Consider the following 57257-nt stretch of genomic DNA (forward strand, 5'->3'; position numbering starts at 1 on the left):
CAGAAGGACAAGTCGACCAACGTCCTGTCCTTCCCGATGGTCCAGCCGGACCTGCTCGACACGATCAGCCAGAATTCGGACGATGGCGAGGTCCTGCTCGGCGACATCATCCTCGCGTACGGCGTCTGCGTCGCGGAAGCGGCCGAGCGCGGGATCTCGGTCGAGGATCATGCGATGCATCTGATGGTGCACGGCACGCTGCATCTGCTAGGCTATGACCATATGGACGACAACGAGGCCGAGGGCATGGAGCAGATCGAACGCGACGCGCTCGCCGCGCTTGGCCTGCACGACCCCTATTCGATAACAGAGGACTGACGACCACGATGGCCGATGGCCCCAATGCCGGTAACGGCGATAGTAGCGATAGTATCTGGCGTGGGCTCAAGGGCCTGATCTTCGGCAACCAGGACGAATCCCTCCGCGATCAGCTCGAGGATGCGATCGACCGTCACGAGGGCGATCCCGCTCCCGATGCCAAGGGCGATCTCACCCCGCTCGAGCGGCAGATGGTCCGCAACCTGCTGCACTTCAGCGAGCGCGACGCCGGCGACGTCGGCGTGCCGCGCGCGGACATCATCGCGGTCGAGGAAGGCACGCCGTTCGCCGATCTCGTCAAGCTGTTCGCCGAAGCCGGCCACAGCCGCCTGCCGGTGTACCGCGACAACCTCGATACGATCATCGGCATGGTCCACATCAAGGACGTCTTCAACATCCTCGCGACCGGCGCCGAGCATCCCGCGTCGATCGCCGGGCTGATCCGCGAGCCGCTCTATGCCCCCATGTCGCGCGGTGCGCTCGATCTGCTCGCGGACATGCGGCAGAAGCACGTCCACCTGACGATCGTGCTCGACGAATATTCGGGCACCGAAGGTCTGGTGACGTTCGAGGATCTGATCGAGGAGATCGTCGGCGAGGTCGAGGACGAGCATGACGACGCGCCACAGGTGCTGATGACGCCGATCGAAGGCGGCGCCTGGGATGCCGACGCGCGCGCCGAGTTGGAGGACGCCGCCGAACTGATCGATCCGCGTCTGGCGGAGGTCGACGGTGACATCGATACGCTGGGTGGTCTGGCAGCGCTACTTGCCGGACACGTGCCGCAGATCGGTGAATGCGTCGACCACCCTAGCGGCTGGAAGCTGGAGATCACCGACGCCGACGAACGGCGCATCAACCGGTTGCGGCTGCACCCACCAGTGGCGCCGGTCGAGGATGACGACTGACGCACATGACCATGGTCATCCTCGCCGGTGCGGGGATGACTAAGTCGTGGAGAAATGACCCGACACGACACTAATCCCGCATTGCTCCAACTCCCTCGCCCCCCTAGTCTCCTCGCATGCGCAAACACATCCTCATCGTCCTCGGACTGATCCTGCTCGTGATCGCTGCGGGCGTCACGTACCTGGCCTGGCCCGACACCGCCGAACTGTCGGTCGATCAGGTCGCCGGCAAACGCCCCAAGATCACCGATCCCCGGATCCAGACGATCCCGACCGTCAAGGTCGCCGAGGTCGTCGGCTGGAAGAACGGCGCGATGCCTACGCCCGCTGCGGGCCTGAAGGTCCAGCCGTTCGCGACCGGACTAGATCACCCGCGCTGGATGTACCGCCTGCCGAATGGCGACGTGCTGGTCGCGGAAACCAACTCGCCTCCGCGCGAGGGCGGTGGGATTACCGGCTGGGTCATGAAGGTGCTGATGGGCCGCGCCGGTGCGGGCGTGCCCTCGGCGAACCGCATCACGCTGCTGCGCGACGCGAATGGCGACGGCGTGGCGGAGACGAAGTCGGTGTTCATGACCGGCCTCAACTCGCCGTTCGGCATGACGTTGCTCGACGGTCAGCTCTATATCGGCAACACCGACGCGCTCGTCCGCGTGCCCTACACCGACGGCGCGACCAAGATCACCGCCAAGCCCGAGCTGGTCATCAAGCTCAATCCCGGCGGCAATCACTGGGCGCGCAACGTCATCACCGCCGCCGACGGCAAGACGCTGTACGTCGGCGTCGGGTCCTCGTCGAACATCGCCGAGAACGGCATGGACGCCGAGAAATACCGCGCGAACATCCTGCAGGTCTGGCCCAAGGACAAGAACTGGCGGATTTACGCCGCTGGCCTACGCAACCCCAACGGCATGGCGATCAACCCCAAGTCGGGCGGGCTGTGGACCGTCGTCAACGAGCGCGACATGCTCGGCTCCGACCTTGCGCCGGATTACCTGACGCAGGTCGAGTTCGGCGATCACTTCGGCTGGCCCTGGTATTATTGGGGCGGCTATCCCGACACTCGCGTCGAGCCCACGAACCCCGCCCTCCAGCAATATGCGAAGCGCCCCGACTATGCACTCGGACCGCATGTCGCCGCCCTCGGCCTGACCTTCTCAGCGGATGCAAAGCTCGGCGCAAAGTTCGCCAACGGTGCCTTCGTCGGCGAGCATGGCTCGTGGAACCGCAAGCCCGTGTCGGGCTACAAGGTCGTCTACGTGCCGTTCGGCGATACGGGTTTCCCGGCGGCGAACGCAAAGCCAGTCGACGTGCTCGGCGGGTTCCTGAACAAGGACGGCGACGCCCAGGGCCGCCCGGTCGGCGTCATCATCGACAAGACCGGCGGGCTGCTGGTCGCGGACGATGTCGGCAACGCGATCTGGCGGGTCAGCGCAGGAGGCTGATAAAACAAGCAACGCAACGCTCGTTTCGCCACCCCGGACGTGGCAGGTGCCCAACCGTTTCCAGCAAGTGCGAGCCGCTATCGTACGGCACCACGCCCTCCTTGTTCTCCCGCGAAGGCGGGAGCCCAGTCTGGATCCCCGCCTTCGCGGGGAAACAGGTCTTCTGGATCGATTGAGAGGCCAGCGACGTGTCCCGGGGTCGACGGTTCCGCAAATCCAAGGCCGCCGAGCGCACGGACTAGCGGATGCCGGGACGAGGTTTCTTCGAGCGTTGCCGAAGGGGCCGGCACGACAAAGGATCAGTCCGGGAGTATCCGCCGCGCCTCGTCCACGTCTTCCTCGTCCACCATCACGCGTACCGGGATCAGCAGCCAGCTCCCCTCCATGATCGACATCCCGCCGTCGAACGCCACCGCCGGGATGCCTTCGCTTTCCAGCCGGCCGACGATGATATGCGCCTCGTTCCGGCCGTAGCGCCCGAGTTCGACCAGGCTCATGCCCCGACGCGGTCCGGCAGGACTGTGCCAAGTCGAACCGGCAACCCGTCGATGCTCTCGGTCGGCCCGGCCAGTTCCTCGATCCGTTCCGCCTCGGACTGACGCGCATGATATTTCGACAAGGTCTGCCGCTCGCGGTCCAACGTCATGAACGGCACGCCCCAGCCGCAACTCGTCTGGACCTCGTCGATCGCGATCACGAAGATCTGCCGCGTGCCCGGCAACGCCGTGAACTGCGCATACAGGTCCGCCCATTCGGCGTCCTGTGGCAACACCGCGCGCCCCTTGCCGTAGATGCGGAAGATCAGCGCCGGCTGGTCGAACGCGCAGAACATGACCGTGATGCGCCCGTTTGCGCCCAGATGCGCGTTCGTCTCGTTCCCCGATCCGCCGACATCGAGATACGCGACCGTCTTCGGATCAAGCACGCGAAAGCTGTCCATGCCCTTCGGACTGAGATTGATCCGCGCGCCCTCGGCGGCCGTCGCGACGAAGAATACCGGCTGCCGGGCTACGAACGCGCAGTGATCGTCGGTGAGCGCAGGGAAGAAGTCCATCGTTCGGCTCCGAATTGACGCGCGCTTTACCCGCGCATACTCTGTGCGCATGAGACATGATCCAATCGCCACCGGCAAGCGCAAATCCGTGAACCTGTCGCTCGATACCGGTATCGTTGCGGCGGCACGAGAAGCGGGGATTAATCTGTCGCAGGTCAGCGAGGTCGCAATCCGCGCGGCGGCAAAGCGCGTGCAGGACGAAAAATGGCGCGAGGAACATCGCGACTGGATCACGGCAAACAACGCCTGGATCGAGGAGAATGGCCTGCCGCTTGATCGATATCGATTGGCTTGATGGCGCGCTTCGACGTCTACCCCGCACCCGAAGGGGGGTATTGGCTCGACTGCCAGTCCAACCTGCTGTCGGACCTGAACAGTCGTTTCATCGTACCTCTGCGGTTGTATGCCGATGTGCCAGGGGGTGATCGACGATTAAACCCGGTCTTTGCAATTCACGGCACCGAATACGTCATGCAGACGCACTTGGCGGCTGCGATCTCGGCGAAACTGCTGTCCGAGCCAATCGTCTCGCTGGTCGAGCACGAATACCGTATCGGCAGCGCGATCGACATGCTTACGGGCAGTTACTGAAGGCTAGGCCGCCGTCCCGCCGACAGTCAGCCCATCCACTAGCAACGTCGGCTGGCCGACGCCGGCCGGCACCGACTGCCCGCCCTTGCCGCAGATCCCGATACCATCGTCGAGCGCGAAGTCGTTGCCGATGCCGCGGACCTTGGTCAGCGAACTCGGGCCGTCGCCGATCAGCGTCGCGCCCTTGATCGGTGCGCCGAGCTTGCCGTCCTCGATCAGATACGCCTCGGTGCAACTGAACACGAACTTGCCCGAGACGATATCGACCTGGCCGCCGCCGAACGCCTTGGCGAAGATGCCCTTCTTGACGCGTGACAGCAATTCGGCGGGATCGTCGTTGCCGGCCTTCATGAAGGTGTTGGTCATCCGCGGCATCGGCGCATGCGCGTAGCTCTCGCGGCGGCCGTTGCCAGTCGCTTCGACGCCCATCAGGCGGGCGTTGAGGCGGTCCTGCATATAGCCCTTGAGGACGCCGTCCTCGATCAAGACGGTCTCGCGCGTGGGCGTGCCCTCGTCGTCGATCGTCAGCGACCCGCGACGATCCTGGAGCGAGCCGTCGTCGACCACCGTAACGCCCTCGGCCGCGACACGCTCACCGATCCGTCCCGAGAAGGCCGACGTGCCCTTGCGGTTGAAATCACCTTCGAGGCCGTGGCCGATCGCTTCGTGCAACAGGATACCCGGCCAGCCATTGCCAAGAAGCACCGTCATTTCGCCCGCCGGCGCCGCAATCGAGTCGAGGTTGACCAGCGCCTGCGACAACGCCTCGTCGATTGCGCGGTTGTACGTCTCGGGCTCGAACAGGTCGTTGTAGAGATAGCGGCCGCCGATCCCGTAACTGCCCGTCTCGCGGCGGCCATTCTGCTCGGCGACGATCGAGACGTTGAGGCGGACCAACGGCCGCACGTCGGTCGCGACGAAGCCGTCTGCGCGGACGATCTCGACCACCGACCATGTCCCCGAAAGGCTGACCGACACCTGCGCGACGCGAGGATCGCGCGCCCGCGCGGCAGCGTCGATCGTCTGGCACAAATTCACCTTATCGGCGAATGGCACGAGGTCGAGGGGATCGGCAGCGGTGTAGCGGCGCTGGTTGGTGCCCTGCGGCGGGCCGGCCTTTGCGGCGACGCCTGGCTCGATCAACGCCATCGTCTCGGCGGCGCGGCGGATCGCGGCGGGGGTCATCTCGTTCGAATGCGCGAACGCGGTCATCTCCCCCGAGACGGCACGCAGGCCGAACCCTGAGCTGGTGTCGTAGGACGCCGTCTTCAGCCGACCGTCGTCGAACCCGAACGCCTCGGCCTTGCGATATTGCAGGAACAACTCGCCATCATCGGCCTTGCCGAGCGCCTTGGCGGTCAGCGCTTGCGCCTGCTCGGGGTCGAGCGTGTCACGGTAGAGGAACGAACGGGGGTCTGCTGCTATCGTCATCCGATAGATATAAGAGGCTTAGCGCCCTGCGCCATCCCCGTGATCGCGCAAAGTCGACTGGTCCGCGCCATCGGCGGGTCCACCGACGAGGATGAAGCGGCGGTCGCAATAGCCGCAATCGACGTATCCGGTCTCGTCGATCTGCAACCAGACGCGCGGATGGCCGAGTGCTGCACCGCCGGGAATGTCGGTGGCGCCGTCGCAGGCGACGCGGTTGTGGGTGACACGGGTGGTTTCGAGCGGCGGATGCATGCGGCGGCGATAGCAAGCGCGCGCGGGCCGGGCAATTGGTTCTTCGGCGTGGGCGAGAAGGAAGAATGAGTTCGCGCAGAGGCGCGGAGAGCGCGGAGATGTTCCGCCTGTCGCGAAGCGACCGTTCATATCATCTACGGCCGAGCAGATAGTAGCGTCTCCCGACCAACAGGCTCAATGCAATTCCTCCGCGCTCTCTGCGCCTCTGCGCGAACCAATCTTCTTTGATCGTCAGGGGATGACCCGCCTTGCGGCCCCCGCTATGCCGCAGCCATGACCGAAGCTGCGATCGCAATCTCGAACCTTTGCAAGACCTACGCGCCCGTCGGCACCGCCCCGCCCAAGCGCGCGCTGGACGGGGTGACGTTCGACGTGCCGCGTGGCCAGATCTTTGGGTTACTCGGCCCGAACGGCGCGGGGAAGTCGACGCTGATCAACATCCTCGCTGGGCTCGTCAACAAGACCGACGGCAACGCGGCGATCTGGGGGTTCGACATCGACGAGCACCCGCGCAACGCCAAGGCGTCGATCGGCATCGTCAACCAGGAGATCCTGTTCGACCCGTTCTTCTCGCCGTTCGAGACGCTGGAGATCCAGGCCGGGCTCTACGGCGTGCCCAAGGCAAAGCGCCGCACCATGGAGTTGCTGCGCGCGGTGCATCTCGAGGACAAGGCGCACGCTTACGCCCGCACGCTGTCGGGCGGGATGAAGCGCCGCCTGATGGTGGCGAAAGCGATGGTCCACTCGCCGCCCATTCTCGTCCTCGACGAACCGACCGCGGGCGTCGATATCGAACTGCGCCAGCAACTCTGGACCTATGTCCGCAGCCTCAACCAGGCCGGCGTCACGGTGGTCCTCACGACGCATTACCTCGAGGAAGCTGAGGAACTCTGCGACCGGATCGCGATCATCAACAACGGCCGGCTCATCGCCAACGAACCGACGCGCGAACTGGTCGGCAAGGCGCAGGAGAAGATCGTCGCGGTCACCGTCGACCGCGACGTGACCGACATCCCCGCGAATGTGTGCTTCCAGAAGATCGCGCTGAAGGGCACGCGGACTCTGGAGATCACCTACAAGAAGGACCGCGTGAACGCCGGCGAAGTCCTGGCCGCGGTGCAATCCGTCGGCTTCGGGATCGTCGACGTCTCGACCAAGGAACCCGATCTTGAGGACGTCTTCCTCAGCCTGACGCGCGCCGCCAACGCCTGACTCAGTGACAGACCGCGGGGCGAGCCGGTCCCGAGGCCTTGTACGTCAGGATGAACTCCGAATGGCCCAGTTCTTCGGACTTGGTCTGCACGCCGTTCGCGATCCCGATGATCAGGTCGACGATCTCGGCGCCGACTTCGTCCAGCGTACCGCGCCCCTCGAGGATGCGGCCGGCATCGACGTCCATGTCGTCGGCCATCCGCCGATAGGTGTCGGGATTGGCGCAGATTTTCACGACCGGCGAGATCGCCGAGCCGACCACCGAACCGCGCCCGGTGACGAACAGGTTGATATGCGCGCCGCTCGCCATCAGTTCGCCGATCTCGGCATTGTCGACGATGTTGGGAAAGCCGAACTTCGGATCGCCCGGCGGCACGACGTCGAGCAGATAGAGGCCCGGCCCCGGCACCAGCTCGGCGGGGTCGATCACGCCGTCGATCGCACGGCTGCCCGACTTGGCATAGGCGCCGGCGGATTTTTCCTCCTGGCTCGACAGGCCGCCCTCGGCGTTGCCGGGTGCGAAGCTGCCGTAACCCATCGCGCGATAATAGGTCTCGGCCTTGTGGACCGAAGCGATCAGCGCGTCGGCCACCGCGGGCGTCGCGGCGCGGCTTGCCATATGACCTTCGCAGCCGATCATCTCGCCGGTTTCCTCGAAGATGCACGCCGCACCCGCGTCGATCAGCGTATCGAAGGCGCGTCCCACCGCCGGGTTGCCGGTAATCCCGCTGGTCCCGTCGGACCCGCCGCAGATCGTGCCGATCACCAGCTCCGACATCGCCATCGGCACGCGGCGCGCGCGCGCGTCGGCTTCGGCACGGACGCGTTCTACCGCGGCCATGCCGGCCGCGATCGCGGGGCCGGTGCCGCCGACCTGCTGGATCACCACGGTTTCGACCGGACGGCCCTGTTCCCGTGCGTTCGCGCCGAGCAGTTCGCGGTTGAAGCTCTCGCAACCTAGCGACAGCAGCACGACCCCGCCGACATTGGGGTGCGTGGTCAGCGCCTTCATCATCGCGAGCGCGTAGTCGTTGGGATAGCAACCGGGAAAGCCGATCAGCTGGACGCGCGGATCATCGATCTTGTCGACGATCCGGCGCGCGACGTGATGCGCACATTCGACCAGATACACGACCACGATGGCATCCCGGATGCCCTTGCGGCCATCGGCGCGCAGCCAGCCGGTCATCGCCCCGTCGTTCAGAGCCACGTCGTTCATGAATGATCTCCTGCCGCGTCACGCAGGTGCGCGGGGATATAGTCGCTCTGCATGTTGTGCATGTGGACCCAACCGCCTGCCGGCACGTCCGATGTCGCCGACCCGATCGGCATGCCGTATTTCACAATCTTGTCGCCGGTTTTCAAGGACGAGACCGCGATCTTATGTCCGAGATCAACCTTCTCGGTGATCGACAGCGGGATTCCCTCGACCTCGATCCCCTCCCCCGGCATCAGATTGCGGCAGGCGACGGCAACATTGTCGCTGGGCGACAGGCGGATTGCGGCGGCGGTCATGCCGAGGGCACCGGAGCATCGCCGCGGATCAATCCTGCGGCGCGCAACTCATCCCAGAAGGCAGGCGGGATCGCGGCATGATACAAGTCCAGCGTCTGCGCGACCCGCGCGGCGCTGCCGATGCCCGGGATCACGCTGGCGACGATCGGATGCGCTAGCACGAACGCAAGCGCAGCGGCGGGCAGAGGAACGCTATGACGATCGGCGATCGCCTCGATACCGCGCACGCGCGCCAGGACAGGCTCGGGTGCGGGACCATAATCGTAATGGATCGTGCCGCCCTGCCGCGTGCCGGTCGCTAGGATGCCGCTGTTGTACGGGCCGCCGATGACGATCGACGCGCCCGCCGCCTCGCACGCCGGGAACAGCGCGTCGAGTGCATCCTGTTCGAGCAGGGTGTAGCGCCCGGCGAGGAGGATCGCGTCCAGCCGTGCTTCTGCCATCACATCGAGGCAGACCTGGATCTCGTTGACGCCGATGCCGAAGCCCTTGATCGTGCTTTCGCCGCGCAGCCGCTCAAGCGCCTTGAGGCCCCCGCCGCTGGTCAGCTGCTGCCAGTAACCGTCCGCGGCGTCGCCGTGCGTGTAACGCCCGATGTCGTGGACATAGAGCAGGTCTATCTTCGCCACGCCCATCCGCTGCAGGCTGTGCTCGTGGCTGCGCAGGATGCCGTCGTGCGTGTAGTCGTAGCGCATCCGGAACGGCATCGGCGAGCGGAAGCCGTCGCGTTCGCGGTCGTCGGTGATCGCGGCGTCGGGATCCATCAACCGGCCGACCTTGGTCGAGACGACGGTATCCGGCTGCGACCGCAGCGCATCGCCGACGCGCCGTTCGGACAGCCCGCGGCCATAATGCGGCGCGGTGTCGACATAGCGCAGCCCCGCAGCGAGCGCGGCATCGACCGCGGCGCGCGCATCGGCGTCGGCGACCGGCGCGTAGAGATTGCCGAGCGAGGCGGCACCGAAGCCGAGTTCGGGCACCGACAGCGCGGTGCGGCCGATCGGCCGGTGGGGAATATGCGTCAAAGGTCCAGGTCCAGTCGATAGATGCGGTTGGCGTTGCGGCCCCACAGGTCGGCGCGTTCGTCGTCGCTGCGATCGGCGAGCAGGGCCTCGTAGGCGCCGAGCGTCTCGTCCAGCGTCGCGAACAGGCGATCGGTGGGAAAATTGGTGGCGACCATCACGCGTCGGGTGCCGAACAGGTCGATCACTTCGGCGACGATGTCGGCAAAGGCGGCGGGGTCGAACGGCGCGTGGATGAACCCCGCCCCCGACAGCTTGATCGACACCTGCGGCATCGCTGCCAGCGCGATGATCCCGGCGCGCCACTGCTCCAACCCGTCACCGGGGATCGGCAATCCGAGATGATTGACGATGACGGGAACGGTCGGATGCAGCGCCGCGATGTCGACGAGCCCGGCAAGTTGCGCGGGGAAGCCGTGAAAGTCGTAGCTGAGCCCGTGATCGGCAAGCAGTCCGAAGCCGCGTCGCCACGCCGGATCGACGGTCAGGTCGCGCGGATAGGCTTGTCGGACGGCGTCGGGGTGCCAGTTTACGAGGTGGCGGATGCCGCGCACGCGGGGCCGCGCTGCCTGCCGGGCGAACAGCGCTTCGACGTCGGGATCGTCGAGTTCGACCCGCGCGATGATCGCATCGGGCAAGCCGTGCGCGTCGGCCACCACGTTGAGCCAGTCGGTTTCAAGCTCGCCATCGTCGCGGTGCGCGCCGGCGTCGATATGCACCGCGCCGACCAAGTTCCACGCCGCCGCCGCCGTGCGGTGGTGCTCCACCGTATAGGTGGCGGCGATCGGCGCTGTGTCCGGCTCGTCGAGCCAGGGATAGCGCAAGCCATCCCTGTCCCAGAGGTGCAGATGCGCATCGACGAACGGCGGCCGCGTCATCTCAGCTACGTGGCTGCCAGGCGACGAAGTCCTGCCGTTGCTCGCCGAGTTTCTCGATCCCCAGCGTGACGACGTCGCCCGCCTCGAGATACCAGGGCTCGGGCTTCTGGCCCATGCCGACGCCCGGCGGCGTGCCGGTGGTAATGATGTCGCCGGGTTCCAGCGTCATGAACTGCGAGCAATAGGCGACGATCTCTGCGACCGAGAAGATCATCGTCTTCGTGCTGCCGGTCTGCATGCGCTTGCCGTTGACGTCGAGCCACATCGACAGGTTCTGCGGATCGCCGACCTCGTCGGCGGTGACGAGCCACGGGCCGACCGGGCCGAAGGTCGGGAAGCCCTTACCCTTGTCCCAGGTCGCGCCGCGTTCGAGCTGCCAGTGGCGCTCGGACACGTCGTTGACTACGAGGTAGCCCGCGACATGCGCGAGTGCGTCGGCGGTTTCGACATACTCGGCGCGGGTGCCGATGACGATGCCGAGTTCGACTTCCCAGTCGGTCTTCTCGGAATCGCGCGGGATGACGACCGGATCGTTCGCCCCTTGCAGGCAGCTGACCCATTTGTTGAAGACGACCGGCTCCGCGGGGATCGGCAGATTCGATTCCGCGGCATGATCGGCGTAATTCAGGCCGATCGCGACGAACTTTTGCGTGCCCGACACCGGTACACCGTAGCGCTGATTGCCCTCGACCAGCGGCAGCGTCGCAGGGTCGATAGCCGCAAGCTTGGCGAGCATGTCCGGCGCCAGCGTCTCGCCGGTGATATCGGCATGGCCGGTCAGCGCACGCAGGCGCCCGTCGGCATCGATCAGGCCCGGCTGCTCGTGTCCGGGAGCGCCATAACGACAGAGTTTCATAGCCTATCCTTTGTAGAAACCAGAATGGAACGGTCGATCTTGGCGATCGTGTTGACGCCCGTGAGCGTCATCGCGACGCGCATTTCCTTCTCGATCAGGTCGAGCAACTGCGTGACGCCCGCCTCGCCGCGCGCGGCGAGCGCATAAAGCCACGCGCGCCCGAGCAGTACGCCATGCGCGCCCAGTGCCAGCATCCGGACGACGTCGAGCCCCGAGCGCACGCCCGAATCCGCCAGCACGGTCAGCCGGTCGCCGACCGCATCGGCGATCGCAGGCAGCGCGCGTGCGGTGGACAGCACGCCGTCGAGCTGGCGCCCGCCGTGGTTGGACACGACGATCCCGTCCGCACCGACGTCGGCGGCGGCACGCGCGTCGTCGGGATCGAGGATACCCTTGATGATCAGCGGGCCGTCCCAGGCGCTGCGGATCCAGTCCAGGTCGCGCCACTGGATCGACGGATCGAAATTGGCGCCAAGCCAGCCCATGTAATCGTTCATCCCGCTGGCCTTGCCGAGCACCGGTTCGAGATTGCCGAGCCGGTGCGGCCGACCGCGCAGGCCGACGTCCCACGCCCAGCCCGGCCGGCCGATCGCCTGCATCAGGCGGCGCAGCGGCGCGCGGGGCCCCGACATGCCCGAATGCGCGTCGCGGTAGCGGGCACCCGGTACCGGCATGTCGACCGTGAACACCAGCGCCTCCGCGCCCGCCGCCTTGGCGCTCGCGATCAGGTCGCGCATGAAACCGCGGTCGCGCAGGACGTAGAGCTGGAACCACAATGGTCCGTCGGTGGCGCGCCGGACCTCGTCGATCCCGCACAACCCCACGGTCGACAGCGTGAACGGCAGTCCGTGCGCATTGGCGGCCCGCGCCGCTTGAGTCTCGCCGCGCCGACGATACATGCCGCCGATCCCGATCGGTGCAAGCGCCACCGGCAGCGGCATCTCGCGACCGAACAAAGTGGTCGACAGGTCGATCGTCGCCACGTCCTGCAACACCCGCTGGCGCAGCGCGATGTCGGCGAGATCCGCGGTGTTACGCCGCAGCGTCTGCTCGGCATACGCGCCACCGTCCGCATAATCGAACAAGAAGCGCGGCAGCCGTGCCTTCGCCGCACGCTGGAAATCGAGAGTCGAGGCGATCGTCACCATCGCATCAGGCCATACACCAGCCGCCGTCGATCACGTGCAACTGCCCGGTGGTGTAGGCGCTTTCGTCCGACGCGAGATACAGCGCGAGCGCCGCGACCTCGTCGGCCTTGCCGAGCCGGCCCATCGGCTGACGTGCGATGAACGCGGCGCGTGCTGCGGCTTCGTCGCCGGTCGCCGCCAGCCGCTCGTCGAGCGAGGGCGACTGCACGGTGCCCGGACAGATCGCGTTGCAGCGAATGCCCTTGCCGACATAATCGAGCGCGACCGAACGGGTGATCCCGGCGACTGCTGCCTTCGAGGCGCAATAGGCGTAGCGGTTGCCGACGCCGATCACCGCGCCGGCGACCGACGACATGTTGACGATCGAGCCGCCGCCGCGCGCGATCATCGCCGGCAGCAGCGCGGTCAGCATGTGCGTGATCGCGTGGACATTGAGGTCGAACGACAGGTCGTAGCCCGCGTCCGCGGTCTCCAGCAATACGCCCGCATCTACATAGCCCGCGCAGTTGAACAGCACGTCCACCCCACCGGCGGTTTCCGCAAACGCCCTGATCGCAGCGCGATCGGTCAGGTCAATGACGTATGTCGTGCATCCCGCCAGATCGGCCAGCGCCGCTGCATTGCGATCGAGCGCGAGTACCTCGGCACCCGCGGCGGCAAAAAGCTCTGCCGCAGCGCGCCCGATGCCCTGGCCGGCACCGGTCACGATCGCGCGCTTGCCCTTCAGTCTATCCACGTCGTTTTTCCTTTCAGATCGATGCCCGCGCGGTCGCGCCGCGGGCGTACAGTGCAAAGGCGAATACCGCCGCGAAACAGGCGGCCGGCACCAGCATCGCATGCGTGATCCCGGCGCGATCCGAGACCCAGCCCATCAGCGCGGTCAGCGCGGCGCCGCCAATGATCGCCATGACGATCAGCGACGACCCGGCCTTGCGCAGCGGCCCGAGGCCATCGACGCCCAGCGCGAATATCGTCGGAAACTGGATCGACATGAACAGGCTGGCCGCGACCATTGCGTAGAGACCGACCGTACCGCCTACCGTCCCGGCGAACGCCGCCAGCCCCAGCGAGATCGCCGAGCAGATCGCCAGCAGCGTGACCGGTGCGAGCCGCGACATCAGCGCCGTCCCGACGAACCGCCCCGCCGCGAACAGCACCAGCGACGCGAACAGTGCATCGGCACCGCCGCGCTCGCCCATCCCCGCATTCGCCTGGGCATAGCGGATGGTGTAGCTCCACAGGCCAACCTGCGCGCCGACATAGAAGAACTGCGCGATCACCGCGGCGATCAACTGTGGGCGTCGGAACACGTCGGTGAAGCGTGCGCGCGACTGCCCGTCCTCGTCTTGATCGACGCTGCCGCGCGGAAACGGCACCAGTGCTGCGGCCACCGCGAACAGCAGCACGACCGCCGCGATCGCGACATAGGGCAGCACCACCGCCTGGACTTCCGCGCGGTAGAAGGCGTCGCGCGCCGCATCGCTCATCGCGGCCAGGCTGCGCTCGTTATGCTCGATCCCCGACAGGATGAAGTTACGCCCGACCAGGATGCCGGTGATCGCGCCGAGCGGGTTGGCCGCCTGCGCCCAGTTCAGTCGCCGCGTCGCGGTGCGCGGATCGCCCAGCTCGGTCATCAGCGGATTGGCCGACGTCTCGAGAAAGGCGAGGCCGCACGCGATCACGAACAGCGCGAGCAGGAACAGCTGGTACATCCCCGCGATCGCGGCAGGATAGAACAGCAGCGCGCCGCACCCGTACAGCGTCAGCCCGGTCACGATCGCGGTCTTGTAGCCGTAGCGGCGCATCACCGACGAGGCCGGGATCGCAACGACGAAATAGCCGAAGTAGAAAACCTGCTGAACGAAACTCGTGCCGAAGTCCGACAGCGCGAAGGCTTTGCGGAATTGCGCGATCAGGATGTCGTTCAGGTTGTTCGCCATCCCCCAGAGGAAGAACAGCGCGACGGTGATGACGAACGCGGCGACATAGCGCCCATCGCGCCCCCCCGCCCCCTCGCGAGGCCCGTCGTGGGAGTCGATCATCGGCAGCAACGCCATCAGCCTGCGCTCCCTGTCATGAGCCCGTGACCTCGTACGGAGATCTGGTGTCGGCAACTAGCGGGATCCGTCGTGCCGCTTTTCCGCGTCAGCGCTCGGTCCCTGCCGGCAAGGGGCGAGCGTGGCGCTGGCCCGTACGACATCCTTGGCTGCAGGTCCCGATCCGTCATTCCAATATCCGTTATGAGATTTATCTCTCGCTGGCGATAGCGCAAATTTCAGCGGGTCTGCTTTTCAGGCCAGACGAGCCTGTCGCGAGACCGAACTCTGTCGGATGACACTCGCTCGCCAAGCGGATTCTGCGAAGGCCCTGGCAAACACGTTGCCGGGTTGCCGCTATTGCTCGGCGAGGGCGAAGATGCGTGACATCGGCACCCATTTCTCGGTTGCGGCGGCGTGGGGAAGGGGACGTTGGAAATGGTCCATCGCGGCCTCCCAACGGTCGTCGACTGCGCCTTGTTCGGGGGTAAGCGACCGGGGCCAGTTGTCAGCGACGGTCGCGATCATGAACAGGCGATCGGCGGCGCGCCAGATTTCCATGTCGAGGAAACCCTTGGCCCGAATACCCGCCGTCACCTCCGGCCACACCGCGCCCGGCGCATGCGCGCGCTCGTACTCGGCGATCAAATCCGCGTCGTCGACCAAATCGAGGGCGAAGCATATTCGACGAGACATTGGCGCTCTCCTACTCAGGCATCGACCCGGCACCGTTTTGACGCGCGCCTTGCATGTTTGCATGGATGATATCGTAATATCATTTATTGAGCTAGGGAGTGCAGCCAAGATCTGGGCGTCGGGCGCGAGCGGCGATCGCGATGTCCGACTGGAACCAGCAGGAGGAGTGACAATGAAGGCTCTGGTATGCACCGCGCCGAACGAGGCGCGGATCGAGGATCGGCCGGTCCCGCGGGCGGAGGCTGGCGAAGTCCTGCTGCGGATGCGACGCGTCGGGATCTGCGGCACGGACTATCATATCTACGACGGCAGCCAGCCCTTCTTCAGCTATCCGCGCCTGATAGGGCATGAACTCGCCGGCGAAATCGTCGAAGCGCCGCACGACAGCGGACTGGCGGTTGGACAGATCGTCACGGTCAACCCCTACCTCGCCTGCGGCACGTGCGTCGCCTGTCGCCGTGGCCGCCCCAATTGCTGTTCGAACATCCGCGTGCTCGGCGTCCATGCCGATGGCGGCATGACCGAATATCTGGCGGTTCCCGTCGGTTCGATCGTCCCGACCGAAGGACTGACGGTCGATCAGGCGGCGATGGTCGAATTCCTCGCCATCGGGGCGCACGCGGTCCGGCGTGCGGCGATCGAGCCGGGCACGCGCGTCCTGGTGACCGGTGCCGGCCCGATCGGCATCGGTTGCGCGCTGTTCGCGCGGATCGTGGGCGCTGGGTCCGTCACGCTGCACGATCGCAGTGCGCCGAGGCTGGCGACGGCGGCGACGCGCTTCGGCTTCGAAACCGGAGTCGTCGCGGGACCGGACGCGATGACGGAACTGGAACGGATCACCGACGGCGAAATGTTCGATTACGTGTTCGACGCGACCGGCAGCATATCGGCGATGAAGGCGGGCCTCGCGCATGTCGCGCACGCCGGGACCTATGTGCTGGTCGGCCTGTGTCGCGACGATCTCGTGTTTTCCGACCCTGAATTCCACAAGCGCGAGACGACGCTGCTCGCCAGCCGCAACGCGCTGTCGGTGGATTTCCAGCACGTCATCGCCTCGATCCGCAGCGGCGCGGTGTCGACCGACAGCTTCCTGACCGATCGCGTCGCGCTGGACGATGTGCCAAACGCGATCCCCGCGCTGATCGCGCGGCAGGAGCAGGTGCTGAAGGCGATCGTGACGATCTGAGCCGCCCCCTTCGCCCCCAGTCCTTTGCCGGAGCGATACCTTTCACGATGGCACGAAGCGGGCTAGGTTTTACTCTCACCACGCCGATGGAGCACCATGCCTAACCAAGATGGCGCGACCGCGCAGCGCAAGGGCAAGTATAATGCGCCTGCGCTCGACAAGGCGTTTCTCATCATCGAACTGCTCGCCGACAATCCGCAGGGGTTGCTGGCGAGCGAGATGGCCAGCGCACTCGGCCGATCGCTGGGCGAACTGTTCCGCATCGTCGTGGTGATGGAAGACGCAGGGTATCTCCAGAAGTCGCCGACGACCGATCGGTACACGGTGACCTACAAATTCCTCGATGTCGCCTATCGCGCGACGCCGGCACGCAAGCTTGTCGTCACCGCGCAGCCCGAGATGCAGCTTCTCGCCGCGGCGATCGGCCAATCCTGTCACCTCGTGGTGGTGCAGGCCGGCGAGGGCATGGTGATCGCGCGGGAGGAAAACCCGGGCGTCCGCGGCTTTGCCCTGCGGGTCGGTGCTTCGATCGACCTGGTGCGCAGCTGTTCGGGCCATGTGCTGCTCGCATTCTCCCCCGAAGAAACGACCGAACGGATGTTCAATCGCGCCGCGGCGCTCCGCAAGGAGCCGATCGGCCAGTCGGTGCTGGCCGCGCGTCTGCAACAGGTCCGCGACCAGGGTTTCGGCCTGCGCGAAAGCCCTGTCACGCGCGGCGTGACCGACATCAGCTGCCCGATCTTCGGCTTCGACGGGGAATTGCTCGCCGCACTAACGGTGCCGTTCCTCGAACTGATCGACGGATCACAGCTCGTCTCGATCGAGGATGCCGCGGCCGAACTCCGAGAGGCCGCCCAGCGGATATCCACCGCGCTCGGCTGGCAACCGCAGCGCACACCCGGCCTCGTGGCCTGACACCGGCCCGTTTCACCGTCTGTGGAGGGGAGCAAGGCATCGTCACAGATAGCGCATCCACCACGCTCCGCTCCGCCGCTTCGCCGCGGCAAAGGCGCGACAGGCGAACCAGCACGGCAGCGCGACGCAGGCCGCGATCAGCCAGAGGCCCCATACCGCCTGCACGCTGACGAGCGCGCTGCCGTCGCCCGACAGCACGCCGACGACGCGGTTCGCCGCATGCAGCACGTAGAGATGCAGCAGATAGAAGAACAACGGTGCCGACCCGAAGACCGACAGGATCGTGACCGCGCGCTTCGCACCGCACTCTAGCGCGGCGAGCAGCAGCACCCCGCATCCCACCGTCAGCAGCAGGAAATCGGCGGACGGGGGATATTTCGTGAGGTTGAGGAAGCTCATCACCGTGTGCAGCGTGTCGCCGGCCGCCTGCCAGGGATGCGGATCGCCATACAGGTTGATCGAGCGCAACGCCGTGAACAGGACAAGCGAAGCCGCGCCGCCGACGACGAGCATGCGCCGCCGACGCTCCGGATCGGCATCCCGAGCGAACCATGGCCCGATCGCATAGCCGAGCGCGATCACGCCTATCCAGGGCAATACCGGATAGGAGGTCCGCGCCCGCGCACCCCAGGGAAGCTCAATATACCCCCGTTCGTGCAGCACCGCCCATGCGACATGGCCAGGCTCCCCGGCGGGAATCGTGATGCCGTCGAGCAGGTTATGCCCGAAGATGAGCAGCAGCGCGATCACGACCAGCACCCGGCGCGGAAGGTGGACCAGTGCCGCCAGCGCGATCATCGACAGGCCGATCGCCCAGATCACCTGAAGGAAGATCGTGTCCGGGGTCGGATCGAACGTCCAGGCGAAGTTGACGACCGTCCATTCCAGCGCGACCAGGAACAGTCCGCGCTTCAGCAGGAAGCCCGACGCGGCATGCGCACCGCCCTTGCTCGCCCCGTATAGCCATGCGGCAAGCCCGGTCAGCAAGACGAAGACGGGCGCACAGAAATGCGCCGCCAACCGCGAGCCAAACAACGCGGGCGAGGTCGTCGTGATATCCATCGGATCGCCGACCTGATGATCCATATAGAAGAATTCACGGGTATGATCGACCAGCATCAGCAGGATCACGATCCCCCGCAGCGCATCGATCGAACCGATGCGGCCGACCGAGGATCGACCGATGGATGAGGAGCGCGCTTCGGCGCGGGTCACGCTTGACAGAGTAGAGTGCATAGGAAAGGGGCATGTTACATCATCACATAAAGGGCAACCCCTTGCGCATATCGATCCTCGCCGCAGCGCTTTCCTCGGCTGCCTTCGCCCTTCCCGTCGCCGCGCAGGATGCCGACCCGATCGTCGCGGACGCGCCTGATACGGCAGACGGGGCGGAGGCGGACCGCATGGACGACGAGGTCGTGGTGCTGGGCACGCGCGCCGTCCGGGCCGACCGGACGCTATCCTCCGACCGGGCGACCGAACGCATGTCGCAGTCGAGCCGATCGATCGAACGCGACCTGCTGACCGCCGCCGGGACGTATCGCCTGTCGGACGCGCTCGAACTCGTCAGCGGGGTCAGCAACCAGAACAACCGCGGCGGCTTCCTCGACAATTTCGCGATCCGCGGCTTTCTCGGCACGCCGGATGGCGGGGCGGAATATTATGTCGACGGGTTCCTCGCCAATCGCGGCATGGGCCCACCCCGCGACCCGGCGACCGTCGAGCGTATCGAACTGCTCAAGGGGCCGTCGGGTGCGCTGTTCGGCGACATCGATCCAGGCGGACGCGTCAACATTGTCAGCAAGACTCCGCAATTCACCCCGCGTGCGCAGGGTGCGCTCACCTATGGATCGTTCGATACCCGGCGTGTCGAAGCCGACGTGACGGGACCGCTGTCGCGCACGCTGGCCGCGCGGATCGTCGTCGCTGTGGAAGACAGCGACGGCTGGCGGGACTTCGTGACCCTTCACCGTACCGTCGTGGCGCCCTCCCTCACCTGGGCGCCGGCCGCCGATGTGCGGATCACCTATATCGGCGAGTTCACGGCGTTCGACGCGCCGTTCGACCGGGGCATTCCGGCGATCGGCGGCGACGCCAATGCCGTACCGCGCACGCGGTTCTATGGCGAGCCCAGCGACGGACTGACCCGGTTTCGCAATACGCGCCATCAGCTTACCGGGCTGTTCGGTATCGGCAACGGCTGGACGCTCAACGCCGGCGCTGCCTATCGCACCGGCACGCTCGACGGTTTTTCGTCGGACCACACCCTTTTGGTGCAGCCCGCGCAACAGGTATTGCGCCGTCAGCGCCGGGAACGCGATTATGCCGTCGACGACCTGTCGGCACGGCTCGAACTGTCCGGACGGATCGGATCGCACCAAGTCGCAATCGGGATGAAGGGCTATCTTTTGTCCTATCGCGACAAGTATCTCCGGATCAGCCCGACCGCCGCCGCACCCTATGCGATCGACGTCGCGAACCCCGTCTATGGCCAGCCGCGACCGACGCCACGCCCGTTCGTCGACAATCTCGAACGGCGTCGGGCCGGCACCGTCTACGTCCAGGATATGTGGTCAGTGACCGATCGGCTGACGGTGCTGGGCGGACTGCGTATCGATCCCTATCGCCAGCGGTTGCACAACAGGCTCACCGGATTGACCGGCATCGCCAAGGATTCGCCGGTCAACGGTCGGATCGGCGCGCGCTACAAGATCGACGACCGGATCGCGCTGCATGCCAATTGGGGCGAAAGCTTCCTGTTGAATTCGGGCACCGATCGGCGTGGCGAGGGATTCGGTCCCGAACGCGGCCATGGCTACGAAGTCGGGACGACGTTCATGGGCAACGGCGTCGATCTGGGTGTCACCTGGTTCGACATCACGAAGACCGGCATCCTGACCAACGACCCGACCGACCCCGGCTTCCTCGCCCCGGTCGGCAAGCTGACCAGCCGAGGCGTCGAACTCGACGCCTCGGTTCGTGTCGGCGCGCAGTGGCAGGTCGTCGGCAATTACGCCTGGACGCACGCTCGCACCGACGACGCGGCGTTTGCAGGCGACCGTGCGCTCAACGTGCCCGCGCATAGCGGCACGGTGTTTGCGCTCGGTCGGTTCCTCGACGCCACCGGACGCGGCCCGTCGGTCAGCGCCGGCATCGCCTATGTCGGGCGCCGTGCCGGCGCGATCGACGCCAGTGGGCTCGTGCTGCCGGCCTATGCCAAGGCGAAGGCGGCGGTCGAATATGCCGTGTCGCCGCTGATGTCGGTGCGGCTGGAGGCGGACAATCTGTTCGATGCGCACTATGCGCAGAGTTCCTACAGCCCGGTCTGGGTGTATCCGGGTGCGCCCCGGACGCTGCGCGCGACGCTGCGGCTTACACTCTGACGGTGACGAGCGGTTCGCGGGTCCGGCGGGTACGGCAATATTAGCCAAGGTTGATCAACAATTAGTGCGGAACGTTGCCGGGCATGACCGGGTTGTTCGTGTCATCCGACATTAGCGGTTCCAGCCCATGCCCCAGCTCACCACCGACTATCTCGTCATCGACTATGCCGATCACGGCACGCCGTCCGATCCCCCGGTGCTGCTCCTGCACGGCTGGCCCGACGATGCGTCGAGCTGGGACGCGGTGGTCCCGGCGCTGGTGGCGGCGGGACTGCGCGTGATCGTGCCGACGTTGCGCGGCTTCGGCGCGACCCGTTTCGTGTCCGACAGCGAACCACGCAGCGGCAACAGCGCGATCCTGGCGATCGATGCGATCGCGCTCATGGACGGGCTCAGCATCGAGCGTTTCATGGTCGCGGGCCATGACTGGGGATCGAACACCGCCGAGGCGATCGCGGTCGGCTGGCCCGATCGCGTCGATCGGCTGGCGATGCTTGCCACGCCGCCGCGGCTGGGTGGCATGCCGACGCCGCCCTTCGAACAGGCGCAGCGGCAATGGTATCACTGGTTCATGGCGACCGCGCGCGGCGCCGACGCGGTCCGTGCCGACCGCAAGGCATTTGCGCATATCCATTGGGAGAACCGGTCGCCACGAGGCTGGTTCGACGAGGCGACCTTCGAGCGCGTCGCACGGTCGTTCGAAAACCCCGATTGGGTCGACGTCACCCTCCACAGCTACCGCGCACGCTGGGACAAAGCCGAGCCCGATCCGCGGAGCCAGTGGCTCGAGAACAAGGTGAAGGCGACGCAGACGCTGTCCGCACCGACCCTCTACGTCCAGGGCGAGGTCGACGGCGTCAATCCGCCCTCCGCCACGCGACACGTGCCGAGCAAATTCACGGGGCCCTTCGCCTTCGTGACGCTCGCTGGCGTGGGCCACTTCCCGCAGCGCGAGAACCCCGACGCCGTCGCGCACCATTTGATCCGCCTCTTCACCGGCGATCCCGCCGATCTCACCGACACGACCGACCGGAGTCTTATGATGACCAAAGCCACACCCTTCCTCGCCGGTGCCGCCGCGATCGGCGTGATCGCCGCTGCCGCGATCGGCGTCGCCCACGCACAGACCGCCGCCAGCTCGCTGACGCAGGTCGCGCAGTTCGATCATCAGGTGACCGGCGTCGCGGTGACGGCGGACGGTCGCCGCTTCGTCAATTTCCCGCGCTGGACCGACGATGCGCCGATCTCGGTCGCCGAGCTGATGGCCGACGGGTCGCTGAAGGCCTATCCCGATGAGAAGTGGAACAGCTGGCGCAACGCCCGCGCCAACGAATTGCCGGTCGGCGACTATTTCGTCTGCGTTCAGTCGATCGTGCCCGACGGCCACGGCAACCTCTGGGTGCTCGACCCCGGCGCGCCCGGCAACGAGAAGATTGTCGAGGGCGCACCCAAGCTCGTCAAGATCGACCTTGCGACCAACCGCGTGACCAAGGTGATCCAGGTGCCGCTCGACGTCGCGTTGCAGGGTACGTACCTGAACGACATCCGCTTTTCGCCCGATGGCAAGACCGGCTACATCACCGACAGCGGCACGCGCGGTGCGATCATCGTCATCGATCTGGAGAGCGGCAAGGGCTTCCGCGCACTCGACGGGCACGGCTCGACGCAGATCGACAAGAGCGTGAAGGTCACCACCGACGGCAAGCCGCTCGTGCGTCCGGACGGCCGCCAGCCCGCCTTCGCCGCCGACGGGATCGCGATCTCGAACGACGGCAAGACGCTGTATTATCAGGCGCTGACCGGCAAGACGTTATACTCGATCGACACCGCCCTCTTGCGCCCGATTGTCAGCGAAGCGGATCGCGCAGCGGGCGTGAAGACGGTCGCGCAGACGCATGTCGCCGATGGTCTCTGGATGAGCAAGGCGGGCATTCTCTACATCACCTCGCCAACGACCGACGGCATCTCGCGTCTCGTCGGCAACCGCACCGAGACGGTGCTGACCGACAAGCGCCTGCGCTGGCCCGATACGTTTTCGGAAGCCGCCGACGGTCGCATCTACGTGACGGCAAGCCACATCCAGGACACCAACTGGTTCAAGCCCGGCGCACCGGCGTCGATCAAGACGCAGCTCTTCTCGTTCTTGCCGCCGAGGTAAGGACGTACATTCCCATCTGCGCCACAGCTCTTTCGTCTGAATGAACGACGAGCGGTGCCTAGCCTGCCGACCAACCCGCAGGGCGGCGTTCAGGCACAGCAACTGTGGCGCAGACGCAGGTTAGCGATGTGGGCGATCGCCACCAGAATGCCCCCGGCCACGGTGACGCCGATCTCGACATCGCCTTCCGGAATCGCAAACGCGCCGAGCGTCATGAGACCCAGTCCGGCGGCACCGATCAATAGCGGCCACGATACGGCGTGACGCGAACGCCCGCCGAGCAACGCGATCGCCGCCGTCGGTACTGCGAACACCAACACCCAGATGTGGAAGCTTGCGGGGACGACGACGACGGCGGCTACCGCCGGGACCGCTGCCAGAATCAGCGGCAGCACAAGGCAGTGCACCATACACACCGCCGACCCCGCCATTGCGGCTCTGTCCAGCCAGTCCATCCGCTGCGTCTGCATATTTCTCATCTTGCAACCTCGATCATCTCCGCTTTAATGGTACGTTATATCATTCGTTGCAAGGTCGAGTCATGACTGAAGGTACGAAGCTATTGCCCGTGACGGTCCTCTCTGGATTTCTCGGCGCAGGCAAAACGACGCTTCTCAACCACATCCTCGCCAACCGGGAAGGCCGGCGGGTGGCGGTGATCGTCAACGACATGTCCGAGGTCAACATCGACGCCGACCTCGTGCGCAGCGTCGACACCGCCCTTTCGCGAGGCGAGGACACGCTGGTCGAGATGACCAATGGCTGCATCTGCTGCACGCTTCGCGAGGACCTGCTCGTCGAGGTGCGGGCGCTGGCCGATGCCGGGCGGTTCGACTGCCTGGTCATCGAGAGCACCGGTATCTCGGAGCCCCTGCCCGTCGCCGCCACGTTCTCGTTCGAGGACGAACAGGGCGACAGCCTGTCGGATGTCGCGCGGCTCGACACGATGGTGACGGTGGTGGATGCCGCAAATCTGCTGCGCGACTATGCGAGCACCGACTTTCTCGCCGACCGGGGCGAGGTGCTCGGCGACGACGATCGGCGCAGCCTCGTCGGGTTGCTGGTCGAGCAGATCGAGTTCGCGGACGTGATCGTCATCACCAAGGGCGATCTGGTCGATGCAGCGCAGATGGCGACCGTGCGCAAACTGGTGGCATCGCTCAACGCCGATGCCCGCATCGTCGAGGCGCAGCACGGACGCGTACCGCTCGATACCGTGATCGAGACCGGGCTGTTCGACGACGAGAAGGCGGAATTGCACCCGCTCTGGGCCAAGGAACTGTTCGGCTACGCCGATCACCGGCCCGAGAGCGAGGAATACGGCGTCGAAAGCTTCGTCTACCGCGCACGCGCGCCGTTCGATCCCGTCAAATTCCACGACTTTGCACGCGGCCGCTGGCCGGGCGTGGTGCGCGCCAAGGGGCATTTCTGGCTCGCCACCCGCCCGGACTCGTGCGGGGAACTGGCGCAGGCGGGTGCGCAGACGACTACGCAGGCGCTGGGGCGCTGGTGGGCCTGCGTACCGGACCACCAGCGACCGCGCGGCGAGGCCTGGGACCGGATGGTCGCCGCGAAATGGTCGCCGATCTGGGGCGACCGGCGGCAGGAACTGGTCTTCATCGGCATCGACATGGACGAGGCGGAGGTCAGGCGGCGTCTCGATGCCTGCCTCGTCCCCGCAGCGGCGTTCACGCCGCGGCTGTGGGAGAAGCTACCCGATCCGTTCCCGGCCTGGGGCGTCGTGCGGGAGACCGCCTGATGGCCGACCTGTCGGTGCTTTCCCCCACCCGCTCGCACGTCCACCGGTCGCAGACCATCGATGCCTTGGCTACGATCCTCGACCCGGCCGTGACGCTCGTGATCTGGGAGCGATCGTCGGCGGTGCCGGTCGGGTCGCTCGCCGGCTTCGACACGATCCAGATGACGACCGCGATCGATCGCGCGGGTGAGGCGCTGACCACCGCGTTAGCGCAGCATCCCCCGGCCGCCTGGCATGCGGCGATTGCGGCAGACATCGCGACGCTCGCCGCCGCCTTCGCCGCGATCATGGGCCTGTCGCACGTCGTGATCCGGCTGGAGCGCGTGATCGGCGATGCGTGCAAGCGCTGGCATGCCGACTACGTCTCCGTGCGCCTGATCTGTACCTATCGCGGATCGGGAACGCAGTGGATCGAACGGTCGGTCGCGCCCCCGGACGCGCCAGCGGTCGAAACCCGGCGATCGCTCGACACCGGCGCGGTCGGCCTGTTCAAGGGACGGGTGCTCGCCGGCGATCAGGCGATCGTCCACCGCTCGCCGCCGATCGAAGGCACCGGCGAGGAGCGGCTATTGCTCGTGCTCGACTGCCCGCCCCCCGCAGACACTGCCGCTCTGTGGGAACAGGCAATGCAACGTGGCTGACATATTCGCGGTCCATCAGCGTCGTCCCATCGGCGGGCGCAAACCCATGTTCCAACACATCAGGATACTCTTCCCATGACGCGTTTGCCGCTTTTCATCGCCGTCACGCTGGCCAGCCTCGGCGCGGTTGCCGGAGCGCAGCAGGCGCTCGGGCCGGCCGGGTATCTCAAGCCGGGGGCGTTCGACGTGTTGGCCGTCCTGCCGCCGGCCCCGAAGCCGACCGACCCCCGCGGGCTGGCCGACCGCGCGATCTTCAAGGCGACGCGCGCGCTGCAGGGCAGTCCGCGCTGGGCGATGGCGACCAACGACGTGAAGCTGTCGCCCGCCGACCTGTTCCGCGACTTCAGTTGCGCCATGGGAATTGCGCTGACGCCCGAGACCGCACCGCGGACTGCCGCGCTGATCCGCCGCGCCGCGTTCGACACCACGCGCCAGACCGGCATCGCCAAGACATTCTACAAGCGGCAGCGACCGTTCCTGATCGACCGGGGACCGATCTGCCAGCCCGCAGCCGAGGTGGCGGACAGCTACGACTATCCGTCGGGGCATACGACGGCCGGCTGGACGATGGCGACATTGCTGGCGGAGATCTCGCCCGATCACGCCACCGCCCTGCTCGCGCGCGGCCGGGCATTCGGCGAAAGCCGGGTCGTGTGCGGCGTCCACAATGCCAGCGCCGTCGAAGCCGGGCGACTGTCGGCCTCTTCGACGCTCACTGCCATGCAGGGCGACCCCGCCTTCACCGCCGATCTCGCCGCAGCCAGACAGGAAATCGCGGCGCTCCGACGCAATGTCGGGGCGGCGAAACCCGACGCGGCGCTCTGCACCCGTGAGGCAGCGCTCGTCGCGCAGCCTCTCTATTAATGAGACATCTATGAGTGACACGACCGGCATGACCGACACGACCGGCTCGCGCCTGCTTCTCGATCGTCGCACCGTGATCGGTGCCGCCGCGGCGCTGATCGGCGCGCCCGCGGTCCTGCGCGCGCAACAGCTGTTCGCCGCCTACCCGTTTCGGCTCGGCATCGCGGCCGGCGATCCGGCCGCGGACGGCTTCGTCATCTGGACTAGGCTCGCGCCCGATCCGCTGGCCGAGCATGGCGGCATGCCGATGCAGCCGGTCGAGGTCGACTGGCAGGTCGCGACCGATCCGCGCTTCGCGACGCCGGTCGCCGGGGGTAAGGCGCTGGCACGTCCCGAACTTGCCCATTCCGTGCATGTCGAGGTCGCCGGCCTGCTGCCCGATCGGCCCTATTGGTACCGCTTCACGGTCGGTAGCGAGCGTTCGCCCACGGGATGTGCGCGGACGTTGCCGCGCGCCGGCGCACCGCTGGACCGGCTTCGCTTTGCGGTCGCCGGCTGCCAGAATTACGAGGACGGGCTGTATACCGCCTATCGCCACCTCGCGGCGGACGATCCGGCGTTCGTCTTCCACTATGGCGACTATATCTACGAGGGCAGGAGCGCGCCGATGCCGGTGGGCTATGACGGCAAGCCACGCCGCTCCGTCCGCGACCATGCCGGGCAGAAGCTGTTCGACCTCGCCGACTATCGCCGCCGCTATGCCCAGTACAAGACCGACCCGGACCTTCAGGCCGCGCATGCCGCCGCGGCGTGGTTCGTGACGTTCGACGATCACGAGATCGAGAACAATTGGGTCGGCGCGATCGACCAGGAGAATGATCCACCCGAAGTGTTCGCGCTGCGCCGAGCTGCGGCGTTCCAGGCCTATTACGAGCATATGCCGCTACGCCGCTCGGCGTTTCCGGGGCCCGCCGGCATGCAGATCTATCGTCGCGCGACGATCGGCAATCTGCTCGACCTGCACCTGCTCGACACCCGGCAGTTCCGCACCGACCAGCCCTGCGACGACGGCTTCAAGACACCGTGCGCAGGGGTCGCCGATCCGGCGGCGCAGGTCATGGGACGCGCGCAGGAGGCATGGCTCGCCACTGCCCTGAAGCAGAAAAAGGCGCGGTGGAACGCGCTGGCGCAACAGGTCATGATGATGCCGCTCGACCGGCGTACCGGCGACGAGCCAGCATCGATCCGCAACATGGACAGCTGGGGCGGATACGACGCGCCGCGCGAACGCGTGCTGAAGATGTTCGAGGGCCTCGGCAACACGGTCGTCCTGACCGGTGACGAGCATCAGAATTATGCGGGCGTCCTGCGTACTGACGGCGGCCAAGGCGATGCCGTCGCCGTCGAGTTCGTCGGCACGTCGATCAGTTCGGGCGGCAACGGCGCGGATCGCCGGGTCGGCGAAGACCGCATCCGCGCGCGCAACCCGTTCCTCGCCTGGACCAATGACCGGCGGGGCTACCTGCTGTGCGATGTCGACGCCGAACACTGGAAGACAGAGTTTCGCACCGTCGATACCGTCACGCGTCCCGATGCCCCGATCGCTACCTCAGGCACGGCCACGATCGAACACGGCCGCCCCGCCGTGACGGTGACCTGATCGCAACGCCGGGATGGGGGTGATCGCGGTACCGGTCGCGAGTTTTAACGGCTGTTCGTCAGTCGTTTACGCACCTCTTTGAACCGCTTGCATGACGTTTCTGTCATTTTCCGGTTTACGCCGCCCCGCGCCTGCGTCTAGAACGCCGCTTCAAATAGGGCGGCAACATGATGATACGGAAGGCTATTTTTCTTTCCGTGGGCGCGTGCCTGCCGTTGTTGGCGGCATGCAACCAGCACCAGTCGACGCTCGCGCCGTTCGGCGAGGAAGCGGACAAGGTCCGGTCGATCGCGATCGTGCTGGTGGTCGGTTCGGTCATCCTCGCCGCCGGTCTCGCGCTGCTCATGCGTCACGCGATGCGCGCGCCCGAGGGTCGGCTGACGCACAAGGGCGGCATGAAGCTGGTGCTGTGGCTCGGCGGCATCGGCCCTACGATAATCCTGCTCGCGCTGTTGCTCTACGCCCTGCCCGCGATGCGGCCACGCGAAGTCGCCAACAGCGACCTGCGGATCGGCGTCGAGGGCGAGCAATTCTGGTGGCGCGTCCGCTATGCCCCGCCGGGGGGCGCGGTGGTCGAAACCGCGAACGAACTCCGCCTGCCGGTCGGTCGCACCGTCGCGCTGTCGCTCCGCAGTCCCGACGTCATCCACAGCTTCTGGGTGCCCGGACTGGCCGGCAAGATGGACATGATCCCCGGCCGCACCAACCGCCTCGTCGTCCGCGCGACCAAGGCGGGCACCTATCGCGGCGTTTGTGCTGAGTTCTGTGGGCTCGGCCACGCGCTGATGGCGTTCGACGTGATTGCAATGGAGCCTGCCGCGTTCGAGCGCTGGCTGGCCGAGCAGCGTAAGCCGGCCGTCCTCACCGCATCACCCGGCGCGCGCCTGTTCGCGAGCTACGGATGTAGCGGATGCCATACCGTCCGCGGCGTCGGCCCGGTGGCGAAGATCGGCCCCGACCTGACCCACTTCGGATCGCGCCCGACGCTTGCCGCGGGTGTCCTGCCGATGACCCAAGCCAACATAGCCGGGTTCGTCCGTAAGCCAGGCGCGACCAAGCCCGGCGTGCGCATGCCCGCCTTCCCGCAGATGTCGGCCGCCGAAGCCGACCAGATCGCCAGCTACCTCCAGGGGCTCAAATGACCACCGAGAGCACCCAGTATATCGCGCCGGACCAGAACGATCCTGCCGTCCGCAAGGGCCAGGAGGATCGCCTGCGCGCAGTGTGGAAACCGCCCTCGGGCTGGTTCTTCCGCTGGACCGACGTCAACAACAACCGCATCGGTGTGTGGTACACGCTGACCGCGTTCGGCTTCATGCTGTTCGCCGGCGTGCTCGCGCTCATCATGCGGACGCAGCTCGCGGTGCCGAACAACGATCTCGTCACCGCGAACACGTTCAACCAGCTGTTCACGCTGCACGGCTCGATGATGATGTTCCTGTTCGCGGTGCCGATGTTCGAGGCGGTGTCGATCATCCTGTTGCCGCAGCTGCTGGGCGCGCGCGACCTGCCGTTTCCGCGGCTGTCGGGATTCGGCTATTGGAGCTTCCTGATCGGCGGCGTGTTCGTGTCGGGGTCGATCTTCTTCGACGCGGCGCCCGACGGCGGCTGGTTCATGTACCCGCCGCTGACGACGCGCACCGATCTTAGCGGGCTCGGCGCGGACATCTGGATGCTCGGCCTCAGCTTCATCGAGGTGTCGTCGGTCGCCGCCGCGGTCGAGCTGATCGTCGGCGTGCTGAAATGCCGCCCGCCCGGCATGCGCCTCAACCTCATGCCGCTCTACGCCTGGTACATCCTGGTCGTCGCGGTGATGATCCTGTTCGCGTTCCCGCCGCTGATCGCCGGCGACGTGCTGTTCGAGATGGAGCGGCTGCTCAACTGGCCGTTCTTCAACGCGGAGAAGGGCGGCGACCCGCTGTTGTGGCAGCATCTGTTCTGGATCTTCGGCCATCCGGAAGTCTACATCGTCTTTCTGCCGTCGATCGCGCTGTTCGCTATGCTGATCCCGACGTTCGCGCAGCGACATCTGCTCGGCTATCCGTGGATCGTGCTGGCGGCGGTCGGCACCGCGTTCCTGAGCTTCGGGCTGTGGGTCCACCACATGTTCACGACCGGGCTGCCCAAGATCAGCCTCGCCTTCTTCGCGGCTGCATCGGAAGCGGTGGCGATCCCGACCGGCGTGCAGATCTTCGTCTTCATCGCGACGCTCTGGGCGGGCAACGTCAAGAAATCGACGCCGTTGCTGTACGCGACGGGGAGCTTGGCCGTGTTCGTGATCGGCGGCCTGACCGGCGTGATGGTCGCGGTCGCCCCGTTCGACTGGCAGGCGCACGACACCTATTTCATCGTCGCGCATCTCCACTACGTGCTGATCGGCGGCACGCTGCTGCCGCTGTTCGCCGGGCTGTATTATTACTGGCCGCTGGTGACGGGGAAGAAACTGTCGGACAGGCTTGGGCGGATCGCGTTCTGGATCATGTTCGTGGGCATGAACCTGACCTTCTTCCCGATGCATCTGTCCGGCCTGCTCGGCATGCCGCGCCGCGTGTTCACCTATCCGGAAGAGCTCGGAATCGGCGGGCTCAACCTCGCCTCGACCGCGGGCTCATATCTGTTCGCGCTAGGCGTGCTGATCGTCTGCATCGATCTCGCGCTGTCGCCGCGTCGCCCGAAGGCACCGCGCAATCCGTGGAACGCCGGCACGCTGGAGTGGCTCGCGCATCCGGACGATGAGGATTGGGGTATCCGCTCGGTGCCGCTGATCGAGAGCCGCTATCCGATCTGGGACCAGAAGAACTTCGTCCAGAAGGTCGACGAGGGCCGCTTCTTCCTACCCGACGCGGAGGAGATGCGGCGCGAGTCGATCATCACCACCGTGCTCGATGCGCGGCCGGTGCAGGTGATCCGCCTCGGCACGCCGAGCGTGAAGCCGATGATGACCGCGGTCGCACTCGCGGGCGTGTTCATCCTGACGACCTATCACCTCTATCTCCTGTCGGCGTTGAGCGGCGTCGCGACGCTAGCCTGCGTCCTGTGGTGGCTGTGGACCGGGACGGCCGAGATCCCCGAAAAGCCGACCAAGCATATCGGCCACGGCATCGAGGTGCCGCTCTACACCTCCGGGCCATCTGCGCCGGGCTGGTGGGCAATGTTCATCACGATGATGGCCGACGCGACCGCGTTCTCGGGACTCGTCTTTGGCTATTTCTTCTTCTGGACGATCCACAACGATTTTCCGCCGAGCGGAGTCGGGCTGAACGGGCCGGGTGTGTTCTGGCCGATGGTCGCGCTCGCACTGACGCTCGCCGGCTGGGCCGCGACCGTCGGCGCGCGCGAAGTGCATCGGCGTGGCAATGTCGGCGCGGGTCGTGCGCTGCTGGTGTTCGGGATCGTCGCGACACTGGCGAGCCTGTTCGCCGGGCTTGCCGGGCCTTGGTATTCGGGGCTCGATCCCGAACTCCACGTCTATCCCGCGATAGTCTGGACGCTGGCGATCTGGACCGCGGTGCACGCCGCGATCGGGGTCATCATGCAGGCCTACACGCTCGCCCGCAGCCTCGCGGGGAAGATGACGCCGGTCTATGACGCGGACCTGCGCAACATCACCGTGTACCACCATTTCCTCGCGCTGACCGGGATCGTGACGTTCTGCACGATCGGCCTGTTCCCGGGGGTCGCATGACGGACAAACTCGAGCGGCGGCGGTTCGGCCATTGGGCACGCGACCTGAAAGTGACGCTGTGGACGCTGATCGTCCCGCCGACGATCTGGGCCGCTCATTTCCTGTTCTGTTACCTCTGGGTCGCAGTGACGTGCGCGAAGTCGTCGACGCCGGGAAGGGCATTGACCGGTTTCCCGCTGGCGACGCTGATCGCGACGATCGTGGCACTGCTCGGGATCGCCGCGGCCGGCTATATCGCGCGCGTCCAGTCCGAAACGCCAGGCGATCCGGCACCGCACGAACAGGGCACCGCGATCGACCGCCTCCGGTTCCTCGCACTGTCGACGCGCCTGCTCGCTGCGCTCAGCTTCGTGGCGGTGATCTTCACCGCGCTGCCGGTGATCATCTTCGGCGATTGCCGATGAGACGGACGAGCCTCGCGCTGGGCGCCGCGCTGGTACCGCTCGGCTGGGCGTTCGCCGCCGCGCCGCTCGGCATGGTCGGGCATATGGCGGGCCACATGATCGCGGTCGCGGTCGCCGCCCCGTTCCTCGCCTACGGTATCGCGGGCAGCCGCTTCGACCCTGCCGAGCGTTGGCCAGCGGTCGTGACGCCGCTGGCGATGTCGCTCGTCGAACTCGTCGTCGTATGGCTCTGGCACCTCCCCGCGCTTCGGCTCCGCGTCGACATGCAGCCGATGGCGTTGCTGATCGAACAGGCGAGCTTCCTCATCGCCGGCGTCCTCCTGTGGAGCGCCGTGCTCGGCACGCGCACTGGCGGCGCGACCGACCGCCGCGCGTCCGGCGTCGCCGCGATGCTCCTCACGTCGATGCATATGACCCTGCTCGGCGCGCTGATCGGCCTTGCCCCGAGGCCGCTCTACGCAATGATGACGATGCATTCCGCGATCCACGGCCTCGACGCACTCGAAGACCAGCAACTCGGCGGCGTCATCATGCTGATGGTCGGCGTGGCAAGCTATTTCATCGGCGGGCTCGCGATGCTCGGCGGATTGTTGAAGACACGGAGCGCGACGGCATGACGATCCGGATTACCTGGGCGCGCGCCGCCGCCGCCATCGTCGCGCTTGCGCTGGCGGGGCTGTTGTTCGCGTGGTCGGGCGTGTTCAACATCGCCGCCTCGTCGGGCCATTGGAAGATCACCGACTGGTTCCTCCACTGGACGATGCGCAACTCGGTCCGCACGCACGCCGCGTTCACCGCCCCCGACGATCCCAAGGCGAACGCAGGCCTCGTCAGCGCCGCCGGCCTGTTCAAGGCAAGCTGCGCCTCGTGCCACGGCGCCCCCGGCGTCCGTCCGCTTCCCGTGATGCAGGCCGCCACGCCCCCCGCCCCGAACCTGTCGATCAACGCACGTGAGTGGACCGACAAGCAGATCTTCTGGATCCTCAAGCACGGCGTCAAATATACCGGCATGCCCGGCTGGGCGGCGAAGGACCGCGACGACGAAGTCCGCCGCATGGTCGCCTTCGTGCGCCTGCTGCCCGAGATGTCGCCCGCGACCTATCGCTCGCTGACCGAAGTTCCGGGTGTCACCGATGCGAAGATCGCTACCTGCGCTGGCTGCCACGGCGCAGACGGCCGAGGCCGCGGCCAGCCTGATATCCCGGTGCTCGGCGGCCAGAGCCCTGCGTATCTCCGCGCCGCGCTGGAAGCCTATGCGACGGACAAGCGCAAGAGCGCGGTCATGGCAAACGCCGCCGCGACGCTCACGCCAGAGGAAATGACGCGCCTTGCCGATCACTTCGCAGCTATGCCGGGGATCGGTCGCACGAACCCGTCGGGCTCAACCGCAGCTGCCAGGATCGACCGCGAAGGCCTCCCGAAAGTCCAACTCCCTGCCTGCGCGAGCTGCCATGCCCCCGGCAAGCCCTATCCGGTCCTGGCAGGCCAGCGCGCCAGCTTCATCGCCCAACGTCTGCGCAACTGGCGCGGTGACGAGACGGTGGTCGACGCCCGCAAATCGCAGTCGACGATGCCAGTAATCGCACGCCGCATCCCCGAAGACATGATCGACCCGCTCGCACACTATATGGCAGGTCGCTGACGGACTAGGTCCATGCCGTCGCCCGCAACGTAGCAACCAAACATATCGATCGCCGCGTCGTAACGCAGTAAATGCCGATGGCAGCCTGAAGCCTTAAACGTCTATGACGTTCGACGAACGTCCCCTTCCGAGGTCCGCCAGCGGTGCGGTCGGCATAGCTGGTGTGACGTCACGTCTCGAAACACGTCTGCGCCGCGGCCAGCTTCACCTCGACGTCGCCGTCGGAAAGGTCGGCGGATTCTCGATAAGCGTGCCGTCGAACGGGTTCAGGCTTTGACAGGTCATGGTGTCGATCCTTTCGGAATCCAAATTGTGTGTAACGGCGACAATCAGGCTTCGATTATGACCTCGAGCGCGCGCGTTGCCGCCGCGTTGCCGCAGGCCTCGTACCCCTCGGTCATCTGGTCGAACTTGGAGCGGTGGGCGATCAGCGAAGTCGGATCGATCTTCTTCGATCCCACGATCTTGCGCAGCATGAGCGTGCTCGAGGTATCGCCAGCCGCGTCGTGATCGCGATGTTGCGATCCCAGAGCGTCTCTAGATACAGCGTCACCGGCTCGCCGTGGAAGCCATTGGCGATTACGCCGCCGGGGGCGACGATCTGCTCGCACATCTCGAACGTCGCCGGCACGCCGACCGCCTCGAGCGCGGTGGCGACGCCGCTATTGCTGGTCATCGCCAGTATTTGCGCGACCGCCGTACCATCGGTACTGTTAATCATGGCGGTCGCGCCGAAGCGCTTGGCGACCTCCAGGCTACTGTCGTCGCGATCGAGACCAAGGCGATCCGGATCTGCGCGGCCATCGAAACTCGCAGCGAAGCGATCCAGACGCGGCCTTTGCTTGGCGCTAATCTCGAATAAGCGGGCCGGATCCGCATCACCAACATGACGCCGGGCAGCACATACAGGTCCATCCCGATGCGGCTGGCCTGCTACGTGGTTTCCGATCCTGCCGGCCACACCGATTGATCGGTAGGGCTTTTGACGACAGGAATATCCGCCGGAATTCTCGCGGACCTTATCTGCGTAGCTCGTCCGGTTGGCGGGTATCTCTGCCATCAAGGACATACGCCATGGTCAACTCCGTCCTCACCCCCGACGCGCGTGCGCTCGAAGACGAGCGGGTCGCGGAGCCGGTCGTGCATCACCAGCCGCACGGCTTTTCGGACCGTTTTGCGCTTGGCTTCACGAAGATGCTACGCTTCAGCGCGGACACCTTCTTCGCCAAGCGCTACGGCCACCGCGCCATCGTGCTCGAGACCGTGGCGGCCGTGCCCGGCATGGTCGGCGCGATGTTCACGCACCTGACCTGCCTGCGCCGGATGCGTGACGACGAAGGCTGGATCCGCACGCTGATGGAAGAGGCCGAGAACGAGCGGATGCATCTGATGACGTTCATCGAGATCGCCAAGCCGACCTGGTTCGAGCGCATGGTGATCCTGGGCGTTCAGGGCGTCTTCCTCGTCGCGTTCTCGATCCTCTATCTGCTATCGTCGCGCACGGCGCACCGCGTCGTCGGCTATTTCGAGGAAGAGGCCGTCACCAGCTACACGCTGTACCTCCAGGAAATCGACGAAGGCCGCTCACCCAACGTGCCGGCACCCGCGATCGCGAAACATTACTGGCAGATGGCCGACAATGCGACGTTGCGCGATGTCGTGCTCGTCGTCCGCGCGGATGAAGCGCATCACCGTGACGTCAATCACGGCTTCGCCAGCAGCCTGAGCGGCACTACCGAAGTCCGCGAGATCGCCCCCTACCCGGTCCATGCCATCGAGCTGCGCGAGGCCGCATGACCTTGTCTGCCGCCTGACTGCGATACCGCAGTCGGGCGGTTGGGGAGACTATCTCCGCTACGCTGGGCGCGGCGACCGATTTGCTCTGCGACGACCGATCGCTGATCGAGGCCGCCGGCTCCTGAGCCAGCGCGCCGATATTCTGGTGGTCGTCGAATCGTCCGGGCGGCTCGCCGGCGTCTCGAAGCGAACGGGTAATGGCGAAGTCCTCGTGCCCTAGACCGTCAGGGCTGTTCGGCCTCTATGATCGTCACGGGCTGGCCCGTTCCGGCGCTTGCCAGCGTCTCGCGGGTGACCAGCAATGTCGCTCCCGGGGTGAGGACCGTGGCCAAAGCACGGCGAAAACCCTCGGGCAACCGGCCTTTGGCGCGATCCTCGGCGCTCAGTTCGCCGCGCCGTGTTTCGCCGGGCAGCGGCAGGCGGAGCCAATGCTCGCCCTGCGCATCGATCGACTGAAGCGTGAATGCCGAGGTGTGGTCGACCGGTCCCTCCAGTGCGATCGGGCTCGATCCGATTTCCACGCCGTTGCGCAGGACCACCACTCGCTTGTCGCGACCGCTGACGACGATCGATAGGGGACCGGTCGGCGACAGAGCGGGCTGCCACACGAACGCGTCCGTCGGCGCGGGTTGGCCTCGGCCTGCCTTCAGCAACGACGGGGCAGCGACCACGACGGGAACGAGGGCGTCCTGCGTGATGACGACGGTGATGCCTGTCTTGGTCAGGCCGAATAGCAGTTTCGCGAATGCCAGCGGCATCCGGATGCAACCGTGCGACGCTGGATAGCCGGGCAGGTTCCCCGCATGCATCGCGATCCCACCCCAGGTCAGCCGCTGCATGAACGGCATGGCCGCATCCTTGTAGAGATTGGAGACGTGGTCGGCGTCCTTCTGGAGCACCGTGAACACGCCAGTCGGCGTTGCATGCGACTCCGTGCCGGTCGACACCGTCGACACGCCGATCGCCACACCGTTGCGGTAGGCATAGGCCTTTTGCGTCTTCAGGCTGACGATAATCGTGACCGGCCCGGCCGGCGCGATCTCCGGTGCCCATAGATAGTCGCCGGGCTTCAACTGTTCGATCCTGCCATCGGCAGCGACGACCGGCGCAGTCTGTGCCATCACTCCTACGGGGAGGAGCGAAGCGGTCATCAGCACGGTCAGTAACCGGCGCTTCAGGAGTTTGCTCGCTAGGAATATAGTCATAGCTGCTGGAGTTCCGTGTCGAAGGGCGCACGCGAGCCCGGCGGGCGGGCGGCGAGATTTCAGCGGACCCTAGTCACCGGACTCGCAACGGAGCATCGTCGGAAACTACGCAGTTCCACCCAAGCAGCGTGCGTAGCCGATCAGACCGCCGCGCCGATCAACCGCCCGATGAGCGCGGTGGCGGCCATGGCGAACGCTCCCCAGAAGGTGACGCGCACGGTGCCGGTCAAGATCGTCGCCTTGCCCGCCCAAGATCCCAACGCCCCCAGGGTTGCCAGGAACACGAGCGAGGCAAGGGCGACGCCCGGGATAAGAATCGCGACCGGCAGCACGAAGACCGCGAGCAGCGGCATCGCGGCGCCAACCATGAAGCTGGCGGCCGAGGCGAATGCCGCCTGGACGGGCCGTGCACGCGTACCAAAGGACAGATCGAGTTCGTCGCGCGCGTGTGCCCCCAACGCATCGCGCGCCATGAGCTGGGTAGCGACCGCGAGCGCGGTTGCCGGCTCGACGCCGCGCGCGGCATAGATGTTCGCCAGCTCGGCAAGTTCACCGGCCGGATCGTCCGCGAGTTCGCCTCGCTCGCGCGCGCGCGAGTTCGGCGTTCTCGGTGTCGGCCTGCGCACTGACCGAGACATATTCACCGGCCGCCATCGACAACGCGCCGGCGACAAGCCCGGCGGTGCCAGCGATCGCGATGTCGGTCGTCCGGCTACCTGCCGCTGCGACACCGAGGATCAGGCTGGCCGTGGAGACGATCCCGTCGTTCGCACCCAGCACCGCCGCACGCAGCCAGCCGATGCGATCGACGATCTGGCTTTCCCGGTGTTGTCCGGGCGTACCATCCTGCCGGGGCATGTTATCGGCTTGCACCTGCGCCTGCCCTCGATCAGCGACCGGCCCAACTTTGACGTACATTAATGTTCCTGTGCGTATTCAGGTTTAAGCCGAGTAACCGTCCATTGCCTGATGACGTTTGCCGTGAAAGGCTCGGAAACTACATATTCTCGGCAATCTTTAACAGTCAGCACATGCCGATTGGCTTGCGTTAAACCACAATAGCGATCAAGCCCCACTATGACCAAGACGTCCTCGATAATGAGGATCGATCATGATCAAAGCAATTCACGCGTTCCTTCATTCGCTGAGAACGATGAACCGCAGGGTGCTTATCGGCGGCGTCGGATTGACATTGCTGGTACTAGTGCAAGTCGTGATATCCGTGGTCGCGCCATATGCCTGAGATGGATCATGACCTGTTACGAGGCGCTCATATGTTTCGGGCGGGCGCATTTCGAGTTGGCGATCCTGTCGCTTCTTATCCGTCGAAAGGTCGTTGTCTTGAACTGTCGAACCGATCTTCAGACGTCCGCGTTGCCCTCATGACCGAAACGTCGCGCCGGAACGCCATAATGGCTGAAGAGCTCGGCCTGCTGATCGACGGTGCGACCGGCTACGCGATCTACATGATGGACCCGGAAGGGCGGGTCACGATCTGGAATCGTGGTGCCGAACGCATGAAGGGCTGGGCCGAAAGCGAGGTCGTCGGCTGCAATTTTGCGATGTTCTACACGCCCGACGATGTCGCCGCGGGAAAGCCCGCGCGCGATCTGGTTCGCGCCGCTGCGCATGGCCGGATCGAGGAAGAGAGCTGGCGACTGCGTAAGGACGGGTCGGAATTCCTTGCCGGCGTCACGATCACCGCACTGCGCGACGAGACGGGGGCGCTACGGGGCTTTGGCAAGGTCAACCGCGACATCACAGACCAGAAGGCGTCCGAGGCCGCCATTGTGCGCCGTGAGCAGCATTTGCGCTCCATCCTCGCGACCGTTCCCGACGCGATGGTCGTGATCGACGAGCAAGGTATCGTAGCGTCCTTCAGCCGCGCGGCCGAACAGATGTTCGGCTACAGCGCGACGCAGGTCGTCGGGCAGGACGTCGGCATGTTGATGCCTGCAGCCGAGCGCGGCGAGCATGGCGAGCACCTGCGGACCTATCTGATGACGGGTATTCCGCACGTGATCGGTACAGTTCGGGCCACCTCGGCACAGCGGGCAAACGGGGAGGTCTTTCCGATCGAGATCGCGGTCGGCGAGGCTTCGATCGCAGGCGAGCGCATCTTCACCGGTTTCGTGCGCGACCTGACGAACCGCCACGAAACCGCGCAGAAGATGAAGGAGCTCCAGTCCGAGCTGGTCCATGTCTCGCGGATCAGCGCGATGGGAACGATGGCGTCCACCCTCGCCCATGAGATCAACCAGCCGCTGACGGCGATCGCGGCCTATCTCGAAACCACCCGCGCCATGATCGGCGACAGCGACGATGCGATGCTCGCCGAAATCGCCGAAGCGCTGGATCTGGCCGCAGCGCAATCGCTCCGGGCGGGACTGATTATCCGGCGGCTCCGCGCGTTCGTCGACGGCAGCGACACCGGGTTTCAGGTCGAGCGGCTTGATGTTCTGGTCGAGGAGGCGACGAGCCTGGGATTGCTCGGCGCGCACGAGGCCGGGGTCAAGGTGACGATGACGATTGCGGCGGGTCTGGACCGGGTGCTCGTCGACAGGGTCCAGATCCAGCAGGTCATCGTCAATCTCATCCGCAATGCGATCCAGTCGATGGTCTGCTCGGCCTGCAAGGAGCTGACAATCGCGACCGCGCCAGATCGTGCGGGGTGGGTGCGGGTCACCGTCGCCGATACCGGGATTGGGCTCGCGCCCGCCATCCGCGATCGATTGTTCGAGGCGTTTGCCACCACCAAGGAAGACGGGATGGGCCTGGGCCTGTCCATCTGCCGCACGATCGTCGAGGCACATGGCGGCAAGATCTGGGCGGAGGCGGGTGCCACTTCGGGGACCGCGTTCCACTTCTGCATCCCTCTCGCGGGCGACGATGATGTCTGATACCTCACGCACCGTCCATATCGTCGACGACGACGAAGCGATCAGGCAGTCGGTGGGCTTCATGCTTCGCAAGGCCGGCTACGGTGTCGAAGTCTATGCCTCGGGCGGCCAGTTCTTGAAGCACGCGGCACGGAGCACGCTCGGCTGCGTGTTGCTCGATGTCCGCATGCCCGAGATCGACGGGCTGGAAGTTCAGGCGCGGCTCTCGGCGCAAGGCATCATGCTCCCGGTCGTCATGCTGACCGGCCACGGCGACGTGACCCTGGCGGTCCGCGCCGTAAAGGCAGGAGCGATCGAGTTTCTGGAAAAACCTTTCGAACGGACCGCGCTTCTGGCCGCGATCGACGAAGCGCTGATGCAGGCCGGGCGTAACGACCGTACCCAGCTCGCCGCCGCCGAGGCGATCGTTCGTCTGGCTGCGCTGACGGCGCGGGAGCGCGACGTGCTGGAGGGCATGGTGGTCGGTCGCCCCAACAAGCTGATCGCCTACGAACTCGATATCGCGACGCGTACCGTCGAAGTCCACCGCGCCAATCTGATGGAGAAACTGTCCGCCCGCAGCTTGTCCGACGTGCTGCGGATCGCCTTTGCCGCCGGACTTGGCGAAACGGAGCCTGCGACACCAACGTCGCCCTCGTCTTCTACGTAAAGACTTGAAGCGGCCGACCTGCGATCCTTGGAGAAAGCCAAGGATATTTACATGCAGCTTGATATCGAGACTCCCCAGCGAGGTATCGGGGTCTCCCTGGTCAATGGAGAACCCGCCGTCCGCCGCGCGCGCCAGTTGTTGCTGCGATCGGAGGGCTATGCCGTGCGGTCCTATCCGACGTGCGCGGCGATACTCGCGGATCCGCAAGCGCGGGACTATCCGTGCATCATCCTGGACCTCGAAATGGAAACCATCAGCGGCCTCGATCTGCTCCGCCAGATGCGCGCCCGCGGCTGGCGCGGTAAGGCGCTTCTTCTCGACGCCGAGGAAGCGAGTGGTACGAGAGTCCTGGAAGCCGAGCGCCACGGCTATAAGATACTGCACCGCACGGTCGGCGACCGCACGCTGTTAATGGCCATCGCCGGCTCGATCGATCGCGGCTGGTCTGGATGGAATGCCGGGGGCTGACGGAGCGTCGCGATCGAAAATGCCGGGATGATGGCGACTCGCGGCGACCTTTCGGGGATCGCGCGTGCAGGCACCGCGACCACGCTTTCATCTTCCGCGATGGTTTTCAACGCAGTGCAACTCAATGTCGTGAACCGGTGATCTCTGCCGATACATCACCTGCTCGTTAGCCGGCACGCAGGATCAGCGCCCTGCGAGAATACCCCGCATGTGCTGCGCGATCTGACGTTCCTCCAGCGACGGAAGCGTAATGGCAGTTCCGAGCAAGGGCAGCGTCTCGCCGGGATCGACCAGACGGACACCGGTCCAGGCAAGGTCTGCGCAGATCAGCCGACGCACGAGCGGGTCATGTTCGCCGATCCCGCCGGTGAAGACGACGGTATCGGCGCCACCAAGCGTCGTCATCATGGCGGCGATCTGTTTGGCGACCGACCGACAGAACATCGCGATCGCCAAATCGGCGTCCACGTCCGGTGACGCCTGATGCAGCACCCGCATATCCCCCGACACGCCCGAGATACCGAGCATGCCGGCCTCCTTGTCCATCAACCGCTCAAGTTCATCGGCGCCGCATCCGCGCGTGCGGATCAGGTGGATCAGGACGCCCGGATCGATATCACCCGTACGCGTGCTCATGACGATGCCGCCTGTCGGCGTCAGCCCCATGCTGGTATCGATCGAGCGGCCGTCGCGGACCGCCGTCACGCTCGCCCCGTTGCCCAGATGCGCGATCACCAGCCGGGCGGGCAGGTCGTCACCGAACTGACCGACGATGGACTCGCACGACAGCCCGTGAAAGCCGTAGCGATGAATGCCGTCCATCCGCAGCGAACGCGAGAGAGGTAGCGTCCGCGCGACTGGCGGCATGGCTGCGTGGAAAGCGGTGTCGAAGCAGGCGATCTGCGCTCGACCGGGATAGCGCGCCGTCGCCGCATCGAGAAGTTTCAATGCTGCGGGCACGTGCAGCGGTGCGAATGGCTCCGCCCGTTCGAGATCACGGCGTACCGCATCGTCGACCCGGCAATGCCGCAGGAGATGCGGGCCGCCGTGGACGATGCGGTGTCCGATTGCGGTCGGCAGCGGTGCGCCGGCCGCGTCGAGCGCCGCGTCGATGGCCGCAAATGCCCCCTGCCCCTCCGACGGATCGACCTGTCCCGTTACAAGCGGGCGGAGGTCCGGTGCCGCGATGTCGAACGCGGCGAATTTCAGCGACGACGAGCCGCTGTTGAGAACCAGCGCAACCCGGGGGCCGGTCATGCCAGCCAGCGCCAGTCGAGCACCTCCGGCATGTCGTCGCCATGTTCGGCAATGTAGAGCTTGTGCCGTTCCATCGTCGCCCAATAGCGGGCTGTCTCGGCCGGCACCCGGCCCGCCAGCCGCGGAATGCGCTCGATCGCGTCCAGCGCAAGCCGGTAGCGATCGAGATCGTTCAGCACGACCATGTCGAACGGCGTCGTGGTCGTACCCTCCTCTTTATACCCGCGCACGTGGATGTTCGCGTGGTTGGTGCGGGCATAGGTGAGCTTGTGGATCAGCGCCGGATACCCGTGATAGGCAAAGATCACCGGCCTGTCCGACGTGAACATCGCGTCGAATGCGCGATCGTCCAGTCCGTGCGGATGCTCGGACTGCGGTTGCAGGACCATGAGGTCGACGACGTTGACCACCCTGACGCGAATGTCCGGTACGTACTCCCGGAGCATCGTGACTGCCGCCAGCACTTCCAGCGTCGGGACATCCCCGGCACACGCCATCACGACGTCGGGATCCTCGTCGTCGCCGGCCCAGGCCCACACCCCTGCCCCCGCCGTGCAATGCCGAACCGCGGCGTCCATGCCGAGCCACTGCCAGTCGGGCTGCTTGCCGGCGACGATGACGTTCACATAGCCGCGGCTGCGCAGGCAGTGATCGGCGACCGACAACAGGCAGTTCGCATCGGGCGGCAGATAGATGCGCGCGACGTTGGCGGTCTTGTTGGTGATATGATCGATGAAGCCGGGATCCTGGTGGGACAGGCCGTTATGATCCTGCCGCCAGACATGCGACGTCAGCAGATAGTTTAGCGACGCGATCGGCCGGCGCCACGGGATCGCCTTGGTCACTTTCAGCCACTTGGCATGCTGGTTGACCATGGAGTCGACGATGTGGACGAACGCTTCGTAGCACGAGAACAGCCCGTGCCGACCGGTCAGCAGATAGCCCTCCAGCCAGCCCTGGCACAGATGCTCGCTCAGTATCTCCATCACCCGGCCATCGGTGCTGAGGTCGGTATCGTTCGCCTGCGTCGCGGCCATCCAGGCCTTGCTCGACACGTCGTAGACATCAGCCAGGCGGTTGGAAGCGGTCTCGTCCGGCCCGAACAGTCGGAAGTTCACCGACCGCATGTTCAGCGTCATGACCTCGCGCAGGTACGTCCCGAGGACCCGCGTCGCCTCCGCCTTGACCTGCCCGGCGACCGGTACAGACACCGCGAAGTCGTGAAAGTCCGGCAGCGACAGCGGTTTCAACAGTTCGCCGCCATTGGCATGCGGGTTCGATCCCATCCGCCGGTGCCCGGTGGGCGCAAGCGACGCATAGTCCTCGCGGAACTTGCCACTCTCGTCGAACAAATCCTCATGGGCGTAGCTGCGCATCCAGGCCTCGAGCTGACGCAGATGCTCCGGATCCTTAAAGTCGGCGATCGGCACTTGATGCGACCGCCATGTGCCCTCCACCGGTTTTCCATCGACGACCTTCGGCCCGGTCCAGCCCTTGGGCGTGCGGAACACGATCATCGGCCAGCGCGGCCGCTCGGGCGTCACGCCGTCGACCCGCGCGGCGGCCTGGATCGCCTTGATCCGCGCCAATGCCGTATCCATCGCGATCGCGAGCTGTTGATGGACGTCGTCCGGATCGCTCCCCTCGACGAAATAGGGATCGTGACCATAGCCCCGCAGCAAGGCGTCGAGCTCGTCATGGTCGATACGTGCGAGAACCGTCGGGTTCGCGATCTTGAACCCGTTGAGATGAAGGATCGGCAACACGGCACCATCGCGCGCAGGATTCAGGAACTTGTTGGAGTGCCAGCTGGCGGCCAGCGCGCCAGTTTCCGCCTCGCCGTCGCCGATGACGCAGGCGACCAGCAGGTCGGGATTGTCGAACGCCGCACCATAAGCGTGCGCTAGCGAATAGCCCAGCTCGCCCCCTTCATGGATCGACCCTGGCGTCTCGGGCGCGACATGGCTGGGAATGCCGCCGGGCCAGGAGAATTGGCGGAAGAGCCGGTGCATGCCCGAGTGGCTACGCTCGATCGCGGGATAGCGTTCGGTGTACGACCCTTCGAGATAGGTGTGCGCGACCAGTCCCGGTCCGCCATGGCCGGGTCCGATGATGTTGATCATGTCGAGGTCGTGCTCGACGATCAGCCGGTTCAGATGGACGTAGAGGAAGTTCAACCCCGGCGTCGTGCCCCAGTGGCCGAGCAGCCGCGGCTTTACGTCCGCGATCGTCAAAGGCCGATCGAGCATCGCATTGTCGCGCAAGTAGATCTGCCCGACGGACAGATAGTTCGCAGCCCGCCAATAGCCGTTCATCCGCCGGAGCATATCGGGCGTCAAAGGGCTTTCGACGGTCTCCGCCGGGGTCGCGTGCATCGTGAGCGGCATAATCATATCCTTCGAAGGGTGTGCAGGTCCGGACCGCGCAGTCGGTGACGGGATCACCGTGGGATCACCGGGCAAAGCGGCCTGCGAGCGTCGGGTCGTGCATCATCGCCTCGTCGCCGAAGGCGATCTGCGCACAGGTGCGCTGCGCCTGCTGCGACACCTGTCGAAGATACTGGTCCGCCGAACGCGGATCGAGGTCGCCGGTTATGTGGCCGAAGCGTTTATGTTCGCGCGAATGCATGCCGAAGGCGTGGACGATATAGCCGTCGAACACGCTATCGAGCCCCTGCTCCTGCCCCTCCTGCGCAAGCCAGGCATTCGTCATGGCGGACGTGGTAAAGCTCAACAGTCGCTTGTCGCCGAGCAGATCGTCGTGCGCCTGCTTGAGCACGTCCTCGGGCGCGACGCCGGCACCGAACACGCGCTCGACATACCCCTTCATCATCGCAGGGGCCGACCCGAACCAGATCGGATAGATCAGGACGAAGACATCGCTTCCCGCAAGGACGTCGATCTCAGCCATCACGTCGGCAGATATGACGGGACTGCCAAGCGTCGGCCGTTCGTCGGCCTTCAGAACGGGATCGAAGCGTAGTGCGTACAGGTCTCGCAGAACGACGGTCTGGCCCGCTGCGCGAACGGCGTCGCGATAGGTGTCGGCGATCGCGTGATCGAAGCTGCTCGGATCGGGGTGGCACAGAATGACGGCATGCTGCCCGTCTCGTGCTTCCTCCTGGCCCTGTTCGGTCATATCGCATCTCGATCTTTTGCGGAGCCGTGCTGACCGGGCGGCGATCAATTTCGCGCCACCCTATCGAACGCAAGCTGTAGGGAACCTGATGGCTAGGCCAACGTGCGGCTGAAGAAGACCCTCGGGAATTACGCAGATGGACGGATTACGGTCTGGAGGCGCCGGACGCCCAGCACGACCCCGGTGATGCTGAACAGGAAACCGAACAGCAACGGTATCAGCACCAAAATGCGGCGCAGCAGCGGGCGCGTGGTGAGACCGGGAAAATTGAAGGTGTGGAGCGCGTAATAGATCCAGGTGTAGCGTGCGCGACTGTCGTCCATTACCGTCAGCAGTCGACCGTCGGCCCCGTCGACATAAACGTCCGGCAGACCTTCGCCCGCCAAGGTCACGCGCAGGGCCGTGGCGGGCCACCCTTCGGCCAGAGCATAGGTCGTGGTCGGATCAATCGGCGCAATCCCGAATCGCGACGCTGCCGGAAACGCATCGAGCGCGGCCCTGCCGATCGTCTCGCGGATCGTCACGGGCGCTATCGGCGCGTAAGCGGAATCGTAATACCGCACCGATCCGTCCGGTTGCCAGGCAACCACCAGACCGCGGCCGTCGACGGCCGTGAAATCGAGTTGCCTGGTGTCCGCGCGCATGGTCGCGGGTACGGTCGTCGGCAACGCATCCGCAAGCGCGACGCCGGCATAGCGGCTCGCCTGTCCGGCGGTCGGTTGCCCGCGCGAGAAGAGCCGCCCGTGATCCATCGACAGCCAGCCGCTAAGTGTCGAGCTCAGCACGAAGGCACCGGCGAACAGACCAAGCAGATGGTGCCAGCGCATCCAGCGCAGGCGGTACGGGGTAAGCGAGGGTTTGCGCCGACGCCGCGCCGCCATCATGCGCACGATCCCAAGGATGGTACCCGCGATCGCGACCAGCAACGCCACGAACGACACGATCCAGACCGCACGATCCCAAGCCGTGAAGCTCGACCGCAGCGGCGTGAAATAGGCCCAGTGGAGTACCGAACCGACCCAGTTCCAGCCGCGGTCGGCGGTCGTCGTGCGCTGAACCAGTTCGCCGGTCTTCGCCGAAAGATAGAGGCTGGTGCCCGACCCGTCGGCGACATCGAGCCGGTAGAAGGGACGCAGCGGATCGAGGCGATTGTGGACGACCCACTGATCATAGGCGATCGCGGTCGGCGTGATCGTGCCGGCCCGTGCAGGCATGGTCTCGGCGGCGGCGGCGGCGGCGGCGGAGCCAAGATCGGACAGACGGCGCCCCGATCGCGCATCGACCGCGATCGTACCGGCCGAGGTGGTGACGATGTAGGCCGGCGAACCGCCACGCTGAACCAACCGCAACGCCATCGGTCGCCCCGCCGCAACCGCCGCAGCACGCGGCGATACCCTCACCGCGCCAAAGTCGATCGGGGCCTCCAGCCGCAACTGGTCGGCGTGCGACAGCGATGGGAACGGCTTGAACACCATGACCGCCCCGCTTGCGAACCACAGCGCAAAGATCAGGCAGGTTGCGATGCCGAGCCAGCGGTGGAACCAGGCGAGCGCCTTCGTCACCCGAGCGCGCCGCGCCACCGCGCTAGAAACGGGCAAGCGCACTCACCTCGAACCGGCGGGGCTCGCCCAACATGACTTGCGCCGGATAATAGATGTCCGCCCACTGTACGAACGTCGTGTTCCACACATTGTTGATGCGCCCGGTCAGCGACCAATGCGGGGTCAGTGCGTAGGTCGCATAGACGATACCGGTCGCATAGGATTTCAGCACGAGGTCGTTGGCGGTGTCGCCATAACGCTTGCCGACATATTTGATTCCGCCGCCCGCCTCCAACGGCAGTCCCGCGACATGCTGCACCGTCGTCCAGATGTTGCCGACCCAGCGCGGCACGTTGGGAGGAGTATGGCCCGATGCGGCGATACCGTAGGTAGGGTCGACGAAATTGCCGTATTTTGCAGTGACATAGGCGCCGCTAGCGGTGACCGCCCAGTCGCGCGTGACGCGCATTTCGCCCGACAGTTCGATCCCGCGCGACCGCTGGCTACCGATGTTGCTGACGGTATCGGTCGCGACCTGTGTCAGGATGTTCGCACGCCTTATGTCATAGGCGGCGAGCGTCAGCGATCCCCGTCCCCCGATCAGATCGGCTTTCACCCCTCCCTCGAACTGGCGCGAGTTGCTCAACCCGAAATTCTGGCCGGCGTTGACCAGGAAGATGTTCGATCCGACCGGATCCTTGCCGGTACTGTACGATGCGTAGGCCGAGACGTTCGGCGAGAGATCGTAGACCAGGCCGGCACGCCAGTTGAACAGCGGGTAGGTGCGATCGAAGCTCGAGCCGGCATTGAAGCTGCCATCGACGTCAAAATTCTCGCGCGTCAGATATAGTCGTTCGGCACGCAAGCCCGTGACCAACTTCAGCGATGGCGCGAGGTCGAGCGCATCCTCCCCGAACAGTGCGATCTGATCCCACCGCGTCGGCGACACCCGCTTTTCGATCGCACCGAACAGTCCGGGTTCCGGGTTTAGCGGATCGACGCTATCGCCATCCGGAAAGCCCCGGCTGCGGACAAAATCGAGATGGCTGTAGTCGATGCCGACGACCAGCTTGTTGGCCAGCCCGAACACCGTTGCCTTATGTACCAGGCTGAACTGATCGCCGAACAGATCCTGATTGTGGAATACGAAGAAGCGATCGCGGTCGATCCGCTGCGTGGTCGCGTTGAAGACATAGTTTTCGGCGTTGATCCACTGCCGCTCGGCATGGAAATAATAAGCGGTATTCGACAGCGTGAGCCGATCGGACACAGACCAGTCGATCACGAGCCGGGGCCACACCTGCCAACTCCGGGCGCGATTGTCCGCCACGTTGTAATTGGTGAAGCGCGTCCGGCGATCGACCACGTCGCCATCGGCGGTCGAAAGGATTCCGCCGATCGGATCGGCGGCAAAGAACGTCGGGACCAGCGGCGTGCCGTAATACGTGGACAGATTGTCATTCAGATAATCGACGCTGAATTCGATCGACAGCGCGTCCTGTGGTTTGAACAACAGCGCACCCGTCGCATTGAACGAGTTGGAACCCGCCCGATCGACGAACCCGTCGGTACGATGAAAACTCATGTCAGCGCGAGCGGCTACGGTGTCGCCGATACGGTAATTTCCGCCAAGGCCGACGCTAGTGGTGTCGAATGACGCATGGGACGCAAGCGCCGGGAGACTGTCGGCTTCGAAGTCCGGGCGCTTGCTGACGATATTGACCGCGCCGCCGATGGCACCCTGCCCGTACAGGACCGAGGCGGGACCCTTGAGCAGGTCGATGCCCGCTATGTTGAACGTATTGCCGGGCCGATTGATCATGTTCGCGGGCCCCAGATACAGGCCGTTGTGCAGGACCGTGATCTGCTCGCCGGTGAAGCCGCGCATCGAAAAAAGCGAAGGATCGCCCGGCGAACCGCCCGACGTGACGCCCGGCAGGCTGACCGTCGCCTCCTCGACAGTGCGAAACCCGCGTGTCAGAATTTCGTTGGCGCCGATCTGGTCGATCGTCGCAGGCGTGTCCCGGATCGACAGGCCCAGCCTGCTGGCCGTCGGCGTGGCGACGTCGAGTTGGCGAAGCCGCCAGCCCGTGACGGTGATGTCCGCGCCCGCGTCAGGCACTGGCGGTGGTACGTCCTCGGCGACGGCCGCCGACGCGCAGCACAACGCCGTCACCGTGACCGCGCCGCGTATCCATGATTGTCCTATCGTCGTGCGCACTTCATTCCCCGTTTTCGCGGTATTCAGGCCGCTGCGGTCGTTGCCGACGTCGCGCCGTATCGTCGCGGCGATCAGCCCCTGTCCAGGATCAGTCCGCCCCCCACACCCGCATTCATGCCGTCGTGTCCCGCCACGCCGGTCGTTTCGATCACCATGCGGTCGCGGCCGATTGATCCGAACTCGTTGAGGACGACCAACGCACGAGACATGCGCGGATCGCGCTTGCCCACCCCCGGATAGCCGGCGAGAATGATGACGGGAATGACGGATGACAGAACAGATCACTTTTATAGAACGATATATCATATCTCGTACGTGATTTTATCGTTTGCTGCAATGTCCGGGCGGCAGTGTCTTGCGGATAGCGGCGGGCAAGGCTCCACCCAATTTGTCAAAAGGTTGGCGGCTCGATGGACGCCCGCGTTTGATTTCCGGGCTCTGTGACTTGCGCTGCCGTTATCGAGGAGCGGGCCGCGTGTCGCGGGCGATCAGTCGTGCGCTCAACAGCATCTTGCGCGCCGATGCGTCGGGGTGTTGCAGCCGATCGAGCAGCATGGTCATGGCCTGGCGGCCGATTTCGTCGACCGGCTGTTCGACCACGGTCATGCCGCCGGCGAAAATCTCGGTCCAGGGTTCGTTATCGAAGCCGACCAGCGTGATGTCGTCGGGCACGCGCAGGTCATGCGCGATCACACCACGCACCAAGCCCATCAGCATCACGCCGTTGGTGGCGATGATCGCTTCGGGCGGGGGAACGCCGGCGGCCTTCATCGCCGAGATCGCTTCTGCAACCGTGTCCTTCCCGGGGCCCACGCAATGCGCCTGCGGTACGAGGCCGCGCGCGGTCATCGCAGCGATGTAGCCAAGCTGGCGCTCGTAACCCGTCGTCGTCGGGCCATAAAAGGCCCCGATGCGCGTGAAACCGCGGCCATGAAGGTGGTCGACCAGCATGCCCGCCGCAGCCGCGTTGTCCAGCACGACCGCGTCATGCTCGCGCACCGCGCCCGCGCGATCGATCAGCACCAGCGGAAAGTCGTAGCGTGTCGCGGCGATGCGATCGACGCCCTCGCGCGATGCGGCGATGATGACGCCGGTGACGCGTTCGTCCTGCATCAACTGCAGATACATCTCCTCCTTCTCGGGGTTCTCGTCGGTGTTGCACAGAATGACCCTGAGCCCGTTGGCATAGGCGACCTCCTCGATCGTGCGGCTGACGGCGGTGAAGAAGGGATTGCGGATATCGGCGACGACCAGACCGATCGTCGAATTATGCTTGGAGCGTAAACGGCGCGCCGCCATGTTGGGGCGGTAGCCGGTCTGGATGACGGCAGCCTCCACCGCGGTCCGCATCTCCGCGTCGACCTTGCGGCCGCTCAGCACTCTCGAAACCGTTGCGGCGGATACGCCTGCTGCTCGTGCGACATCCTTGATTCCGACAGCCATCTGGAAATCGTTCTCCCTATTGTCGGGACCTTATCGGTCGCCAAACAGGAGAGCAACAGCGTTGAAGACGGGCCGCCATAGCCGCTCTTGACAAATGTATGAGAAAACGTTTTCTAGCACCCGATAACGGTGTGAGAGGATGAACGCCATGCAGATCACGTCGGACGCGGGTCCGGTCGAGACCGAGCTTGTCCGGTTGGGTGCAGCCCCTGCCGACAAGGCCGCTGCCATCGCGGAAGTAGGCGCGATGCTGGTCGCAGCCGGATGTGTCGGTGCCAGTTTCGCCGACAGCATGGCCCGGCGCGAAGCCGTCTCGAACACCTATCTGGGCGCCGGTCTGGCGATCCCGCACGGCATGGGCGAAGACAAGGGCCTGATTCGCCGGGACGGCATCGCGGTGTTGCAGGTGCCGGCCGGAGTCGAGTGGAATCCCGGTCAGATCGTGCATCTGGTCGTCGGGATCGCCGCCAGTTCGGACAGCCACATCGCCATCCTGCGCCGGCTAACCCGACTGATCCAGCAGGAGACACGGCTGGCGCCCTTGTTCACGACGACCGATGCCGCCGTGATCACCGCAGCGCTGTCAGGCGAAATTGCGCCAGCGCCGACGGCTGTCGCCAGCGATCTCGATCAGCGGATCGAATGGACGATCGCCTATCCAGCCGGTCTCCACGTGCGTCCGGCGACGCGGCTGGTCGAAGCGGCCAAGGCGGCAGGCGTACCGATACGCATTCGCCACGGCGATGAAATGGCCGATGCGACCAAATTGGTGGCGCTGCTCCAACTCGGTCTGAAGCAAGGTGACGTCATCACCATCAGCACCACCGGGGCCGGAGCGCAGGACGCGCTCGCGAAGTTCCGCGCGGTTGCCGAGAGCATGGTGGCGCAGGAAAAGGCCGATGCCGAGCGCGCCGCCGAAAAGGCCAGCGCGCCGGTGCGCGGCTGGACGCCTGAATCCGCATTGCAGACCTTTGTCGGCGTTTCGGCCAGCCCGGGCATGGCAATCGGCACGGTGCACGTCATCGCCTCCGAAGCGCTCGACATTCCGGACATCCCCGAGCCGCTGCTCGACGCTGGCGAACGGCTGGAGCGTGCGCTTGCGCGGACGCGCGACCAGTTGGCCGTACTGGTGGACGATACCACGCGGCGCCTGGGTGCGGGCGATGCCGCGATCTTCAAGGGGCAGGCGACGCTGCTCGACGACACCGATCTGATCACGCTGACCTGTCAGCTGGTGGTCGAGCAGCACGGCATCGCCTGGTCGTGGAATACCGCGATCGAGCGACTGGCGAGCCGGCTGGCGGCGCTGGGTAACCCGATGCTGGCCGGGCGCGCGGCTGATCTGCGCGATGTCGGCCGCCGCGTGCTGGCCGAACTCGATCCCGCCCTGCGCGCGACCTTCGGTGCCGACGATTTGCCGGACGGGCCGGTGGTGGTGGTCGCGACCGACCTGTCGCCATCCGATACCGCCGGTCTCGATCCGGCTCGCGTCGTCGGCATCGCGACTGCGCTTGGCGGTCCGACCTCGCACAGCGCTATCCTGGCGCGTACCCTTGGCCTCCCCGCCGTCGTCGCAGGCGGTGCCGGGCTGCTGGCCGTGGCCCGCGGCACCACCGTCATCGTGGATGGCGATACCGGCCGCCTTTATCTCGACCCGACCCCCGCCGATCTCGACGCTGCGCGTGCCTGGATCGCGGAAGGCGTCCGCATCCGCACCGAAGAGGAGGCGCAACGCGGACTGCCCGCCACGACCACGGACGGCACTGCGCTCGCCATCGCCGCCAACGTCAACCGCGCCGATCAGGTGTCATTCGCGTTGTCGCAAGGCGCCGAGGGCGTTGGGCTCATGCGCACCGAATTCCTGTTCCTCGAACGCAGCGACAGCCCGACCGAGGACGAACAATATGCCGCGTATCGCGCGATGGTCGACGCGCTCGGCGATCGCCCGCTGATCGTCCGCGCGCTCGATATCGGCGGGGACAAGCAGGTCGCCTATCTCGATCTGCCGAAGGAGGATAATCCCTTTCTGGGGGTCCGCGGTGCGCGGCTGCTGATGCGCCGGATCGATCTGCTGGAGCCGCAGTTGCGCGCGCTGTACCGCGCCGCGCGCGACGGCGGCGACCTGTCGATCATGTTCCCGATGATTTCGTCGGTGTCCGAACTCGTCAGCCTGCGCGCGACATGCGAGGCAATCCGCGTCGCGCTGGATGCCCCGGTCGTGCCCATCGGCATCATGATCGAAGTTCCTGCCGCCGCGATACTGGCCGAGGCGCTAGCCGAACATGCCGATTTCTTCTCGATCGGCACTAACGACCTTACCCAATACGGGCTGGCGATGGACCGGCAGAATCCGGATCTGGCAGCAGAGGCCGATGCGTTCCACCCCGCCATCCTGCGGCTGATCCAGATGACGGTTGCGGGTGCGCGGCGGTATGACCGTTGGGTCGGTGTGTGCGGTGGTCTGGCCGGGGACCCGCTGGGTGCGGCGTTGCTGGCCGGGCTCGGCATCACCGAATTGTCGATGACCCCGCGGGATATTCCCGCGGTCAAGGCGCGGTTGCGCGGCAGTGACATGGCGGCGTTGCAAAAGCTGGCAGACCGCGCGCTGGCCTTGTCGAGCCCCGCCGACGTGCGTGCGCTGGGTGCCGATGTGGCAAGCGAGGCCGCGTGATGCCGGTCGTCACCGTCACGCTCAACCCGGCGATCGACCAGACGATCCACGTCGATCGTTTGACGCACGGTCAGGTCCATCGTGGCCATGACGTGCGCTTCGATGCTGGCGGCAAGGGCATCAACGTCGCCAGTTGTCTTGCCGATTTCGGCGTGCCGGTGATCGCCACCGGGCTGCTCGGGCAGGACAACGCCGTGCCGTTCGAGACGCTGTTCGCGGCCAAGGACATCGTCGATCGCTGCGTGCGGGTGCCCGGCGCGACGCGTACCAATTTGAAGATCGTCGACTCTGTCGACACCACCGACGTCAATCTGCCCGGGCTGGTGGCGACCGAGGCAGCGTTGGACGCGGTTGCCACGCGCCTCGATACGGCGGCCACAACGGCGCGGCTGATCGTACTGGCGGGAAGTTTGCCGACCGGTTGCTCAACGGATCATTATGCCACGCTGCTGACGCGCCTGGGCGATGCGCGAGTCGTGCTAGATGCCAGCGGTGCCGCCCTGCAGGCGGCGCTGGCCGGGCCGGTGCTGCCCTTTTGCGTCAAGCCCAACCGGCACGAACTGGCCGAATGGGCGGGGCATGCGGTCGACGATCTCGCGTCCGTCGTCGCGCAGGCATGCCAACTGCACGCCGCCGGCATTGCGCTCGTCGTAGTGTCGTTGGGCGAGCAAGGGGCGGTGTTCCATGGGTCCGAAGGCACGTTGATCGCGCGGCTGGCGGCGGATGTGGTGACGAGCACGGTCGGCGCAGGCGACTCGATGGTCGCGGGGATCGCGTCCGCGTTGCACGACGGTGCCGACCTTGAGACGATCGCACGTCGCGCAACCGCCTTTGCGGTCGCGAAGCTAGGCCGTGCCGGACCCAATCTACCCGATCGAGAAACCGTCCGCGCGCTGAACGATGCGGTGTCGATCACCCGACTATCCCCGAGTGGAGAGGCAGTATGAGTAAAATTTGGGCGGTCATCGACGCAGGCGATGCCAGCGTCGCGGGCGTGCTGGCGGGCGAGGCGCTGCGCCGCGCCGCGGAAACACGCGGTCAGACCATCACGGTGGAAATCCGGACCACGCACGGCGTGCTCGGCGGGATCGCGGCGGATGCGCCGCAAGCGGGCGACCGCGTGCTCCTGGTTGCCGAGCGTGACCACGACTGGGACGGGGACGATCCTCGCTTCGCCGGCTTCGCGCGGTCACGCGCCAGCGTGGCGCAGGTGCTGGGCGATGCCGGCGCGGTGATCGACGGAATCGCGGCGGGAGCCGCCCCGGCCAGCGCTGCGACTGACACCGCGGTCCCGCGCATCGTCGCGATCACGTCGTGCCCCACCGGTATCGCGCACACCTTCATGGCCGCCGAAGGCTTGCAGGAAGGCGCGCGCCAGCTCGGCTATACGCTGCGCGTCGAGACGCAGGGCTCGGTCGGCGCGCGCGACGCGCTGACCGCGGAAGAGATTGCGGAAGCCGACATCGTGCTGATCGCCGCCGATCGCGAAGTCGATCGCGGTCGCTTCGCCGGCAAGCGCGTGTTCGCCTCGGGCACCAAACCCGCGATCAGCGGCGGTGCCGCCCTGATCGAGCGCGCGCTGGTCGAGGCCAGGGAGCAGCTGGGCGGCGCGACGACGGACGCGGCGAGCAATACCGGGGCGCAGCGCGACCGCGTCGGCCCGTACAAGCATCTGATGACGGGCGTCTCGTTCATGCTGCCGTTCGTGGTGGCGGGCGGTCTGTTGATTGCACTGGCGTTCGCGCTCGGCGGGATCAACGCCAATGCGGATTCGCAGGCGGGAACGCTTGCCCACACGCTGTTCACCATCGGATCAAAGGGTGCCTTTACCCTCATCGTCCCCGCGCTGGCGGGCTATATCGCGTATTCGATCGCCGATCGCCCCGGCATTGCGCCAGGCATGGTCGGCGGGTTGCTCGCGGCCAATCTCGGCGCGGGTTTCCTCGGCGGTATCGTCGCGGGTTTCATCGCCGGGTATGCGACCGATTTCCTCAGTCGCACCATCCGCCTGCCGCGGACGCTGGAGGGGCTGAAGCCCGTGCTGATCCTGCCGCTGCTCGGCACGGTGATCACCGGATTGCTGATGGTCTATGCCGTCGGTACGCCGGTCGCGGCGGCGCTCGCCTGGCTGACCGAATGGCTGCGCGGGATGCAGGGCAGCAGCGCGGTCGTGCTCGGCCTGCTGCTCGGCGCGATGATGGCGTGCGACATGGGTGGGCCGGTCAACAAGGCGAGTTACGCCTTTTCGGTCGGCCTCGTCGCCAGCCAGATCTATACGCCGATGGCCGCGACGATGGTGTCGGGGATGACCCCGCCGCTAGCGGTCGCCCTCGCCTGCCAGCTGTTCGGCAACCGTTTCACCAAGGAAGAGCGCGAAACCAGCGGGGCCGCCGCGGTGCTGGGCCTCGCCTTCATCACCGAAGGCGCGATCCCGTTTGCCGCACGCGACCCGTTCCGCGTCATTCCCTCCCTCATGGCGGGATCGGCGCTGGCAGGCGCGATTTCCATGGCAGCGGGCGTCGAACTGCGCGTGCCCCATGGCGGCATCTTCGTGCTGCCGATCCCGGGCGCCGTCACGCATCTGGGCGCGTACGTCGTCGCCTTGGTGGCGGGCACCGTGGTCAGCGCGGTGCTCCTCGGCATCGTCAAGCGACCGCTTCCGGCGCTCGACTGACCTCCCTTCAATCGATTCAAAGTAAGGATCGTGTCATGGTAAAAACGAAAGTCGCCCTGTTTGCGGCGGGGGTAATGCTGAGCGTGGTCTCGGCGCCGGCCTTTGCCCAGACCAGCCCGGATGCGACGTCGGCGCAGAATCAGCAGGGTCAGCAGGGTCAGCAGGGTCAGCAGGATTCGGTCCCGGCCGTGCTGGGCAACGACGCGGCGGCACCCTCCGCCACGCCAAAGACCTGGCAACCACTGGCGGACAAGGGCGTTACGATCGCGCTCAACTATACCGGCGAAGCGGCGGGCAATCCCAGCGGCGGCCTGCGCCAGGACGCGGCCTATGCAGGGCAAGTCTATGCCGGGCTCGATTTCGACATGGACCGCATCGCCGGGATCGCTGGCGGCAAGATCCACGTCGCGGTAACCAACCGGCACGGCGACAGCCTGTCCAATCTGGCGATCGGCAACAACACGTCGGTGCAGGAAATCTGGGGTACGCAGAACACCCATCTCGCGATCCTGACGTGGGAGCAGACCTTCCTCCAAGGAAAGCTGGATGTCGAGGCGGGGAAATCGACCGCCAATGTCTCGTTCCTCAACTCGCCGCTGTACTGCAATTTCCAGTCGAACTCGGCATGCGGCAACCCGACCTTCATCTTCAAGGTCAGCAACTTCACCTACTTCCCGGCGTCGAGCTGGATGGCGCAGGCGACCGGGCACATCACCGACAAGGTCTATCTCCATGCCGGCGTGTATGAGGTAAACCCGGACCGAAAGCGCGCCGATGACGACGGATTCAGCTTTAGCACCAAGAATGCCACCGGGGTGATCGTGCCGTGGGAACTGGGCTATGGCACCGACTTCTCGAACGATCACCTGCCCCGCCATTATGCTGTCGGCGGCTGGTTCGATCGCGGCGATTATACCGATCCTTTGCGCGACGCGCAGGGCGGCCTCGCCGTGCTGACCGGGCAACCCTATGCTACGCAGCACGGCCGTTCGGGCATGTTCTTCCGCTTCGACCAGATGCTGACCCGGCCCGATCCCAAGTCGGAGCGCGGGCTGAGCATGTTCGGCGTCGCGATGGCCAATCTGTCGGGCCGCGTTACCGAAACGCATTATCTGGAAATGGGGCTGGTGCAGACCGGCACCTTTGCCGGGAGGGACAAGGATACGATCGGCTTCGTCCTCAACGACCAGCATTTCAGCGATCTCGCGCTCGACAATATCCGTGCGGCGCGGGTCTCGGCGGGGGGATCGCCCGACATCCCGCACGATCAATACATGATGGAGCTTGCATATGGCGCGCAGCTGAACCCGTCGATCCGGATCTCGCCCAACGTGCAATATATCGTCCACCCGGACCAGACCTCGGTGCCGTTCCGCACCAGCAATATTCACGATGCCTTCGTCGTCGGCTTCAAATTCACCGTCGACGCGGCCACGCTGCTCGGCAGCGCTCTGTCCCACGGGTCTCCGCGAGCAACGTTGCAATGACAGACATGCTCCGCCGGATGCGGGTGCTCGAATTCACCCGCGTGACCGAAGCGGCGGCGGCGGGCATGGCCGATCGCTAAATCTGGATCGAAAGACCCGAGCCGCGCGGGGGAAAAACACGCCGCCGCCCCTGCCCTTACGACATGCGTTCGAGGCGATGCGCTAAAGCTTCCGGGTGGAAGCCGCCGCGCGCGGACCCGACAATAA

The 57257-nt window shown here is 65.8% G+C and carries 52 protein-coding genes and 1 pseudogene (1 of these 53 running past the window's edge); 27 read left to right on the forward strand and 26 right to left on the reverse strand.

Annotated features, from left to right (window positions below; genetic code table 11):
- The 3 genes from ybeY to U1707_RS04905 form a co-directional block, all read left to right on the forward strand.
- Positions 1-318, forward strand: partial view of an rRNA maturation RNase YbeY gene (gene ybeY / locus U1707_RS04895; protein WP_332798929.1) — the 3' portion only. It extends 192 nt beyond the left edge of the window; the window shows 318 of its 510 coding nt (coding positions 193-510); its start codon lies beyond the left edge, outside the window; it ends in the stop codon at positions 316-318.
- Between the two features lie 8 nt (positions 319-326).
- Positions 327-1226 carry a hemolysin family protein gene (locus tag U1707_RS04900; RefSeq protein WP_332798930.1) on the forward strand — a complete coding sequence of 300 codons (900 nt, stop codon included), beginning with the start codon at positions 327-329 and terminating at the stop codon, positions 1224-1226.
- Positions 1227-1342: 116 nt separating this feature from the next.
- Positions 1343-2671, forward strand: a complete 1329-nt coding sequence (locus tag U1707_RS04905; RefSeq protein WP_332798931.1) for a PQQ-dependent sugar dehydrogenase — start codon at positions 1343-1345, stop codon at positions 2669-2671.
- Positions 2672-2970: 299 nt separating this feature from the next.
- On the opposite strand, the gene U1707_RS04910 is transcribed toward U1707_RS04905, so the two are convergent.
- A complete protein-coding gene (locus tag U1707_RS04910; RefSeq protein ID WP_332798932.1) occupies positions 2971-3168 on the reverse strand; it encodes a putative signal transducing protein in 198 nt (65 codons plus the stop codon).
- Positions 3165-3725 carry a pyridoxamine 5'-phosphate oxidase family protein gene (locus U1707_RS04915; RefSeq protein WP_332798933.1) on the reverse strand — a complete coding sequence of 187 codons (561 nt, stop codon included), beginning with the start codon at positions 3723-3725 and terminating at the stop codon, positions 3165-3167. Before U1707_RS04915 ends, U1707_RS04910 begins: the two co-directional genes overlap by 4 nt.
- Positions 3726-3774: 49 nt before the next feature.
- On the opposite strand from U1707_RS04915, the gene U1707_RS04920 reads away from it, so the two are divergent.
- Positions 3775-4020: a type II toxin-antitoxin system CcdA family antitoxin gene (locus U1707_RS04920; protein ID WP_332798934.1), complete on the forward strand. Its 246-nt coding sequence runs from the start codon at positions 3775-3777 to the stop codon at positions 4018-4020.
- Positions 4020-4316 carry a CcdB family protein gene (locus tag U1707_RS04925; RefSeq protein WP_332798935.1) on the forward strand — a complete coding sequence of 99 codons (297 nt, stop codon included), beginning with the start codon at positions 4020-4022 and terminating at the stop codon, positions 4314-4316. Before U1707_RS04920 ends, U1707_RS04925 begins: the two co-directional genes overlap by 1 nt.
- 3 nt (positions 4317-4319) lie before the next feature.
- On the opposite strand, the gene tldD is transcribed toward U1707_RS04925, so the two are convergent.
- Both tldD and U1707_RS04935 read right to left on the reverse strand, forming a co-directional pair.
- Entirely contained in the window at positions 4320-5747 is a 1428-nt protein-coding gene (gene tldD, locus U1707_RS04930) for a metalloprotease TldD (protein WP_332798936.1), read from the reverse strand.
- An 18-nt stretch (positions 5748-5765) separates the two neighbouring features.
- The gene (locus U1707_RS04935) at positions 5766-5999 is read right to left on the reverse strand and encodes a zinc-finger domain-containing protein (RefSeq protein ID WP_332798937.1); all 234 of its coding nucleotides are present in this window, start codon (positions 5997-5999) and stop codon (positions 5766-5768) included.
- A 273-nt stretch (positions 6000-6272) separates the two neighbouring features.
- On the opposite strand from U1707_RS04935, the gene U1707_RS04940 reads away from it, so the two are divergent.
- The gene (locus U1707_RS04940; protein ID WP_332798938.1) at positions 6273-7211 is read left to right on the forward strand and encodes an ABC transporter ATP-binding protein; all 939 of its coding nucleotides are present in this window, start codon (positions 6273-6275) and stop codon (positions 7209-7211) included.
- 1 nt (position 7212) lies between these two features.
- On the opposite strand, the gene U1707_RS04945 is transcribed toward U1707_RS04940, so the two are convergent.
- From U1707_RS04945 to U1707_RS04985, 9 genes are all read right to left on the reverse strand, one after another.
- On the reverse strand, positions 7213-8430 hold the full coding sequence (locus U1707_RS04945; RefSeq protein WP_332798939.1) for a UxaA family hydrolase: 1218 nt from the start codon (positions 8428-8430) through the stop codon (positions 7213-7215).
- The gene (locus tag U1707_RS04950) at positions 8427-8726 is read right to left on the reverse strand and encodes a UxaA family hydrolase (protein WP_332798940.1); all 300 of its coding nucleotides are present in this window, start codon (positions 8724-8726) and stop codon (positions 8427-8429) included. The genes U1707_RS04945 and U1707_RS04950 overlap by 4 nt, the downstream gene beginning before the upstream one ends.
- A complete protein-coding gene (locus U1707_RS04955; RefSeq protein WP_332798941.1) occupies positions 8723-9751 on the reverse strand; it encodes an aldo/keto reductase in 1029 nt (342 codons plus the stop codon). Before U1707_RS04955 ends, U1707_RS04950 begins: the two co-directional genes overlap by 4 nt.
- Positions 9748-10626 (reverse strand): amidohydrolase family protein, encoded by an 879-nt coding sequence (locus U1707_RS04960; protein WP_332798942.1) that lies wholly within the window; start codon positions 10624-10626, stop codon positions 9748-9750. Before U1707_RS04960 ends, U1707_RS04955 begins: the two co-directional genes overlap by 4 nt.
- Position 10627: 1 nt before the next feature.
- A complete protein-coding gene (locus U1707_RS04965; RefSeq protein ID WP_332798943.1) occupies positions 10628-11482 on the reverse strand; it encodes a fumarylacetoacetate hydrolase family protein in 855 nt (284 codons plus the stop codon).
- Positions 11479-12627, reverse strand: a complete 1149-nt coding sequence (gene lldD, locus U1707_RS04970) for an FMN-dependent L-lactate dehydrogenase LldD (RefSeq protein ID WP_332799070.1) — start codon at positions 12625-12627, stop codon at positions 11479-11481. Before lldD ends, U1707_RS04965 begins: the two co-directional genes overlap by 4 nt.
- Positions 12628-12634: 7 nt before the next feature.
- Entirely contained in the window at positions 12635-13366 is a 732-nt protein-coding gene (locus U1707_RS04975) for an SDR family oxidoreductase (protein WP_332798944.1), read from the reverse strand.
- Positions 13367-13379: 13 nt separating this feature from the next.
- Entirely contained in the window at positions 13380-14687 is a 1308-nt protein-coding gene (gene fucP, locus U1707_RS04980) for an L-fucose:H+ symporter permease (protein ID WP_332798945.1), read from the reverse strand.
- A 336-nt stretch (positions 14688-15023) separates the two neighbouring features.
- Positions 15024-15362, reverse strand: coding sequence for an L-rhamnose mutarotase (locus U1707_RS04985; protein WP_332798946.1), 339 nt, complete (start codon positions 15360-15362; stop codon positions 15024-15026).
- A 172-nt stretch (positions 15363-15534) separates the two neighbouring features.
- Here U1707_RS04985 and U1707_RS04990 point away from each other — a divergent pair, with 172 nt between their 5' ends.
- Both U1707_RS04990 and U1707_RS04995 read left to right on the forward strand, forming a co-directional pair.
- Positions 15535-16548 carry a zinc-binding alcohol dehydrogenase family protein gene (locus tag U1707_RS04990; protein ID WP_332798947.1) on the forward strand — a complete coding sequence of 338 codons (1014 nt, stop codon included), beginning with the start codon at positions 15535-15537 and terminating at the stop codon, positions 16546-16548.
- Between the two features lie 96 nt (positions 16549-16644).
- Entirely contained in the window at positions 16645-17463 is an 819-nt protein-coding gene (locus tag U1707_RS04995) for an IclR family transcriptional regulator (protein WP_332798948.1), read from the forward strand.
- A 42-nt stretch (positions 17464-17505) separates the two neighbouring features.
- On the opposite strand, the gene U1707_RS05000 is transcribed toward U1707_RS04995, so the two are convergent.
- Positions 17506-18678: an acetyltransferase domain-containing protein gene (locus U1707_RS05000; protein WP_332798949.1), complete on the reverse strand. Its 1173-nt coding sequence runs from the start codon at positions 18676-18678 to the stop codon at positions 17506-17508.
- A 62-nt stretch (positions 18679-18740) separates the two neighbouring features.
- Between U1707_RS05000 and U1707_RS05005 the strand changes: the two genes are divergently transcribed.
- Complete coding sequence (locus U1707_RS05005; RefSeq protein WP_332798950.1) at positions 18741-20846, forward strand: TonB-dependent siderophore receptor; 2106 nt, start codon at positions 18741-18743, stop codon at positions 20844-20846.
- Positions 20847-20973: 127 nt separating this feature from the next.
- Positions 20974-23004: an L-dopachrome tautomerase-related protein gene (locus U1707_RS05010; RefSeq protein WP_332798951.1), complete on the forward strand. Its 2031-nt coding sequence runs from the start codon at positions 20974-20976 to the stop codon at positions 23002-23004.
- Between the two features lie 89 nt (positions 23005-23093).
- Here the strand turns inward: U1707_RS05010 and U1707_RS05015 are convergent, their stop codons facing one another.
- Positions 23094-23483, reverse strand: coding sequence for a MerC domain-containing protein (locus U1707_RS05015; RefSeq protein WP_332798952.1), 390 nt, complete (start codon positions 23481-23483; stop codon positions 23094-23096).
- A gap of 62 nt (positions 23484-23545) precedes the next feature.
- Here U1707_RS05015 and U1707_RS05020 point away from each other — a divergent pair, with 62 nt between their 5' ends.
- The 9 genes from U1707_RS05020 (at position 23546) to U1707_RS05060 (ending at position 33599) form a co-directional block, all read left to right on the forward strand.
- Complete coding sequence (locus U1707_RS05020; RefSeq protein ID WP_332798953.1) at positions 23546-24763, forward strand: GTP-binding protein; 1218 nt, start codon at positions 23546-23548, stop codon at positions 24761-24763.
- Positions 24763-25404 carry a DUF1826 domain-containing protein gene (locus tag U1707_RS05025; RefSeq protein ID WP_332798954.1) on the forward strand — a complete coding sequence of 214 codons (642 nt, stop codon included), beginning with the start codon at positions 24763-24765 and terminating at the stop codon, positions 25402-25404. The genes U1707_RS05020 and U1707_RS05025 overlap by 1 nt, the downstream gene beginning before the upstream one ends.
- A 75-nt stretch (positions 25405-25479) precedes the next feature.
- Entirely contained in the window at positions 25480-26268 is a 789-nt protein-coding gene (locus U1707_RS05030; RefSeq protein WP_332798955.1) for an acid phosphatase, read from the forward strand.
- A gap of 10 nt (positions 26269-26278) precedes the next feature.
- The gene (locus U1707_RS05035) at positions 26279-27868 is read left to right on the forward strand and encodes an alkaline phosphatase D family protein (protein WP_332798956.1); all 1590 of its coding nucleotides are present in this window, start codon (positions 26279-26281) and stop codon (positions 27866-27868) included.
- Between the two features lie 167 nt (positions 27869-28035).
- On the forward strand, positions 28036-29010 hold the full coding sequence (locus tag U1707_RS05040; RefSeq protein WP_332798957.1) for a cytochrome c oxidase subunit II: 975 nt from the start codon (positions 28036-28038) through the stop codon (positions 29008-29010).
- On the forward strand, positions 29007-31553 hold the full coding sequence (gene ctaD, locus U1707_RS05045; RefSeq protein ID WP_332798958.1) for a cytochrome c oxidase subunit I: 2547 nt from the start codon (positions 29007-29009) through the stop codon (positions 31551-31553). The genes U1707_RS05040 and ctaD overlap by 4 nt, the downstream gene beginning before the upstream one ends.
- Positions 31550-31957 carry a hypothetical protein gene (locus tag U1707_RS05050; RefSeq protein WP_332798959.1) on the forward strand — a complete coding sequence of 136 codons (408 nt, stop codon included), beginning with the start codon at positions 31550-31552 and terminating at the stop codon, positions 31955-31957. The genes ctaD and U1707_RS05050 overlap by 4 nt, the downstream gene beginning before the upstream one ends.
- Positions 31954-32574 (forward strand): cytochrome c oxidase assembly protein, encoded by a 621-nt coding sequence (locus U1707_RS05055; protein ID WP_332798960.1) that lies wholly within the window; start codon positions 31954-31956, stop codon positions 32572-32574. The genes U1707_RS05050 and U1707_RS05055 overlap by 4 nt, the downstream gene beginning before the upstream one ends.
- Positions 32571-33599, forward strand: coding sequence for a c-type cytochrome (locus U1707_RS05060; protein WP_332798961.1), 1029 nt, complete (start codon positions 32571-32573; stop codon positions 33597-33599). The genes U1707_RS05055 and U1707_RS05060 overlap by 4 nt, the downstream gene beginning before the upstream one ends.
- Positions 33600-33928: 329 nt before the next feature.
- Here the strand turns inward: U1707_RS05060 and U1707_RS05065 are convergent, their stop codons facing one another.
- Together U1707_RS05065 and U1707_RS19005 are read right to left on the reverse strand one after the other, a co-directional pair.
- Positions 33929-34075 (reverse strand): hypothetical protein, encoded by a 147-nt coding sequence (locus tag U1707_RS05065; RefSeq protein WP_332798962.1) that lies wholly within the window; start codon positions 34073-34075, stop codon positions 33929-33931.
- Positions 34027-34668: a zinc-binding dehydrogenase gene (locus U1707_RS19005; RefSeq protein ID WP_443025647.1), complete on the reverse strand. Its 642-nt coding sequence runs from the start codon at positions 34666-34668 to the stop codon at positions 34027-34029. Before U1707_RS19005 ends, U1707_RS05065 begins: the two co-directional genes overlap by 49 nt.
- A 5-nt stretch (positions 34669-34673) precedes the next feature.
- Between U1707_RS19005 and U1707_RS05075 the strand changes: the two genes are divergently transcribed.
- The gene (locus U1707_RS05075; protein WP_332798964.1) at positions 34674-35396 is read left to right on the forward strand and encodes an alternative oxidase; all 723 of its coding nucleotides are present in this window, start codon (positions 34674-34676) and stop codon (positions 35394-35396) included.
- Positions 35397-35620: 224 nt separating this feature from the next.
- Here U1707_RS05075 and U1707_RS05080 read toward each other — a convergent pair whose 3' ends face one another.
- Together U1707_RS05080 and U1707_RS05085 are read right to left on the reverse strand one after the other, a co-directional pair.
- A complete protein-coding gene (locus tag U1707_RS05080; RefSeq protein WP_332798965.1) occupies positions 35621-36601 on the reverse strand; it encodes a L,D-transpeptidase in 981 nt (326 codons plus the stop codon).
- 140 nt (positions 36602-36741) lie between these two features.
- Positions 36742-37459: pseudogene (locus U1707_RS05085) on the reverse strand (VIT1/CCC1 transporter family protein).
- A 554-nt stretch (positions 37460-38013) separates the two neighbouring features.
- Between U1707_RS05085 and U1707_RS05090 the strand changes: the two are divergent.
- From U1707_RS05090 to U1707_RS05100, 3 genes are read left to right on the forward strand one after another with little or no spacing between them, the layout of a single operon-like run.
- Positions 38014-39501: a PAS domain-containing sensor histidine kinase gene (locus tag U1707_RS05090; protein ID WP_332798966.1), complete on the forward strand. Its 1488-nt coding sequence runs from the start codon at positions 38014-38016 to the stop codon at positions 39499-39501.
- Entirely contained in the window at positions 39494-40150 is a 657-nt protein-coding gene (locus U1707_RS05095) for a response regulator transcription factor (RefSeq protein WP_332798967.1), read from the forward strand. Before U1707_RS05090 ends, U1707_RS05095 begins: the two co-directional genes overlap by 8 nt.
- A gap of 51 nt (positions 40151-40201) precedes the next feature.
- Positions 40202-40618, forward strand: coding sequence for a response regulator (locus U1707_RS05100; protein ID WP_332798968.1), 417 nt, complete (start codon positions 40202-40204; stop codon positions 40616-40618).
- 183 nt (positions 40619-40801) lie between these two features.
- Here the strand turns inward: U1707_RS05100 and U1707_RS05105 are convergent, their stop codons facing one another.
- From U1707_RS05105 to U1707_RS05135, 7 genes are all read right to left on the reverse strand, one after another.
- Positions 40802-41875, reverse strand: coding sequence for an acetate/propionate family kinase (locus tag U1707_RS05105; protein WP_332798969.1), 1074 nt, complete (start codon positions 41873-41875; stop codon positions 40802-40804).
- Positions 41872-44262: a phosphoketolase family protein gene (locus U1707_RS05110; protein WP_332798970.1), complete on the reverse strand. Its 2391-nt coding sequence runs from the start codon at positions 44260-44262 to the stop codon at positions 41872-41874. The genes U1707_RS05105 and U1707_RS05110 overlap by 4 nt, the downstream gene beginning before the upstream one ends.
- Positions 44263-44326: 64 nt before the next feature.
- Complete coding sequence (locus U1707_RS05115; protein ID WP_332798971.1) at positions 44327-45013, reverse strand: NAD(P)H-dependent oxidoreductase; 687 nt, start codon at positions 45011-45013, stop codon at positions 44327-44329.
- A gap of 128 nt (positions 45014-45141) precedes the next feature.
- Complete coding sequence (locus tag U1707_RS05120; RefSeq protein ID WP_332798972.1) at positions 45142-46611, reverse strand: PepSY domain-containing protein; 1470 nt, start codon at positions 46609-46611, stop codon at positions 45142-45144.
- The gene (locus tag U1707_RS05125; RefSeq protein ID WP_332798973.1) at positions 46598-48775 is read right to left on the reverse strand and encodes a TonB-dependent receptor; all 2178 of its coding nucleotides are present in this window, start codon (positions 48773-48775) and stop codon (positions 46598-46600) included. Before U1707_RS05125 ends, U1707_RS05120 begins: the two co-directional genes overlap by 14 nt.
- Positions 48776-48846: 71 nt before the next feature.
- Positions 48847-48984, reverse strand: coding sequence for a hypothetical protein (locus U1707_RS05130; RefSeq protein ID WP_332798974.1), 138 nt, complete (start codon positions 48982-48984; stop codon positions 48847-48849).
- 247 nt (positions 48985-49231) lie between these two features.
- A complete protein-coding gene (locus U1707_RS05135) occupies positions 49232-50218 on the reverse strand; it encodes a LacI family DNA-binding transcriptional regulator (protein ID WP_332798975.1) in 987 nt (328 codons plus the stop codon).
- Positions 50219-50366: 148 nt separating this feature from the next.
- On the opposite strand from U1707_RS05135, the gene ptsP reads away from it, so the two are divergent.
- The 4 genes from ptsP to U1707_RS05155 are packed head-to-tail and all read left to right on the forward strand — an operon-like array spanning position 50367 to position 57050.
- Entirely contained in the window at positions 50367-52889 is a 2523-nt protein-coding gene (gene ptsP / locus U1707_RS05140) for a phosphoenolpyruvate--protein phosphotransferase (protein WP_332798976.1), read from the forward strand.
- Positions 52889-53836, forward strand: a complete 948-nt coding sequence (gene pfkB / locus U1707_RS05145) for a 1-phosphofructokinase (protein WP_332798977.1) — start codon at positions 52889-52891, stop codon at positions 53834-53836. Before ptsP ends, pfkB begins: the two co-directional genes overlap by 1 nt.
- The gene (locus U1707_RS05150; RefSeq protein WP_332798978.1) at positions 53833-55563 is read left to right on the forward strand and encodes a PTS fructose transporter subunit IIC; all 1731 of its coding nucleotides are present in this window, start codon (positions 53833-53835) and stop codon (positions 55561-55563) included. Before pfkB ends, U1707_RS05150 begins: the two co-directional genes overlap by 4 nt.
- Before the next feature lie 35 nt (positions 55564-55598).
- A complete protein-coding gene (locus U1707_RS05155; RefSeq protein WP_332798979.1) occupies positions 55599-57050 on the forward strand; it encodes a carbohydrate porin in 1452 nt (483 codons plus the stop codon).
- The last annotated feature ends 207 nt before the right edge of the window (positions 57051-57257 follow it).

The organism is Sphingomonas sandaracina, from assembly GCF_036663695.1.
Lineage (GTDB): Bacteria > Pseudomonadota > Alphaproteobacteria > Sphingomonadales > Sphingomonadaceae > Sphingomonas.

Bases quoted from the DNA above. Each gene is read 5' to 3' on its own strand.
- U1707_RS05055 (WP_332798960.1), top strand. From the start codon at position 31,954: ATGAGACGGACGAGCCTCGCGCTGGGCGCCGCGCTGGTACCGCTCGGC.
- U1707_RS05035 (WP_332798956.1), top strand. From the start codon at position 26,279: ATGAGTGACACGACCGGCATGACCGACACGACCGGCTCGCGCCTGCTT.
- U1707_RS04950 (WP_332798940.1), bottom strand. From the start codon at position 8,726: ATGACCGCCGCCGCAATCCGCCTGTCGCCCAGCGACAATGTTGCCGTC.
- tldD (WP_332798936.1), bottom strand. From the start codon at position 5,747: ATGACGATAGCAGCAGACCCCCGTTCGTTCCTCTACCGTGACACGCTC.
- U1707_RS04925 (WP_332798935.1), top strand. From the start codon at position 4,020: ATGGCGCGCTTCGACGTCTACCCCGCACCCGAAGGGGGGTATTGGCTC.
- U1707_RS05060 (WP_332798961.1), top strand. From the start codon at position 32,571: ATGACGATCCGGATTACCTGGGCGCGCGCCGCCGCCGCCATCGTCGCG.
- U1707_RS04990 (WP_332798947.1), top strand. From the start codon at position 15,535: ATGAAGGCTCTGGTATGCACCGCGCCGAACGAGGCGCGGATCGAGGAT.
- U1707_RS05100 (WP_332798968.1), top strand. From the start codon at position 40,202: ATGCAGCTTGATATCGAGACTCCCCAGCGAGGTATCGGGGTCTCCCTG.
- U1707_RS05110 (WP_332798970.1), bottom strand. From the start codon at position 44,262: ATGCCGCTCACGATGCACGCGACCCCGGCGGAGACCGTCGAAAGCCCT.
- fucP (WP_332798945.1), bottom strand. From the start codon at position 14,687: ATGGCGTTGCTGCCGATGATCGACTCCCACGACGGGCCTCGCGAGGGG.
- U1707_RS04910 (WP_332798932.1), bottom strand. From the start codon at position 3,168: ATGAGCCTGGTCGAACTCGGGCGCTACGGCCGGAACGAGGCGCATATC.
- U1707_RS04960 (WP_332798942.1), bottom strand. From the start codon at position 10,626: ATGACGCGGCCGCCGTTCGTCGATGCGCATCTGCACCTCTGGGACAGG.
- pfkB (WP_332798977.1), top strand. From the start codon at position 52,889: ATGCCGGTCGTCACCGTCACGCTCAACCCGGCGATCGACCAGACGATC.
- U1707_RS05075 (WP_332798964.1), top strand. From the start codon at position 34,674: ATGGTCAACTCCGTCCTCACCCCCGACGCGCGTGCGCTCGAAGACGAG.
- U1707_RS19005 (WP_443025647.1), bottom strand. From the start codon at position 34,668: ATGTCCTTGATGGCAGAGATACCCGCCAACCGGACGAGCTACGCAGAT.
- U1707_RS05015 (WP_332798952.1), bottom strand. From the start codon at position 23,483: ATGAGAAATATGCAGACGCAGCGGATGGACTGGCTGGACAGAGCCGCA.
- U1707_RS05130 (WP_332798974.1), bottom strand. From the start codon at position 48,984: ATGTCTCGTGCGTTGGTCGTCCTCAACGAGTTCGGATCAATCGGCCGC.
- U1707_RS05020 (WP_332798953.1), top strand. From the start codon at position 23,546: ATGACTGAAGGTACGAAGCTATTGCCCGTGACGGTCCTCTCTGGATTT.
- U1707_RS05040 (WP_332798957.1), top strand. From the start codon at position 28,036: ATGATGATACGGAAGGCTATTTTTCTTTCCGTGGGCGCGTGCCTGCCG.
- U1707_RS05135 (WP_332798975.1), bottom strand. From the start codon at position 50,218: ATGGCTGTCGGAATCAAGGATGTCGCACGAGCAGCAGGCGTATCCGCC.
- U1707_RS05080 (WP_332798965.1), bottom strand. From the start codon at position 36,601: ATGACTATATTCCTAGCGAGCAAACTCCTGAAGCGCCGGTTACTGACC.
- U1707_RS04915 (WP_332798933.1), bottom strand. From the start codon at position 3,725: ATGGACTTCTTCCCTGCGCTCACCGACGATCACTGCGCGTTCGTAGCC.
- U1707_RS04935 (WP_332798937.1), bottom strand. From the start codon at position 5,999: ATGCATCCGCCGCTCGAAACCACCCGTGTCACCCACAACCGCGTCGCC.
- ctaD (WP_332798958.1), top strand. From the start codon at position 29,007: ATGACCACCGAGAGCACCCAGTATATCGCGCCGGACCAGAACGATCCT.
- U1707_RS05150 (WP_332798978.1), top strand. From the start codon at position 53,833: ATGAGTAAAATTTGGGCGGTCATCGACGCAGGCGATGCCAGCGTCGCG.
- U1707_RS04965 (WP_332798943.1), bottom strand. From the start codon at position 11,482: ATGAAACTCTGTCGTTATGGCGCTCCCGGACACGAGCAGCCGGGCCTG.
- U1707_RS05090 (WP_332798966.1), top strand. From the start codon at position 38,014: ATGGCTGAAGAGCTCGGCCTGCTGATCGACGGTGCGACCGGCTACGCG.
- U1707_RS04940 (WP_332798938.1), top strand. From the start codon at position 6,273: ATGACCGAAGCTGCGATCGCAATCTCGAACCTTTGCAAGACCTACGCG.
- U1707_RS05115 (WP_332798971.1), bottom strand. From the start codon at position 45,013: ATGACCGAACAGGGCCAGGAGGAAGCACGAGACGGGCAGCATGCCGTC.
- U1707_RS05050 (WP_332798959.1), top strand. From the start codon at position 31,550: ATGACGGACAAACTCGAGCGGCGGCGGTTCGGCCATTGGGCACGCGAC.
- U1707_RS05025 (WP_332798954.1), top strand. From the start codon at position 24,763: ATGGCCGACCTGTCGGTGCTTTCCCCCACCCGCTCGCACGTCCACCGG.
- U1707_RS04920 (WP_332798934.1), top strand. From the start codon at position 3,775: ATGAGACATGATCCAATCGCCACCGGCAAGCGCAAATCCGTGAACCTG.
- U1707_RS04905 (WP_332798931.1), top strand. From the start codon at position 1,343: ATGCGCAAACACATCCTCATCGTCCTCGGACTGATCCTGCTCGTGATC.
- U1707_RS05010 (WP_332798951.1), top strand. From the start codon at position 20,974: ATGCCCCAGCTCACCACCGACTATCTCGTCATCGACTATGCCGATCAC.
- U1707_RS05155 (WP_332798979.1), top strand. From the start codon at position 55,599: ATGGTAAAAACGAAAGTCGCCCTGTTTGCGGCGGGGGTAATGCTGAGC.
- U1707_RS04945 (WP_332798939.1), bottom strand. From the start codon at position 8,430: ATGAACGACGTGGCTCTGAACGACGGGGCGATGACCGGCTGGCTGCGC.
- U1707_RS05065 (WP_332798962.1), bottom strand. From the start codon at position 34,075: ATGCTGCGCAAGATCGTGGGATCGAAGAAGATCGATCCGACTTCGCTG.
- U1707_RS05030 (WP_332798955.1), top strand. From the start codon at position 25,480: ATGACGCGTTTGCCGCTTTTCATCGCCGTCACGCTGGCCAGCCTCGGC.
- U1707_RS04985 (WP_332798946.1), bottom strand. From the start codon at position 15,362: ATGTCTCGTCGAATATGCTTCGCCCTCGATTTGGTCGACGACGCGGAT.
- U1707_RS05095 (WP_332798967.1), top strand. From the start codon at position 39,494: ATGTCTGATACCTCACGCACCGTCCATATCGTCGACGACGACGAAGCG.
- U1707_RS04900 (WP_332798930.1), top strand. From the start codon at position 327: ATGGCCGATGGCCCCAATGCCGGTAACGGCGATAGTAGCGATAGTATC.
- U1707_RS04995 (WP_332798948.1), top strand. From the start codon at position 16,645: ATGCCTAACCAAGATGGCGCGACCGCGCAGCGCAAGGGCAAGTATAAT.
- ptsP (WP_332798976.1), top strand. From the start codon at position 50,367: ATGCAGATCACGTCGGACGCGGGTCCGGTCGAGACCGAGCTTGTCCGG.
- U1707_RS05105 (WP_332798969.1), bottom strand. From the start codon at position 41,875: ATGACCGGCCCCCGGGTTGCGCTGGTTCTCAACAGCGGCTCGTCGTCG.